The organism is Allopontixanthobacter sediminis (assembly GCF_009828115.1).
GTDB lineage: Bacteria > Pseudomonadota > Alphaproteobacteria > Sphingomonadales > Sphingomonadaceae > Allopontixanthobacter > Allopontixanthobacter sediminis.
The window spans coordinates 227,567-281,313 of sequence record NZ_WTYL01000002.1 but is presented as its reverse complement, the minus strand read 5'-3'; the positions used below and the strand labels follow the sequence as shown (position 1 = coordinate 281,313).

61 protein-coding genes, 1 tRNA gene and 1 pseudogene (2 of these 63 running past the window's edge) are annotated in these 53,747 nt (G+C 63.6%); 31 read left to right on the top strand and 32 right to left on the bottom strand.

Annotated features, from left to right (window positions below):
- Positions 1-575: the 5' portion of a carbonic anhydrase gene (locus GRI65_RS07155; protein ID WP_232843991.1), read on the bottom strand. It extends 160 nt beyond the left edge of the window; 575 of the gene's 735 nt are visible here — the first part of the coding sequence; it begins with the start codon at positions 573-575; its stop codon lies beyond the left edge, outside the window.
- 263 nt (positions 576-838) lie between these two features.
- Between GRI65_RS07155 and GRI65_RS07150 the strand changes: the two genes are divergently transcribed.
- A complete protein-coding gene (locus tag GRI65_RS07150; protein WP_160755852.1) occupies positions 839-1,807 on the top strand; it encodes an NAD(P)H-dependent flavin oxidoreductase in 969 nt (322 codons plus the stop codon).
- A 37-nt stretch (positions 1,808-1,844) separates the two neighbouring features.
- Here the strand turns inward: GRI65_RS07150 and GRI65_RS07145 are convergent, their stop codons facing one another.
- The 6 genes from GRI65_RS07145 to GRI65_RS07120 form a co-directional block, all read right to left on the bottom strand.
- Positions 1,845-2,270 (bottom strand): hypothetical protein, encoded by a 426-nt coding sequence (locus tag GRI65_RS07145; protein ID WP_160755851.1) that lies wholly within the window; start codon positions 2,268-2,270, stop codon positions 1,845-1,847.
- Positions 2,267-2,710 (bottom strand): hypothetical protein, encoded by a 444-nt coding sequence (locus GRI65_RS07140; protein WP_160755850.1) that lies wholly within the window; start codon positions 2,708-2,710, stop codon positions 2,267-2,269. The genes GRI65_RS07145 and GRI65_RS07140 overlap by 4 nt, the downstream gene beginning before the upstream one ends.
- Before the next feature lie 91 nt (positions 2,711-2,801).
- Complete coding sequence (gene tldD, locus GRI65_RS07135) at positions 2,802-4,226, bottom strand: metalloprotease TldD (RefSeq protein ID WP_160755849.1); 1,425 nt, start codon at positions 4,224-4,226, stop codon at positions 2,802-2,804.
- A gap of 26 nt (positions 4,227-4,252) precedes the next feature.
- Positions 4,253-4,819, bottom strand: a complete 567-nt coding sequence (locus tag GRI65_RS15240; protein WP_160755848.1) for a DUF4402 domain-containing protein — start codon at positions 4,817-4,819, stop codon at positions 4,253-4,255.
- A gap of 126 nt (positions 4,820-4,945) precedes the next feature.
- The gene (locus GRI65_RS07125; RefSeq protein WP_160755847.1) at positions 4,946-5,497 is read right to left on the bottom strand and encodes a DUF4402 domain-containing protein; all 552 of its coding nucleotides are present in this window, start codon (positions 5,495-5,497) and stop codon (positions 4,946-4,948) included.
- A 116-nt stretch (positions 5,498-5,613) separates the two neighbouring features.
- Complete coding sequence (locus tag GRI65_RS07120; protein ID WP_160755846.1) at positions 5,614-5,874, bottom strand: zinc-finger domain-containing protein; 261 nt, start codon at positions 5,872-5,874, stop codon at positions 5,614-5,616.
- Between the two features lie 183 nt (positions 5,875-6,057).
- Between GRI65_RS07120 and GRI65_RS07115 the strand changes: the two genes are divergently transcribed.
- The 5 genes from GRI65_RS07115 (at position 6,058) to GRI65_RS07095 (ending at position 12,411) form a co-directional block, all read left to right on the top strand.
- On the top strand, positions 6,058-7,041 hold the full coding sequence (locus tag GRI65_RS07115; protein ID WP_408609034.1) for an ABC transporter ATP-binding protein: 984 nt from the start codon (positions 6,058-6,060) through the stop codon (positions 7,039-7,041).
- Positions 7,038-8,624 carry an L-aspartate oxidase gene (nadB, locus tag GRI65_RS07110; protein WP_160755845.1) on the top strand — a complete coding sequence of 529 codons (1,587 nt, stop codon included), beginning with the start codon at positions 7,038-7,040 and terminating at the stop codon, positions 8,622-8,624. The genes GRI65_RS07115 and nadB overlap by 4 nt, the downstream gene beginning before the upstream one ends.
- 21 nt (positions 8,625-8,645) lie before the next feature.
- A complete protein-coding gene (locus tag GRI65_RS07105) occupies positions 8,646-9,533 on the top strand; it encodes an alpha/beta fold hydrolase (RefSeq protein WP_160755844.1) in 888 nt (295 codons plus the stop codon).
- A gap of 515 nt (positions 9,534-10,048) precedes the next feature.
- Complete coding sequence (locus GRI65_RS07100; protein ID WP_160755843.1) at positions 10,049-12,112, top strand: ribonucleoside-diphosphate reductase subunit alpha; 2,064 nt, start codon at positions 10,049-10,051, stop codon at positions 12,110-12,112.
- Positions 12,112-12,411, top strand: a complete 300-nt coding sequence (locus GRI65_RS07095) for a hypothetical protein (protein WP_202391268.1) — start codon at positions 12,112-12,114, stop codon at positions 12,409-12,411. The genes GRI65_RS07100 and GRI65_RS07095 overlap by 1 nt, the downstream gene beginning before the upstream one ends.
- Before the next feature lie 90 nt (positions 12,412-12,501).
- Here the strand turns inward: GRI65_RS07095 and GRI65_RS07090 are convergent, their stop codons facing one another.
- Both GRI65_RS07090 and GRI65_RS07085 read right to left on the bottom strand, forming a co-directional pair.
- Positions 12,502-12,741 (bottom strand): DUF2171 domain-containing protein, encoded by a 240-nt coding sequence (locus tag GRI65_RS07090; protein ID WP_160755842.1) that lies wholly within the window; start codon positions 12,739-12,741, stop codon positions 12,502-12,504.
- Between the two features lie 115 nt (positions 12,742-12,856).
- Positions 12,857-13,072 carry a hypothetical protein gene (locus GRI65_RS07085; protein WP_160755841.1) on the bottom strand — a complete coding sequence of 72 codons (216 nt, stop codon included), beginning with the start codon at positions 13,070-13,072 and terminating at the stop codon, positions 12,857-12,859.
- A 220-nt stretch (positions 13,073-13,292) separates the two neighbouring features.
- On the opposite strand from GRI65_RS07085, the gene GRI65_RS07080 reads away from it, so the two are divergent.
- Complete coding sequence (locus GRI65_RS07080) at positions 13,293-14,363, top strand: ribonucleotide-diphosphate reductase subunit beta (protein WP_160755840.1); 1,071 nt, start codon at positions 13,293-13,295, stop codon at positions 14,361-14,363.
- A 99-nt stretch (positions 14,364-14,462) separates the two neighbouring features.
- On the opposite strand, the gene GRI65_RS07075 is transcribed toward GRI65_RS07080, so the two are convergent.
- Positions 14,463-14,858: a hypothetical protein gene (locus GRI65_RS07075; protein WP_160755839.1), complete on the bottom strand. Its 396-nt coding sequence runs from the start codon at positions 14,856-14,858 to the stop codon at positions 14,463-14,465.
- Between the two features lie 130 nt (positions 14,859-14,988).
- Between GRI65_RS07075 and GRI65_RS07070 the strand changes: the two genes are divergently transcribed.
- Complete coding sequence (locus GRI65_RS07070; RefSeq protein WP_160755838.1) at positions 14,989-15,234, top strand: YdcH family protein; 246 nt, start codon at positions 14,989-14,991, stop codon at positions 15,232-15,234.
- Positions 15,235-15,266: 32 nt separating this feature from the next.
- Positions 15,267-15,557 carry a DUF1294 domain-containing protein gene (locus GRI65_RS07065; RefSeq protein ID WP_160755837.1) on the top strand — a complete coding sequence of 97 codons (291 nt, stop codon included), beginning with the start codon at positions 15,267-15,269 and terminating at the stop codon, positions 15,555-15,557.
- A gap of 22 nt (positions 15,558-15,579) precedes the next feature.
- On the opposite strand, the gene GRI65_RS07060 is transcribed toward GRI65_RS07065, so the two are convergent.
- A complete protein-coding gene (locus tag GRI65_RS07060) occupies positions 15,580-16,083 on the bottom strand; it encodes a thermonuclease family protein (protein WP_160755836.1) in 504 nt (167 codons plus the stop codon).
- A gap of 112 nt (positions 16,084-16,195) precedes the next feature.
- Between GRI65_RS07060 and argB the strand changes: the two genes are divergently transcribed.
- The 6 genes from argB (at position 16,196) to GRI65_RS07030 (ending at position 20,251) form a co-directional block, all read left to right on the top strand.
- A complete protein-coding gene (argB, locus tag GRI65_RS07055) occupies positions 16,196-17,119 on the top strand; it encodes an acetylglutamate kinase (protein ID WP_232843990.1) in 924 nt (307 codons plus the stop codon).
- A gap of 3 nt (positions 17,120-17,122) precedes the next feature.
- Complete coding sequence (locus GRI65_RS07050; protein WP_160755835.1) at positions 17,123-17,665, top strand: hypothetical protein; 543 nt, start codon at positions 17,123-17,125, stop codon at positions 17,663-17,665.
- A 96-nt stretch (positions 17,666-17,761) separates the two neighbouring features.
- Positions 17,762-18,049, top strand: a complete 288-nt coding sequence (locus tag GRI65_RS07045; protein ID WP_408609032.1) for a YggT family protein — start codon at positions 17,762-17,764, stop codon at positions 18,047-18,049.
- A complete protein-coding gene (gene folD, locus GRI65_RS07040; protein WP_160756519.1) occupies positions 18,049-18,948 on the top strand; it encodes a bifunctional methylenetetrahydrofolate dehydrogenase/methenyltetrahydrofolate cyclohydrolase FolD in 900 nt (299 codons plus the stop codon). The genes GRI65_RS07045 and folD overlap by 1 nt, the downstream gene beginning before the upstream one ends.
- Complete coding sequence (locus tag GRI65_RS07035; protein ID WP_160755834.1) at positions 18,945-19,631, top strand: hypothetical protein; 687 nt, start codon at positions 18,945-18,947, stop codon at positions 19,629-19,631. The genes folD and GRI65_RS07035 overlap by 4 nt, the downstream gene beginning before the upstream one ends.
- Positions 19,628-20,251, top strand: a complete 624-nt coding sequence (locus tag GRI65_RS07030) for a MarC family protein (protein ID WP_160755833.1) — start codon at positions 19,628-19,630, stop codon at positions 20,249-20,251. Before GRI65_RS07035 ends, GRI65_RS07030 begins: the two co-directional genes overlap by 4 nt.
- Positions 20,252-20,262: 11 nt before the next feature.
- Here the strand turns inward: GRI65_RS07030 and GRI65_RS07025 are convergent, their stop codons facing one another.
- Together GRI65_RS07025 and GRI65_RS07020 are read right to left on the bottom strand one after the other, a co-directional pair.
- Positions 20,263-20,874, bottom strand: a complete 612-nt coding sequence (locus GRI65_RS07025) for an LON peptidase substrate-binding domain-containing protein (RefSeq protein ID WP_160755832.1) — start codon at positions 20,872-20,874, stop codon at positions 20,263-20,265.
- Positions 20,875-20,878: 4 nt separating this feature from the next.
- Positions 20,879-21,787 carry a tetratricopeptide repeat protein gene (locus tag GRI65_RS07020; RefSeq protein ID WP_232844062.1) on the bottom strand — a complete coding sequence of 303 codons (909 nt, stop codon included), beginning with the start codon at positions 21,785-21,787 and terminating at the stop codon, positions 20,879-20,881.
- A gap of 258 nt (positions 21,788-22,045) precedes the next feature.
- Here GRI65_RS07020 and GRI65_RS07015 point away from each other — a divergent pair.
- Positions 22,046-22,120 (top strand) — tRNA-Gly (locus GRI65_RS07015).
- Between the two features lie 168 nt (positions 22,121-22,288).
- Complete coding sequence (locus tag GRI65_RS07010; RefSeq protein ID WP_160755830.1) at positions 22,289-24,478, top strand: TonB-dependent receptor; 2,190 nt, start codon at positions 22,289-22,291, stop codon at positions 24,476-24,478.
- 22 nt (positions 24,479-24,500) lie between these two features.
- On the opposite strand, the gene GRI65_RS07005 is transcribed toward GRI65_RS07010, so the two are convergent.
- From GRI65_RS07005 to putA, 4 genes are all read right to left on the bottom strand, one after another.
- The gene (locus GRI65_RS07005) at positions 24,501-25,682 is read right to left on the bottom strand and encodes a saccharopine dehydrogenase family protein (protein WP_160755829.1); all 1,182 of its coding nucleotides are present in this window, start codon (positions 25,680-25,682) and stop codon (positions 24,501-24,503) included.
- 110 nt (positions 25,683-25,792) lie between these two features.
- A complete protein-coding gene (dcd, locus tag GRI65_RS07000; RefSeq protein ID WP_160755828.1) occupies positions 25,793-26,347 on the bottom strand; it encodes a dCTP deaminase in 555 nt (184 codons plus the stop codon).
- A 91-nt stretch (positions 26,348-26,438) separates the two neighbouring features.
- Positions 26,439-26,969: a hypothetical protein gene (locus GRI65_RS06995; RefSeq protein ID WP_160755827.1), complete on the bottom strand. Its 531-nt coding sequence runs from the start codon at positions 26,967-26,969 to the stop codon at positions 26,439-26,441.
- Positions 26,970-27,023: 54 nt separating this feature from the next.
- Positions 27,024-30,170, bottom strand: coding sequence for a bifunctional proline dehydrogenase/L-glutamate gamma-semialdehyde dehydrogenase PutA (gene putA / locus GRI65_RS06990; protein ID WP_160755826.1), 3,147 nt, complete (start codon positions 30,168-30,170; stop codon positions 27,024-27,026).
- Between the two features lie 174 nt (positions 30,171-30,344).
- Between putA and GRI65_RS06985 the strand changes: the two genes are divergently transcribed.
- Complete coding sequence (locus tag GRI65_RS06985; RefSeq protein WP_160755825.1) at positions 30,345-30,797, top strand: MaoC family dehydratase; 453 nt, start codon at positions 30,345-30,347, stop codon at positions 30,795-30,797.
- On the opposite strand, the gene GRI65_RS06980 is transcribed toward GRI65_RS06985, so the two are convergent.
- The 4 genes from GRI65_RS06980 to GRI65_RS06965 are packed head-to-tail and all read right to left on the bottom strand — an operon-like array spanning position 30,787 to position 35,124.
- The gene (locus GRI65_RS06980; RefSeq protein WP_160755824.1) at positions 30,787-32,226 is read right to left on the bottom strand and encodes an efflux transporter outer membrane subunit; all 1,440 of its coding nucleotides are present in this window, start codon (positions 32,224-32,226) and stop codon (positions 30,787-30,789) included. The genes GRI65_RS06985 and GRI65_RS06980 overlap by 11 nt on opposite strands.
- A complete protein-coding gene (locus GRI65_RS06975) occupies positions 32,226-33,230 on the bottom strand; it encodes an efflux RND transporter periplasmic adaptor subunit (RefSeq protein WP_160755823.1) in 1,005 nt (334 codons plus the stop codon). Before GRI65_RS06975 ends, GRI65_RS06980 begins: the two co-directional genes overlap by 1 nt.
- Before the next feature lie 8 nt (positions 33,231-33,238).
- Complete coding sequence (locus GRI65_RS06970; protein ID WP_160755822.1) at positions 33,239-33,979, bottom strand: ABC transporter ATP-binding protein; 741 nt, start codon at positions 33,977-33,979, stop codon at positions 33,239-33,241.
- Between the two features lie 8 nt (positions 33,980-33,987).
- Positions 33,988-35,124, bottom strand: a complete 1,137-nt coding sequence (locus tag GRI65_RS06965) for an ABC transporter permease (protein WP_160755821.1) — start codon at positions 35,122-35,124, stop codon at positions 33,988-33,990.
- Positions 35,125-35,292: 168 nt separating this feature from the next.
- On the opposite strand from GRI65_RS06965, the gene GRI65_RS06960 reads away from it, so the two are divergent.
- The 3 genes from GRI65_RS06960 to GRI65_RS06950 all read left to right on the top strand — a co-directional run bounded on the left by GRI65_RS06960 (position 35,293) and on the right by GRI65_RS06950 (position 38,591).
- Complete coding sequence (locus tag GRI65_RS06960) at positions 35,293-35,898, top strand: TetR/AcrR family transcriptional regulator C-terminal domain-containing protein (protein ID WP_160755820.1); 606 nt, start codon at positions 35,293-35,295, stop codon at positions 35,896-35,898.
- Between the two features lie 103 nt (positions 35,899-36,001).
- Positions 36,002-37,948, top strand: coding sequence for an ATP-dependent zinc metalloprotease FtsH (gene ftsH / locus GRI65_RS06955; protein ID WP_160755819.1), 1,947 nt, complete (start codon positions 36,002-36,004; stop codon positions 37,946-37,948).
- 238 nt (positions 37,949-38,186) lie between these two features.
- The gene (locus tag GRI65_RS06950) at positions 38,187-38,591 is read left to right on the top strand and encodes a hypothetical protein (RefSeq protein WP_160755818.1); all 405 of its coding nucleotides are present in this window, start codon (positions 38,187-38,189) and stop codon (positions 38,589-38,591) included.
- A gap of 102 nt (positions 38,592-38,693) precedes the next feature.
- Here GRI65_RS06950 and GRI65_RS06945 read toward each other — a convergent pair whose 3' ends face one another.
- The 3 genes from GRI65_RS06945 to rpoZ all read right to left on the bottom strand — a co-directional run bounded on the left by GRI65_RS06945 (position 38,694) and on the right by rpoZ (position 40,441).
- Positions 38,694-38,978 (bottom strand): hypothetical protein, encoded by a 285-nt coding sequence (locus GRI65_RS06945; RefSeq protein WP_160755817.1) that lies wholly within the window; start codon positions 38,976-38,978, stop codon positions 38,694-38,696.
- A 184-nt stretch (positions 38,979-39,162) separates the two neighbouring features.
- Positions 39,163-39,915, bottom strand: coding sequence for a ParA family protein (locus tag GRI65_RS06940; RefSeq protein WP_160755816.1), 753 nt, complete (start codon positions 39,913-39,915; stop codon positions 39,163-39,165).
- Between the two features lie 181 nt (positions 39,916-40,096).
- Entirely contained in the window at positions 40,097-40,441 is a 345-nt protein-coding gene (rpoZ, locus tag GRI65_RS06935; protein ID WP_160755815.1) for a DNA-directed RNA polymerase subunit omega, read from the bottom strand.
- Between the two features lie 78 nt (positions 40,442-40,519).
- On the opposite strand from rpoZ, the gene GRI65_RS06930 reads away from it, so the two are divergent.
- Together GRI65_RS06930 and GRI65_RS06925 are read left to right on the top strand one after the other, a co-directional pair.
- Positions 40,520-41,728 (top strand): phospholipase D-like domain-containing protein, encoded by a 1,209-nt coding sequence (locus GRI65_RS06930; protein WP_332872614.1) that lies wholly within the window; start codon positions 40,520-40,522, stop codon positions 41,726-41,728.
- Between the two features lie 92 nt (positions 41,729-41,820).
- Positions 41,821-42,315 (top strand): hypothetical protein, encoded by a 495-nt coding sequence (locus GRI65_RS06925; protein WP_160755814.1) that lies wholly within the window; start codon positions 41,821-41,823, stop codon positions 42,313-42,315.
- A gap of 6 nt (positions 42,316-42,321) precedes the next feature.
- Here GRI65_RS06925 and GRI65_RS06920 read toward each other — a convergent pair whose 3' ends face one another.
- The gene (locus tag GRI65_RS06920) at positions 42,322-43,827 is read right to left on the bottom strand and encodes a replicative DNA helicase (protein ID WP_160755813.1); all 1,506 of its coding nucleotides are present in this window, start codon (positions 43,825-43,827) and stop codon (positions 42,322-42,324) included.
- Between the two features lie 126 nt (positions 43,828-43,953).
- On the opposite strand from GRI65_RS06920, the gene GRI65_RS06915 reads away from it, so the two are divergent.
- Genes GRI65_RS06915 through GRI65_RS06905 form a run of 3 tightly spaced genes read left to right on the top strand, consistent with a single transcriptional unit; the run spans position 43,954 to position 45,599 of the window.
- A complete protein-coding gene (locus GRI65_RS06915) occupies positions 43,954-44,436 on the top strand; it encodes a UPF0262 family protein (protein WP_160755812.1) in 483 nt (160 codons plus the stop codon).
- A gap of 8 nt (positions 44,437-44,444) precedes the next feature.
- Positions 44,445-45,146 (top strand): glycoside hydrolase family 25 protein, encoded by a 702-nt coding sequence (locus GRI65_RS06910; RefSeq protein WP_160755811.1) that lies wholly within the window; start codon positions 44,445-44,447, stop codon positions 45,144-45,146.
- Positions 45,147-45,173: 27 nt separating this feature from the next.
- Positions 45,174-45,599 (top strand): cytidine deaminase, encoded by a 426-nt coding sequence (locus GRI65_RS06905; RefSeq protein ID WP_160755810.1) that lies wholly within the window; start codon positions 45,174-45,176, stop codon positions 45,597-45,599.
- A 58-nt stretch (positions 45,600-45,657) separates the two neighbouring features.
- Here the strand turns inward: GRI65_RS06905 and GRI65_RS15380 are convergent, their stop codons facing one another.
- The 4 genes from GRI65_RS15380 to GRI65_RS06890 all read right to left on the bottom strand — a co-directional run bounded on the left by GRI65_RS15380 (position 45,658) and on the right by GRI65_RS06890 (position 48,333).
- Positions 45,658-45,792 (bottom strand): hypothetical protein, encoded by a 135-nt coding sequence (locus GRI65_RS15380; protein WP_269816299.1) that lies wholly within the window; start codon positions 45,790-45,792, stop codon positions 45,658-45,660.
- A gap of 312 nt (positions 45,793-46,104) precedes the next feature.
- Positions 46,105-46,473: a response regulator gene (locus GRI65_RS06900; protein WP_160755809.1), complete on the bottom strand. Its 369-nt coding sequence runs from the start codon at positions 46,471-46,473 to the stop codon at positions 46,105-46,107.
- Positions 46,474-46,588: 115 nt separating this feature from the next.
- Positions 46,589-47,722, bottom strand: a complete 1,134-nt coding sequence (locus GRI65_RS06895) for a M14 family metallopeptidase (RefSeq protein WP_160755808.1) — start codon at positions 47,720-47,722, stop codon at positions 46,589-46,591.
- On the bottom strand, positions 47,719-48,333 hold the full coding sequence (locus GRI65_RS06890; protein WP_160755807.1) for a DUF4136 domain-containing protein: 615 nt from the start codon (positions 48,331-48,333) through the stop codon (positions 47,719-47,721). The genes GRI65_RS06895 and GRI65_RS06890 overlap by 4 nt, the downstream gene beginning before the upstream one ends.
- 139 nt (positions 48,334-48,472) lie before the next feature.
- Between GRI65_RS06890 and galE the strand changes: the two genes are divergently transcribed.
- The 3 genes from galE to GRI65_RS06875 all read left to right on the top strand — a co-directional run bounded on the left by galE (position 48,473) and on the right by GRI65_RS06875 (position 50,492).
- Entirely contained in the window at positions 48,473-49,495 is a 1,023-nt protein-coding gene (gene galE / locus GRI65_RS06885; RefSeq protein ID WP_160755806.1) for a UDP-glucose 4-epimerase GalE, read from the top strand.
- 137 nt (positions 49,496-49,632) lie between these two features.
- Entirely contained in the window at positions 49,633-49,758 is a 126-nt protein-coding gene (gene ykgO / locus GRI65_RS06880) for a type B 50S ribosomal protein L36 (protein WP_007165381.1), read from the top strand.
- 128 nt (positions 49,759-49,886) lie between these two features.
- Complete coding sequence (locus GRI65_RS06875) at positions 49,887-50,492, top strand: HAD-IA family hydrolase (RefSeq protein ID WP_160755805.1); 606 nt, start codon at positions 49,887-49,889, stop codon at positions 50,490-50,492.
- Positions 50,493-50,589: 97 nt separating this feature from the next.
- On the opposite strand, the gene GRI65_RS06870 is transcribed toward GRI65_RS06875, so the two are convergent.
- The gene (locus tag GRI65_RS06870; RefSeq protein WP_160755804.1) at positions 50,590-50,934 is read right to left on the bottom strand and encodes a CC_3452 family protein; all 345 of its coding nucleotides are present in this window, start codon (positions 50,932-50,934) and stop codon (positions 50,590-50,592) included.
- A gap of 175 nt (positions 50,935-51,109) precedes the next feature.
- Here GRI65_RS06870 and GRI65_RS06865 point away from each other — a divergent pair, with 175 nt between their 5' ends.
- Complete coding sequence (locus tag GRI65_RS06865) at positions 51,110-51,679, top strand: winged helix-turn-helix transcriptional regulator (RefSeq protein WP_160755803.1); 570 nt, start codon at positions 51,110-51,112, stop codon at positions 51,677-51,679.
- 10 nt (positions 51,680-51,689) lie between these two features.
- On the opposite strand, the gene GRI65_RS06860 is transcribed toward GRI65_RS06865, so the two are convergent.
- Positions 51,690-52,520 (bottom strand): hypothetical protein, encoded by an 831-nt coding sequence (locus tag GRI65_RS06860; RefSeq protein ID WP_232843989.1) that lies wholly within the window; start codon positions 52,518-52,520, stop codon positions 51,690-51,692.
- Positions 52,521-52,693: 173 nt separating this feature from the next.
- Between GRI65_RS06860 and GRI65_RS06855 the strand changes: the two genes are divergently transcribed.
- Positions 52,694-53,668 (top strand): patatin-like phospholipase family protein, encoded by a 975-nt coding sequence (locus GRI65_RS06855; RefSeq protein ID WP_160755802.1) that lies wholly within the window; start codon positions 52,694-52,696, stop codon positions 53,666-53,668.
- A 7-nt stretch (positions 53,669-53,675) separates the two neighbouring features.
- On the opposite strand, the pseudogene GRI65_RS06850 reads toward GRI65_RS06855, so the two are convergent.
- Positions 53,676-53,747: pseudogene (locus tag GRI65_RS06850) on the bottom strand (magnesium chelatase subunit ChlI family protein); its annotated part runs 201 nt beyond the window's last position; the annotation flags it as partial.

Below are 53,747 nucleotides of genomic sequence, written 5' to 3'. Positions count from 1 at the left end.
AGCAGGTCACCTTCGTCATCGCGGACCTTCAGCACCGCGGGGATGATCGGTTCGATCATCCGGCCGATCTGCCCCGGGTACGTGGCGTTTTCGGTCACCACCTTGGTCGCCGCTTCCACCGCGCCGCAGCGTTCGTGACCCATCACCACCACCAGCGGCACTTTCAGCACCGCGACCGCGTATTCGATACTGCCCAGCGCCACCGTATCGACAGTGTTGCCGGCGTTGCGGATGATGAACAATTCGCCCAGCCCGCGGCCGAACAGCAATTCCGGCGGTACGCGGCTGTCCGAACAGGTGACGTAAGCGGCAAAGGGCGACTGCCCCTTGGCAAGTTCGAGCCGCCGCTGCGCATTCGACAGATCGGCGCGATTATCGCCGCGAAGGAAGGCAGCGTTGCCTTGTTCGAGCAAGGCGAGCGCCTGATCGGGTGTCATCCCGGGCGGGGCTGGCGGCACCATGCCCGTACCTGGCGGCACGTCCGGCGCAGCGGCCAGCGCCGCGCTCCCGGCACCGGCAATCGCAACGCCGCCAAAAGCAGCGGTCTTGAGGAAATCTCTTCGATGATTTTGCATATTCGCGTCTCCATGGATTTGCAGCCAGGGAAACGAAGAATTGGCGGCCCCGGATGCACTCGTGAAATGCAGTCCGACATCACGTGCGAAACACGTCAGAGGGGCCCGGCCTACGCATCGCCATTGTTAAGCACGACCGCCGCGCGGTGCAAGACCAAAAAATTCCGCAATGGGCTTGGCAAAATCATGGCAGACCTTCATGCAACCGCTTGATCGCTCGCAAGGGCTGACATCGAGCCGAGATACGAGGGAAACCCACCACCATGAAAACCGCCATCACCGAAATGTTCGGTATCCAGCATCCCATCATCCAGGGCGGGATGCATTATGTCGGGTTCGCGGAAATGGCGGCGGCGGTGTCCAACGCGGGCGGGCTCGGGATCATCACCGCGCTGACGCAGAAGACCCCCGGCGATCTCGCCAATGAAATTGCCCGGTGCAAGGACATGACCGACAAGCCGATCGGGGTGAATGTCACGTTCCTGCCGACGGTCAACACGCCCGATTACCCCGCGATCATCAAGGCGATTATCGACGGCGGGGTGACCGTGGTGGAAACCGCGGGCAACAACCCGGTGGCGGTGCTGCCCTACCTGAAGGATGCCGGGATCAAGGTGATCCACAAATGCACCGCCGTCCGCCACGCACTAAAGGCGCAGAGCATCGGCTGCGATGCGGTCTCGGTCGACGGGTTCGAATGCGGCGGCCACCCGGGCGAGGACGACGTGCCCAATTTCATCCTGCTGCCGCGGGCGGCGGACGAGCTGGAAATCCCCTTCGTATCATCCGGCGGGATGGCCGACGGACGGAGCCTCGTGGCCAGCCTTGCGATGGGCGCAGCGGGGATGAATATGGGCACGCGCTTTATCGCCACGAAAGAAGCGCCGGTGCATGACAACGTGAAGGCGGCCATCGTCGCGGCGAGTGAACTCGATACCCGGCTGGTGATGCGTCCGCTGCGCAACACCGAACGCGTGATGACCAATGCGGCGGTTGAAAGGCTGCTGGAGAAGGAAAAGGCGCTGGGCGATGACCTCAAGTTCGAGGACATCATCGAGGAAGTAGCCGGTGTCTATCCGAAGATCATGATGCACGGCGAGATGGACGCCGGTGCATGGAGCTGCGGGATGGTAGCCGGGCTGATCAACGACATTCCGACGTGTCAGGAACTGATCGACCGGATCATGGCCCAGGCCGAAGACATCATCGGCCGGATGAACGCAATGCGCTGAACGGGTGCGCTGATCCGGTCGGCGGCAAATCCGGCTCTCAGCCTTCGTCTGAACGCTTTTCCACTCTCGTGTAGGGCACGAAATCGTTGAGCATCACGTTGCCGCTGTAGAACCCGCCAAACCGGTCGCGGGTTTCGATCTGGTCGAGCCGGCACAGCTGGCTACCGCTGAAACGTCGCACCAGCAGGACATCATCGTCATCCAGCGAGGAGGGGTACTGGGGCACGTTGACATAGATTGTCTTGCCCCGGCCCACGACCAGCGCGGTGCCGTCGATCACGTTGATATTCTCGCTCGGCAGGCTGCGAACACAGCTTTGCGGTTCGCCCGCAACCCGGCCTTCGAGCAGTTTGGCGAGTTCGACTTCACCCTTGGTCAGGGTGCCTGCGTCTTCCTGCGCAGCGGCGGGAGCGGCCAGCATTGTCAGAGCCGCCAGGGCTGCGAATTGGTTGATCGGTTTCATTGGCTCGATTCCTTCTCTCGCGTGTAGGGGATGAAGTCCTGAAGGATCAGGACCGGCCCGCCGATACCGGATCCCCGGCTGCGCATTTCGACCTGGTCGAGGCGGCACAGCTCGGAACCGAATACCCGGAATACCGGCACATCGAACTCGTCGAGGAAACTCGCGTTGTCCGGCCGGTTCACATAGAGCGTGTCGCCGTCACGGAAGACAAATGCGGTGTCGTCGATAACCTGCATGTTGCGCCGTTCGCTATCCCCTAGACATTTTCGGGGCTCGCCCATTGTCCGGCCCTCGAGCAGCTTGGCAAGTTCGGCCTCACCCTCAGCGTTACGGGGCTGTTTGTCCTCCTGCGCCGCATGCACCGCGGCGGGCACTGCGAGAACGGACAACGCGGCAACGGCCGGCAGGGAAATTCTGGCGAATAGGGATCTGACTATCATGGCTTCACTCCAAGACCGGCAGCATAACCGATATCCCTGAACGCACGCTGACTTGAGCCATTCCGCGGTCGAACCGTTGTCAGCCAACCGGTCAGGCGGTGCCCCCCACGGTCAGTCCGTCAACCAGCAGGGTCGGCTGACCTACACCGCAAGGAACGCCTTGCCCGCCCTTGCCGCACACCCCGACGCCTTCGTCCAGTTCCAGATCGCTACCGATGCCGCGCACCTTGGTCAGCACGCTCGGGCCGTCGCCGATCAGCGTCGCGCCCTTGATCGGGGCGCCGATCCGGCCATTCTCGACCAGATACGCCTCGGTGCAGGAAAAGACGAACTTGCCCGACACGATATCGACCTGGCCGCCGCCGAAACTCTTGGCGAAGATACCCTTCTTTACGCGGGAAAGCAGCTCCGCCGGATCGTCCTCGCCGCTGCGCATGAAGGTGTTGGTCATCCGCGGCATCGGCGCGTGCTGGTAGCTTTCGCGGCGGCCGTTGCCGGTAGCTGCGACCCCCATCAGGCGCGCGTTGAGGCGATCCTGCATATAGCCCGCGAGGATGCCGTCCTCGATCAGCACCGTTTCCGATGTCGGGGTGCCTTCATCGTCGATCGACAGCGAACCGCGGCGATTTTCGAGGGTCCCGTCATCGACCACCGTCACCCCGGGCGCGGCGACGCGTTCACCGAGCCGTCCGGAAAACGCGCTGGTGCCCTTGCGGTTGAAATCGCCTTCCAGCCCGTGACCGATAGCCTCGTGCAGCAGCACGCCGGGCCAGCCGGGACCAAGCAGCACGGTCATTTCGCCGGCAGGGGCATCGACACTTTCGAGGTTGGTCATGGCCTGCGCCACGGCCTTGTCGAGCCCGCGGTTCCATTCCGCTGGATCGAACAGGCGGTCGTACAGATATCGCCCGCCAATGCCGAAGGAACCCGTCTCCCGCCGGCCATTCGCTTCGGCCACGACCGCGATGTTGAGCCGGACCAAGGGGCGGATATCGCGCGCAACGAAGCCATCAGCGCGGACGATCTCGACCACGTTCCAGCTGCCGAGGAGCGACACGGTTACCTGCGCCACGCGCGGATCGTGGGCACGGGCCGCGGCATTTATGGTTTCCAGCAATTCGACCTTGCGGGCGAAGGAGATGCCGTCGAGTGGGCTGGCGTCGGTGTAAAGGTGGCGGTTGTTGCGGCGCGGAGGCGGGGCGGGCTGGCCCTTCGCAGGATCGAGCAACTGGAGCGTTTCTCCGGCCCGGCGGATGGCAGCCGCGCTGATGTCGCTGGCGTGGGCGAATCCGGTCATCTCGCCCGAAATACCGCGCAGGCCGAACCCGGAATCGCGTGAATAATCCGCGGTCTTCAGCCGGCCATCGTCGAACGTAAACGCTTCGCTGGCGGTGTATTGCAGATACAGTTCGCCGTCATCGCACCGCGACAGGGTTTGTGCGGCCAGCGACTTCGCTTCGGACGGGGTCAGCTTGCCGTCGGCGTAAATCAGCGACGCGGGATCGAATGTGCTCATCCCGTCCATATAGGGCGGCAGGCCGCCTAAAGATAGGCGATCATCAGCGTGAAGGTGCCTTCGTAGACGCCCTCCGCCTGGTTGCCCGCCACCACCAGCGAGCCCCCGGTATGGATCTCCTGGGTCGGAGATGTCGCGAGCAGCCCGATCGGCAGGCCGAACAAGGTCAAGGTAATTAGGCCGCTGGTCGGCCGGTGGATAAGGGACGCGGTCATGGTTTCGGTTCCGCCCACCCGGGTCAGTTCCACCGATGGATCGCCGGACAGGATCATGACCACCCCGATCGGCGCATCGACCGTAAACCGGGCGCGGGTCTGGGTGCTGGCGATGGTCACAACCTCGCCAATGGTGGTTACGTTGCCGGTGTTCGCGTTGATCATCACCGCGCCGCCTGATCCGCTCGGGACGATCTGGCCGAACTGCAACGCCTCGACATTCAGCAGCCGCGTGCTGTCGATCACCCTGGCAGCGGCATCCGCGGTCGCTTCGTCAGCGGCGTATGCAGGGATCGCGGGGAGGAACAAGGCGCCGGCCAGCAGGGTGCGCAGCGCCATGCGCGTCCCGATGACCGAACCGGAATATCTGAAAAACACGATGAATGATGCCCCCGACTGGAGAACACCTATGGCGCATCAGAGCAGAATTTCTGGTGACCAAGAATGGTTAACACACGGGGTTAACACCGAATTACGGGCTATGCTGCGTTGATGCCCACTTCGTCAGAGGTAATCGATAGTTACCGTAACATTGCCGGTATAGACACCGACCCGCTGGTTGGCGCCGACCCGCAACCGTCCGCCGAGAGCGAAGCTGAAGAAGCCATCGAGAGCGCCGATGTAGAACAGCCGCGGGGTGGTGGTCAGCTGGGTTTGCGGATTGCTGCTGATCGTCATCGTGTCCAGCCGCATCGTCTCGGTGCCGTTCTGTCGGCGGAGCTGGTAGGAGTTGGCGGTGACCCGAAGCCGCAAATTTTGCCGGTAGGTGCCGTAACCATAGAAGGTCGCAGGCTGGTTATCCCCGGCCAGCGCGCGGACCCCGCCGGTCCTGGTCACGCCGCCTTCGGGCGCGAGGATGACGAATCCTTGCGTCGGGCCCGGCACAATCAATCCGAAATCGAGATCGTCGTCCTTGATCAGCGACAGCGGGCGAAGCACGAGAACCCGCGATTCCGCTTCTGCCGTATCGTCCGCCCATGCAGGCGTGCCCAGCCCGCAAGCGAGGGTGGGCAGCAACGCGCCGGCAGCGCATAATCTTGCAAGTTTGGATTTCACGATCGCCCACTTCCCCAGTTCAGGGAGTGGCCTAGCCGTCGCTGGTTAAATAGAGCTTAAGCATGGCCCTGATGGGGCGACTTGAGCATGGCCCTGATGGGGCGACTTGTTAGTTTTCAGCTGGCACCGGACGAAATATCACGAAGCGCTGCCTGGTCCTTACCATCCGCCGGTCCGCCCCGCAGGACAAATCGCCGGTCGCAATAACCGCAGTCGACATAGCCGTGCTCGTCGATCTCGAGATAAACCCGCGGATGCCCCAGCGCGGCGGGCAGATAGGCCGCGCCGCCGACCGCGGGGCCGCGAATGGCGCTGGCACCGTCGCAACTGACGCGGGCATGGTCGACGAAGATGGTTTCGGGCGGCGGAATGGTCATACCCGACGCCGATAAGCACATGGCCGCGGATTCGCAAGCGGTCCGCAGCGCCGCGCGGCAGCATGGAGGACTAATCGATCCGGCCCGCACGTCGCCATGCCAATCGAGATTGCCGGGATAGGAGGCCTGCATTCCCGCGAAAAGCGCTTTACGGCTTACATGCCTCCGCCCTAGGTGAGCGGAATGACCAGCCAAACTGCCCCTGCCGGCCCCGCCGCCATGACATACGCTCCGCCGGCGATCGCCATTCGCGACGTTGTTAAACGCTATGCCGGGGTGAAGGGAAGCGAGGGCAAGCTGGCGCTGGAAGGGGTCAGTTTCGATGTACCCGAAGGCGGAATTTTCGGCCTGCTGGGTCCCAATGGTGCGGGCAAATCGACCCTGATCAATATTCTTGCCGGACTGGTGACGAAGACCAGCGGCACGGCGGAAATCTGGGGTTTCGACATCGACACCCATACCCGCAACGCTAAGCGGTCAATCGGGATCGTGCCGCAGGAAATCGTCTTCGATCCGTTTTTCACACCCTATGAAGTGCTGGAAAACCAGGCGGGGTTCTATGGCGTGGCCAAATCCCTGCGCCGATCCGAGGCGCTGCTGAAAGCGGTCCACCTGGCGGACAAGCGTGATGCCTATGCCCGCACACTGTCGGGCGGGATGAAGCGCCGCCTGCTGATCGCCAAGGCGATGGTCCATTCGCCGCCGATCCTGATCCTCGACGAGCCGACCGCGGGCGTCGATGTCGAATTACGCAAATTGCTGTGGGAACTGGTGACTAGCCTCAACGATGACGGGGTGACCGTGGTGCTGACCACCCATTACCTCGAGGAAGCCGAGCAATTGTGCGACCGGATCGCGATCATCAACCACGGCGAGCTGATCGCCAACAAGCCGACCCGCGAAATGGTCGACATGGCGCGGGAAAAAATCGTCGCAGTGACCGTTGGTAGCGACCTGGCCGCCGCGCCGGAGCACGAAGCGTTCGTCAAGAGCGAACTGGCCGGCCCGCGCGGCGTGGAAGTGACGTATAACAAGGACAATCTGACCGCCGGACAAGTACTGGCAATCCTCCAGGCGCAGGGGCTGATCGTGGAAGACGTCACCACGCGGGAAGCGGACCTTGAGGATGTTTTCGTGACCCTGACCAGCGCGGCATCCCGCGGATGACTAGTCAGGTGCACGACGTCCTGATCATCGGTTCGGGCGCGGCCGGGCTGACCGCTGCACTGGCGCTCGCGCAGCACAAAAAGGTCCTCGTCCTCGCTAAGGGATCACTCGACGGGGGCAGTACCGCGTGGGCGCAGGGCGGCATCGCGGCGGTACTCGATGCGGGCGATACGTTCGAAAACCATATCCAGGATACGATGCGCGCAGGTGCAGGTCTCAACCGGCTGGAGACGGTCGAATACGTAATCGAACGCGCGCCGCATTCGATTGCCCGGCTGGCCGAACTCGGCGTCCCCTTCAACGCAGAAGGGGCCGACCTGCACCTGACCCGCGAAGGCGGCCATTCGCACCGCCGGATCGTGCATGTTAACGATGCGACCGGCTGGGCGGTGCAGGAAGCCTTGCTGAAGGCGGCGGGCGCCAACCCCAACATCACCATGTTGCCGGGGCGCAGCTGCGTCGACCTGATCACCGGCAGGCACGAGAAGCGCTATTCCGGCTCCGGCCGGGTGTGGGGCGCCTACGCGCTGGACGACGCGACCGGCAAGGTGGAGGCGCATACCGCCCACGCCACGATCATGGCGGCGGGCGGCGCAGGCCGGGTGTACCAGTTCTCGACCGCGCCCCGGGGCGCAACCGGCGACGGGATCGCGATGGCGTGGCGTGCGGGCGCGCGGGTTTCCAACATGGAAATGATGCAGTTCCACCCGACTTGCCTGTACAATCTCGAGGTCAAGAATTTCCTCATCACCGAGGCCGTCCGGGGCGAGGGCGGCCATCTGCTCCACCCTGAAACCGGCCACCGTTTCATGGCGGATTACGACCCCGAACGCATGGAACTGGCCCCGCGCGATGTGGTTGCCCGCGCGATCGACGACCAGATCAAGCGTTACGGCCTCGATTGCGTCCATCTCGATATCAGCCACCTCGACCCGGAATTCGTGAAGGGCCATTTCCCGACCATCCATGACAAGCTGCTCGGGCTCGGCATCGACATGACCAAGGGGCCGATCCCGGTCGTGCCCGCGCAGCATTACACCTGCGGTGGCATCCTGATCGACCTTGCGGGGCGGACCGACCTGCCCGGACTTTACGCGGCGGGCGAATGCACCGAGAGCGGCCTCCATGGCGCGAACCGGCTGGCGTCCAACAGCCTGCTTGAATGTTTCGTGTTCGGCGAAGCGGCGGCGGCCGATATCCTGGCGAGGTGGGACGAATTTGCCGCGCCGCCGCCGATCAACCCGTGGGACGAAAGCCGTGTCACCGATTCCGACGAAGAAGTGATCATCAAGCAGAACTGGACCGAGATCCGCCGCTTCATGTGGAACTACGTCGGCATCGTGCGCACCACCAAACGCCTCGAACGCGCGCAGCACCGCATCCGGCTGCTGAACGAGGAAGTCGCCGATTATTACGGCCATTTCCGGGTCACGACCGACCTGATCGAATTACGGAACCTGCTGCAAAGCGCCGAACTGATCGTGCGGTCCGCGCTGGCCCGCCACGAAAGCCGCGGACTGCATTATACGCTCGATTATCCGGAAACGGACGAAATCGCGCGCGACACGGTACTGGTGCCGTGAACAGGACAGGAAAGTAGATTTATGCCCCGGATCACCGCGAACGGAATCCCCCTCGAATACGAATCCTATGGTGCGGAGAGCGATCCCGCGATGCTGTTGGTGATGGGGCTGGGCGCACAATTGACGCTGTGGCCGATGGAGCTGGTCGAGGCGCTGGTGGCGCGCGGGTTCCGGGTCATCCGCTACGACAACCGCGATATCGGCCTGAGCCATAAGTTCGAGGACGCAGGCAAGGTCTCGATCCCCTGGACCATGATCAAGGCGAAGGTCGGGCTGAAGCCGCGCGTGCCGTATACGCTGTCGGACATGGCGGCGGACGGGGTCGGACTGCTTGACGCGCTGGGAATCGACCGCGCGCATATCGTCGGCGCTTCGATGGGCGGGATGATTGCGCAACTGATCGCGGCGGAGCATCCCGGCCGCGTGCTCAGCCTGACCTCGATCATGTCCACTACCGGCCATTCCAGCGTGCCCGCGGCGGAAAAGGAAGCGATGGCGGCCCTGACCACCCGCCCGGCCAACACCGAGATGGAGACGATCCGCGCCCACGGCGTGCGCGTCGCCCGCGCGATCGGAAGCCCGGCCTATCCGGCGGACGAAGCGGTGCTGCATCAGAAGATCGAAAACAATTTCAAACGCAGTTTCTATCCCGCCGGGATGGCCCGCCAGATGGCCGCGATCATCGCCGACGGGGATCGCCGCAGCCGGCTAGCGAAGATCAATGCGCCGACCCTCGTGGTCCACGGCGAGGCCGATCCGCTGGTCAAGGTGGAAGGCGCACACGATACCGCCGCGCATATTTCCGGCGCGAAGCTCAAACTGTTTCCCGGCATGGGGCACGATTTGCCGGTGGAACTGGTCGGGCCGATGGCCGATGCAATTGCGGAGCACGCTGCCAGCGCGGTTTGATTGCACGGATTTGGGCCCATTCCGGCGGGCATTTCGTGAATGAAAATTGCGCGGCTCGATTCGATTGATTCAAACCCCGAAAGCCATCTTATCCGGCGAAATATTTTTTCGCAGATTCATTTTTGGACTTGCGCACTTCGCGAGCCAAGGTTTCTCCACGCGTCGCGGCGTATTGGCCGCGCAACACACCCGCTCCGGGGACCGCCCGGGCACGGTTAATTCCAATTTACCCTCTTGCGTGATTGCCCCCGCTGATTCACTATCTAGTGGTTAGTTACCGGGGGGCACCTACTAGACCTTGTTACTCCATCGGCTTGCCTGGCAAGGGCGGCGAGGGCCGATTCGGGAAAGTTTCAAGGGTGTTTTGCGGCAACTGTGGGTATTTGGGGGGATAAGTTTTTCCCCGCTGGCCTACGAAAATTGCTAGGTGGGGGCATACTCCGCCGAATCGAACGGAAGTAGAACATTGGCTTGATCGCAGGCGGTGTTCCCACCACATTGAGGACGGGGCGGAAATGGATTTCAAAAGCGGGGACGATGCAGCCATGGGGCTCGATCTGGATAGTAACGACACAATCGACGACACCCCGACCCGGTCGGCAGACAGCCCGGCCAAAAGCAAAGAGAAGCACGTTGTGACAATGGAAACCGCCGATATGGGCAGCGACGAGCTGGTAGCCGAGAAGGCCGCTGAAGCGATGACTGGCGCGCTGGCAGCTGCGGTGAATTCCGCCGGTGCCGCAGCGGACAAGGCCGACACCAAGAAGGTGCGCGACCGGCGCTTCGACGTGGTGACCGACAACAGCCGTGACGCCTTGCTGACCGATTTCGGCAAGAACACCCTGATCGACCGCTACCTGCTGCCGGGCGAGAATTTCCAGGACCTGTTCGCCCGCGTGGCCGATGCCTATGCGGATGACCAGGACCATGCGCAGCGCCTGTACGACTACATCTCGAAGCTGTGGTTCATGCCCGCGACGCCGGTGCTGTCCAACGGCGGCACCAGCCGCGGCCTGCCGATTTCCTGCTATCTAAATTCGGTGTCCGACAGCCTCGAAGGCATCGTCAACACCTGGAACGAAAATGTCTGGCTCGCGTCCAAGGGCGGCGGCATCGGCACCTATTGGGGCAATGTCCGCGGGATTGGCGAACCGGTCGGCCTGAACGGCAAGACCAGCGGCATCATCCCCTTCGTGCGGGTGATGGACAGCCTGACCCTCGCGATTTCGCAGGGTTCGCTCCGGCGCGGCAGTGCCGCGTGCTATCTCGACGTGTCCCATCCGGAAATCGAGGAATTCCTCGAAATCCGCAAGGCCTCGGGCGATTTCAACCGCAAGGCGCTGAACCTGCACCACGGCGTGCTGCTGACCGACAAGTTCATGGAAGCGGTCCGCGCGGGCGAGAAGTTCGACCTGCTTTCGCCCAAGACCGGCGAAGTTCGCGGCACGGTGGATGCACGTTCGCTGTTCCAGAAGCTGGTCGAAACCCGGCTGGCAACGGGCGAGCCCTACATCGTATTCTCCGACACGGTGAACCGGATGATGCCCAAGCATCACCGCGACCTCGGGCTGAAGGTTTCGACCTCCAACCTGTGCAGCGAAATCACCCTGCCGACCGGGATCGACCATCTTGGTAACGATCGCACCGCCGTGTGCTGCTTGTCCTCGCTCAACCTTGAAAAGTGGGACGAATGGAACGGCGACAAGGTCTTCATCGAAGACGTGATGCGCATGCTCGACAACGTGCTGCAGGATTATATCGACCGCGCACCCGAAGAAATGGCGCGGGCGAAATATTCCGCCATGCGCGAACGTTCGGTCGGCCTCGGCGTGATGGGTTTCCACTCGTTCCTTCAGATGAAAAACCTGCCCCTCGAAGGCAGCATGGCCAAGGTCTGGAACCTCAAGATGTTCAAGCACATCAGCGGCAAGGCGGAAGAAGCCTCCATGCTGCTGGCGCATGAACGCGGCCCGTGCCCCGACGCGGAAGACATGGGCGCGATGGAACGCTTCAGCTGCAAGATGGCAATCGCTCCGACTGCGTCGATCAGCATCATCTGCGGCGGCACCAGCGCTTGTATCGAACCGATCCCGGCCAACATCTACACCCACAAGACGCTGTCCGGCAGCTTCGTGGTCAAGAACCCGTATTTGCAGAAACTGCTTGGCGAAAAGAGCAAGGATTCGACCAACGTCTGGAACACCATCCTGGAGAAGGGCGGCAGCGTCCAGCACCTCGATTTCCTGTCGGCCGAAGAAAAGGCGATCTACAAGACCAGCTTCGAGATCGACCAGCGCTACCTGCTCGAATACGCCGCCGACCGCGCGCCGTTCATCGACCAGGCGCAGAGCCTGAACCTGTTCATTCCGGCCGATGTCGACAAATGGGATCTGGCAATGCTGCATTTCCAGGCGTGGGAAAAAGGCATCAAGTCGCTCTATTACCTGCGCTCGAAATCGATCCAGCGCGCCGGTTTCGCGGGCGGCGTGGAAGCGGACAACACTTCCGAACTCGCCAAGATCGAACTGATGTCCGGCGCCGAGCAAACGGATTACGAAGAATGCCTGAGCTGCCAGTAATGCTGGCAAACCCGAAAGTCCGGATGGGTGCTGCGATGGCGGCGCTCATCCTGCTTTCGGCCTGCGCGACGCAGGTTCCTTCCGCGGTCGAGCAATCGGGTACCGCGCCGGGGTTCCTGCTCGGGCTGTGGCACGGGTTCATTTTCCCGTTCGCGTGGATCGCATCGCTGTTCGTGCCCGATATCGCGGTCTACGCGGTGCCCAATCGCGGCGGCTGGTACGATTTCGGGTTCTTCCTCGGGATTACCGTGCTCGGCGGCGGATCGTGGTTTTCCTCCAGGAAGCGGGCGCGCACCTGACGCGCACAGCAGAACCCCCGCCCTCACCGAAGTGAGGCCGGGGGCTTTTTGCTACCGACCTCGCGGTGCGGTAGAAATCGTTTTATCGGGTCAGGCCATGGTGGCCTTGTTGCCGAGGCCGACGGGAATGCGCGCAGTCTGCTTCAGGTAGATCCGGTTGTCGTCGATCTTTCCGACGTCTTCCAGACTGAGCTTGTGGTGCGTGTCATCGGCGCTGTCCGACTTGGTCAGCTTGATCATGTCGCCATCGACTTCATCGACGGTTCCGACATGGTCGCCCTTGTAATTGGCGACTTCCATGTGTTCCTTGATGCGGATCTTCTCGAACATGTTTTGTCCTTTCTTTTCATTTGCTTTCACCTAACCAACGGCTAGCGAGCCCTGTTCGTTCCTCGGTCCGCCGCATGTCAGCCACGGCTGGTGAGGCGAAGGCCGAATTGCCCGATTACTGGTCCTGTTCGGTGCGGCCCTGTTCGTCGCGCGAATTGCCATAACCGGTTTGCGTCCCATCCCTGGGTGCCTTGTCTTTTTCATCCGGACCCTTGTCCGCCGGCGGGCGGCGGGTTTCGCCTTCGCGGGGGCCGGTGCGCGGGGGCTCGCCGGGCGCGGTGTTGGGGTTCAGGGTCACGTCGCGGGAATCGTCGGGTTCGTATTTGCCCATGGCGGCAGTCCTTTCGGTTGGGGCAGCCGCGCCGGGGAAGTGAGCGCGCGCTGCCGTTACCCCCGATCTACGCCGGAGCCGGTTCGCCGGTTCCGCGACCGCTTTTCGAACACGCAGAAATAAACCCCTTTATCCACGCCGAATCGGGAAGGTTTGCCTTCGCTTTCTGCCGGCGATTCTGTATGGTTGTCCGACGCGCAAATTCCGATGGAGACACTATATGTCGTTGACCGAGTCCCGTAAGACCTACAAGCCCTTCGAATATCCGTGGGCTTACGACTTCTGGAAACGGCAGCAGCAAATCCACTGGATGCCCGAAGAAGTGCCTTTGGGCGAAGATTGCCGCGACTGGGCGCAGAACCTCAGCGATCACGAGCGCAATCTGCTCACCCAGATCTTCCGCTTCTTCACCCAGGCGGACATCGAGGTGCAGGATTGCTACCACGAAAAATACGCGCGCGTGTTCAAACCGACCGAGATCAAGATGATGCTGGCGGCGTTTTCCAACATGGAAACAGTCCACATCGCGGCCTATTCGCACCTGCTCGACACCATCGGGATGCCGGAAAGCGAATACGGCATGTTCCTCGAATACGAGGAGATGAAGAACAAGCACGATTACCTGCAGGAATTCGGCGTCGAAAATGACGAGGATATTGCCCGCACGCTGGCAATGTTCGGCGGGTTCACCGAAGGGCTGCAGCTGTTCGCCAGCTTCGCGATGCTGATGAATTTCCCGCGCTTCAACAAGATGAAGGGCATGGGGCAGATCGTCAGCTGGTCCGTGCGCGACGAATCGCTGCATTGCGAAGGCATCACCCGCCTGTTCCACGCCTTCACTCAGGAACGCGACTGCTTGACGAAAGCGGTCAAGGAAGACATCCTCGACGCCTGCCAGAAAACCGTCCGGCTGGAAGACGCCTTTATCGACCTCGCGTTCGAGGACGGCCCCGTCCCCGGCATGACGCCGAAGGAAATCAAGCACTACATCCGCTACATCGCCGACTGGCGCCTCAGCCAGCTGGGCCTGCCGGCGATCTACATGGTCGAAGACCACCCGCTGCCGTGGCTCGCCCCGCTGCTGAACGGAGTGGAGCACGCCAACTTCTTCGAAACCCGCGCCACCGAATATTCGAAGGGCGCCACAAGGGGCAACTGGCAGGACGTATGGTCCAGCTTCGACAAACGCCAGTCCGCCAAGAAAGGCGACGAAGCCAACGACGCCGCCATGGACGACGGGCCGGGGCTGTTCGGCGATGATGCTGGTGCCGGGAGTGTGGCGGCGGAGTAGGTTATTGCTCGAGCGCGAAACTGTATTGATACGGCAGTCACATGGACGGTGACGGCATCGCCTGCGAATAGATCTCCTGCATTGCCGGCCCGCCGCCGCTCAGCCAGTCCGCCGCACCCATAGCGGCATCGCTCCAAACCCGATCTGACCTGCCAGACCGTAAAGCCCGGGCACGGAAAACAGGCTGGCAAACCATTCCGCAATTCCGGTGCCGGACAGCGCGCGGGACAGAATTGCCTCGGCCAGCATCAACAGGGCGAAGGCGGTCCCGCCCATCAGCGCAGCGTCTCCGCGGCTCGTAATATCGAACCGGCGGGTCAGCCAGCGCGCGGCGACATAGCTGGCGGTCAGCATCACCGGCAATTCGGCCAGCACTGCGGCGACCTCCCCTACCATCGGCGCCAGCCACATGACGCGCAATGTGCCCAGCGCGAAGCCGAGCATGAAGATCAGCGCGAAATAGCTGGCGGCGGCTCTGATCGGGCTGGTCCTCATCAGCGCACCCTATCACTCGCGCCGCGGCCCGCCAAAATCCGCGCCCGCTCCGGCGCACAAATTGATTTGGCGCAATGCTGCGGGCGGCGGGCGTGGTAGGGTGGGGGACGAGCATGAAAGGCTTTTCCCGATGTCCAACACCCCGCACGATCTCCACGCCGAGTTTCCCGATTGCACCGCGGCGCTGCACCGGCTCAAGCTGGAGGACACCCATTTCCGCAAGCTGGCGGACGAATATCACGAGGTGAACGATGAAATTCACCGCAGCGACGCGGAGATCACCCCGGTGTCGGACGAACATGCCGAGGAACTGAAGAAACGCCGCCTTGCGCTGCTGGATGAAATCTCCGGAATGGTCACCGCCGCGCCGGCATAATTTCTCAACCATTTCAGTGGTAGAGCGGCCGCATGGACCTGCTGAACCCTGAATATGTTACCTATTGGCTGATCGCGGTGAACTTCGCCACGTTCGCGGCCTTCGGGATCGACAAGGCAAAGGCGGAACGCGGCGCACGGCGGATTTCCGAAGCGTCGCTGCTGCAATGGGCGATAATGGGCGGTACACCCGGAGCCTATGCGGCGCGGCACCTGTTCCGGCACAAGACCCGCAAGCAGCCCTTCTCCGGCAATTTGCAAATGATCGCGGTATTCCAGGTGGCTGTGGCTGGCCTGCTGATATTCTTAGCAGTGGCGCGCTAGCGCCAGGCCCGAAACCGCAGACCTAAACCGCGCACCAGTCGCGGCGGCGGCCGGTCCAGGGTTCGGCGAGGCCTTCCGCAACCAGCACCGCGCCGATCGAGGCTCCGCCGCGGGTGACGATCCTTAGCTGGCGGCCGTAGCGGTCGGTATCGCGGCCCTGTTGTTCCAGCGCGAAGGGCCCGGCGTTCAGCAATTGCGTCAGGCGCAGGGTCGCACGCGCGCCCAGCCGTGCCTCGTCCGCGCAGCCGGGCCGCGATGTCTCGGGGGTGTTGATGTCGGCGATCCGGATCTTCGCGCCCGCATGCCAGAAGGTGTCGCCATCGACCACGCAGTGAATCCGCCGCGCCGCGCCGCATGGGGCGAAGGACATGGGCAGGGCGGGCGCGGTGATGGCGGCACCCTGTGCAGCGGCCTGCCCTGCTTCGCCCGCCGCAGGGTGGGGCCGGCGAGCAGGGGCAGGAACGCTGCGACGAAGAGGGTACGGATCATGCGCGCCAGCCTGCGCCCCGGCCCCGCCTCCGCCCATTCCGGTTCCCAACCTCTGGTGGTGGTACCTACCCGGCAAAATGCGGCAACCGGCTTTCCTATGCCGCGCCAAGCCGCTAAGCGCGCCGGGTGAAGGCTTGAGGATTTTGCGCATGACGGACGGGGCGGACGGGGCTGAAATTATGGCGGATGACAGGACCATCCTGGCCAAGGCGGAAACGCTGATCGAGGCGCTGCCCTATTTCCAGCGCTACAAGGGCCGCACCTTCGTGGTCAAATACGGCGGCCACGCGATGGGCGATCCCAAGGCCGCGCGCGAATTTGCCGAGGACGTGGTGCTGCTGAAGGCGGTCGGGATCAACCCGGTAGTCGTCCACGGCGGCGGGCCGCAGATCGGCGCAATGCTCAAACGGCTGGGGGTCGAAAGCAGCTTCGTTGACGGGCTGCGGGTGACCGACAAGGCCACCGCCGACATCGCCGAAATGGTCCTGTCGGGCGCGATCAACAAGGAACTGGTTGGCTGGATCGCGGCGGCGGGCGGCAAGGCGATCGGGATATCGGGCAAGGACGGCGGGCTGGTCACCGCCACCAAGGTGGAGCGCACCACCAAGGACCCGGACAGCAACATCGAACGGGTAGTGGACCTGGGATTCGTCGGCGAGCCATCGGAAGTGGACACGACCATCCTCGACACCGTCAGCGCGGCGGGGATGATCCCGGTGGTCGCCCCGATCGGAGCGGGCGCGGACGGGCATACCTACAACATCAACGCCGACACCATGGCCGGCGCGATCGCCGCGGCACTGGGCGCGGCGCGGCTGTTCCTGCTGACCGACGTGAAGGGCGTGCTGGACAAATCGGGCGCCCTGCTGACCGATCTCGACCCGGCGGCGATCAAGCAGCTGCGCGATGACGGCACGATCAGCGGCGGGATGATCCCGAAACTGGAAACCTGCATTCACGCCGTAGAAAGCGGCTGCGATGCAGCGGTGGTGCTGGACGGACGGGTACCCCATGCCATGCTGCTGGAATTCTTCACCAGCCGCGGGGCCGGCACCCTCATCAGAAAGGCCTAAAACATGAACCCCTCGGCGCTCCTCCGGTTGACGATCCCGCCCGCGATGTTCCTGGTGCTGGCCGGATGCGGCAGTGCGGGCGATACTGCCCCGGCGGCGCAAACGGACGAGGCCGAGGTGGTCGCGATGACCAATTACGAACCGGCGCTTGTGGAACTGCCCGAAGCGTTCTCGAGCCGGGATTGCACCGAAGTCGCGGGGGCCTACGCGGCGGCGCTGGGCGAAAAGAAATTCTCCGCCGCGGCGCAGGCCTGGGCCGAACCGATCGGCACGGACAAGCTGGCGCTCGGTTACGAAGGTTACGGGACGCCGGACCTCCAGATCGGGCAGGCTCGCGAAGAAGGCGCGGCAGGGTCGCTGTTCTGCGAAGTTACCGTGACCCTGCGCGACGGGGACAATCCGCAAACCCCGCTGAAACAGGGGACGCTCACCTTCCGCCGCGTCAACGATGTGCCCGGCGCGACACCGGAGCAGCTGCGCTGGCGGATCACGAACAGCACTATCTACGAGGGGTTGACCGGCCCGGCGAAAACTCCGACCCCGTGATGCGTATTATGCGGTTGATACAGTCCGCCATCCTCCTGTATCAGCGCCCGAACAACTGCCGCGTAACTGCGAACCCTTAGCCGGAAGGACCTATCCTTGTTCCTGATAATCGACATCCTCTCCATGCTGGTCAACGTGCTCGTCATGCTGATCATCGTGCAGTTCATCATCGGGCTGCTGTTCGCTTTCAACGTGATCAACCCGAGCAACGAATTCCTCCGGCAGATCTACAATTCGATCAATTCGCTGCTCGAACCGGTGCTGAACCCGATCCGGCGCATCCTGCCCGCGACCGGCGCGATCGACTTTTCCCCGCTGGTGCTGATCATCGGCCTGCAGATCATCATGCGGATCCTGCTCGAAGTCGCGTACACGACAGTATGATGGCCGCCGCCGAAATCATCGACGGCAAGGCCGCCGCGCTCAGACTGCGCGAGAAGGTCGGCGCATTGGCTGCGGACTTCGCGGAGAAGGCCGGGCGCAAGGCGGGCCTCGCGGTGGTGCTGGTGGGCAATGATCCGGCCAGCCAGGTCTATGTCGGGTCCAAGGGCAAGGCGACGCTGGCGGCGAACATGAATAGTTTCGAACACCGGCTGCCGGACGATGTCGGGGGCGAGGAACTGTTGGCGCTGGTCGAACGGCTCAACGCGGACCCGGCGGTGGACGGTATCCTGGTGCAACTGCCGCTGCCTGCGCATCTCGACGAGCAGGCGGTTATCTCCGCCATTTCGCCGGACAAGGACGTCGACGGGTTCCATGTCATCAGCGCGGGCCGGCTCGCGGTGGGGCAGGCGGGTTTCGTGCCGTGCACCCCGCTGGGCTGCATGATGCTGATGACGGACCGGTTGGGCGATCTGTCAGGGCTGGAAGCGGTGGTGATCGGCCGGTCCAACATCGTCGGCAAACCGATGGCGCAATTGCTCCTCGCCGCGAACGCTACCGTCACCATCGCGCACAGCCGGACGAAAAACCTGCCCGAAGTGGTCCGCCGCGCCGATATCGTGGTAGCCGCGGTTGGCCGGGCGGAAATGATCGGACGCGACTGGATCAAGCCGGGCGCGACGGTGATCGACGTCGGGATCAACCGCCTTCCGCCCGCCGAAGGTTCCGACAAGGGACGGCTGGTGGGCGATGTCGCCTTCGACGAGGTGAGCGAAATTGCCGGAGCTATTACCCCCGTGCCGGGCGGGGTCGGCCCGATGACGATCGCCGTCCTGCTGCGCAACACTCTGGTCGCGGCGCACCGCAATGCCGGGATCGACCTGGCGGAGGGCGCGCTATGAAATTTCGTGCAGCCCTGGGCCTGTCGCTGGCAGCATCCCTCGCGCTGGTGTCCTGTGCCGGTTCAGGCGGTCCCCGCAGGACGCTGGACCCGGTCGCCAATCCGAGCGAAGTGATCGCGACGGAACTAGCCTTCGCCCGCGCCGCGCGGGAGGACGGCCAATGGACCGCGTTCCGGAAATTCGCCGCCAATGACGCCCAGATTTTCGGGCGCTCCGGCGCGTTCGAAGCCGCGCCGTGGCTCGGCAAACAGCAGGACCCGGCGCAATCCGTCAGTTGGCAGCCGCTCGCGGTCTGGTCCAGTTGCGATGGGACACTGGCCGTGACCCAGTTCGCCTTCACCGATCCGAATGACGGTACCTCCGGTCTCGGCCATACCGTGTGGCAGCGGCAGCGCGGCGGTGAATACCGCTGGGTGTTCGATTTCGGCTGGCCGACCGGAGACGCAGCCAGCCAGCCCGAGATGATTTCCGCCAAGGTTGCCGAATGCGGCGGCGAAGGCACCGTTCCTGCTGGCGCCGCTGACCTGCGCCGCTCTGCCGATGGCACGCTCGGCTGGACCTACGCGTTCGCCGCCGATGGTACCCGCAACTTCACCGTGTGGACGGCCGCGCCCGGCGGCACCATGGAGCGGGTCATCGACATTTCGATTCCGCCGGCACCAGCCGCGATCGAGCGGCCATGATCGAGCTGTTCCTGTCCGCCTTCATTACGCTGTTCGTGGTGATCGATCCGCCCGGCTGCGCGCCGATCTATGCCGGGCTGACCCGCGATGCGACCCCGGCGCAGCAACGGTTCATGGCGATCAAGGCGTGTCTGATTGCGGGCGCTATCCTGCTCGGCTTTGCTTTGTTCGGCGAGAAACTGCTGTCGGCGCTGCACATCGAACTCAGCGCGTTCCGGATCGCGGGCGGCATCATGCTGTTCATGATCGCGATCGACATGGTGTTCGAAAAGCGCACCCAGCGGCGCGAGGAACGGGCAGAAAAAATCATGGGCACTCCCGAAGTCGAGGACGTGTCGGTGTTCCCGATGGCGATGCCGATGCTGGCGGGGCCGGGCGCGATCGCCTCGGTCATGCTGCTGGTGGGCGGCTCTTCCGGCATCGAAAGCACCTTGGTGATCCTGGGCGCGCTCGCATCGGTCCTGCTGCTAACGATGTTTGCGCTGATGGCCGCAAGCCCGCTGATGCGCCTGTTCGGTGCCTCGGTGGAAGCGGTCATCACCCGCCTGCTGGGCGTGCTGCTGGCGGCGCTGGCGGCGCAATATGTGATCGACGGACTGCGGGAAAGCTTCGGCGTCTAAACCGGCCCCAGCTACTGCAGGGTCACCCGGTCATCGTCGCCGTCGCGGCGGCCGAAGAACTGCATCAGCTGGACCAGCAATTCGCACCGGGTGGAAATGTCGTCCGCCTCCAGCAATGCCTGTTTCGCGGCCGGATCGAACGGGGCGATCTGGGACACGCCGTTGATCAGCGACATGTCGTCCAACCGCGCAACCGAATCCCAGTCGACGCTGTAACCCTGCGCATCGGCAAAGCGCCGCGCCTCGCGTTCGAATCCGGCGCGTTCGACACTGCTCAACGCCTCGTTCTCGTCATCCTCCAGCAGTTCCGCTTCGACTTGCCGGAACGGGGTGGTGACATCGAGCTCGCGGATCACGCGGAACCGCTGCTCGCCTTCCAGCACCAGGTTGAACCGGCCATCGTCAAGCGCCTCGAACTCCCCGATCCGTCCCACGCAGCCGACCGAAAACAGCGGCGCGCCTTCCGACGGACGTTGCGGCTGGATCATCGCGATCCGCCGGTCCCGCGCAAGGGCATCGCTGGCGAGCGCGCGGTACCGCGGTTCGAACAGATGCAGCGGCAATTGCAGTCCGGGCAGCAGGATGGTGCCGGTAAGGGGGAAGATCGACAGGCGTTTTGCCATTCGCTTACCCGAACAATATCTTGGACAGGCGGCGGCGGGTGGCCACTACCCACGGATCTTCCAGACCCACGGCCTCGAATATCTGGAGCAGCTTTGCTTTCGCCGCGCCCTCGTTCCATTCGCGGTCCGCCTCGATCATCGCCAGCAGCGTATCGGCGGCTTCGTCGCGCGACTTCGCGGCATAGGCGGCTTCGGCGAAGGCAAACTGCGCGTCCATGTCGGCCGGACGTTCGGCGGCGGCTGCGCGCAGGGCCTGCAATTCGCCTTCGTCGACCGTCGTCCCGGCCAGTTCGAGCGCGGAGGCTGCAGCCTGGATCAGCGGATCGTCCTTCAGCGCCGGGTCGAGCCCGTCTAACACGCCTTGTGCTTCCTGCGTTTCGCCCAGCGCCACCAGCGCCCGGATCAGTCCGGCATGACCGGCGGCGTTGTCCGGGGCCATTTCGGTGATCTGGCCGAATACCCCGGCGGCCCGCTCCGCGTCGCCTTCGGCGAGCACCTGCTCGGCCATGGTGATGAACTGGGTCACGTCCTGCTGCTGCTTCTCGCCCGGCGCGCCGGCTTCGACGGGGAGTTTTTCGAGCAATTGGTCGAGCACCTGCTTCAGCTGCGTCTCGGTCCGCGCTGCGGTCAGGTCGGCGACGGGCTGGCCCTGGAACATCGCGTAGACGGTGGGAATGGATTTAACCTGGAACTGGGAGGCAATGAACTGGTCCTCGTCCACGTTCACCTTGGCCAGAATCACGCCCTTATCCGCGTATTCCGCCGTGACCTTTTCGAGGATGGGGGTGAGCGCCTTGCACGGCCCGCACCATTCGGCCCAGAAATCGAGCACTACCAGCTTGGTCATCGACGGTTCGACGATATCCCGCTTGAAACGTTCGATGGCTTTTTGCTCGTCGATATTGAGACCCATGCTGGCCAAGATGCACTCCTGTTTGTCTGGCGTAACGGTACCGCGCTTGCGGCGGCATTCGCGTAAGGCCCCAATGTGGGCCTTTCGCAGCATATGTGAAGGGCAAAACGCCGGAGATGTTCGGGACGTTCGGCGCGCACTCGCCGGGCGTGCGATTTTCCCCTTGCTAGGGTGGAAGACCGCTGCTAGTTGCCCGCTTCCCCACCGGACCTGCGGTCTGGTGAACCCCTTTTGGGGACCCCAAGGGAACAACAGTGAGCGGGCGTAGCTCAGGGGTAGAGCACAACCTTGCCAAGGTTGGGGTCGGGCGTTCGAATCGCCTCGCCCGCTCCAGTTTTCTCCCGTAGCATCGATGATTGCGGCCCCCTGGGTCCGCCCGAAATGCCTGATCGGCGTCGTATCGGGCGCGAATTCGTGGTCTTCATCGTTCCGCCTGATCGGTTCGTCGCAATCCCTGGATTCGATGTTGCATTGCAAACTTCGCCCGCTATCAGGCGTGATATGTTGTATCATACTTTAAGCCGCCTTGCCGGCCCTTCGACCTCCATCCTCGCCATTGCAGCGATAGCCCTGCCTTCCGCAGCCCTTGCGCAAAATACTCGCGAGCGCACGCCTGCCGCCTCGCAGGCCAACGATTCGCAAGACGATTTCCACACAACCGGTGACCGCTCCGACCCCACCATCGTGGTCAGCGCAGTTGGCGTGACCCAGCTCGACGTGCTGGCGGGAACATCGGTCATGCAGGGCGTGGAGCTCCAGCGCAGCCTTGACGGACAGCTTGGCGAAACGCTTGCGAAGCTTCCGGGTGTGAGCGCGACCAGCTTCTCCCCCGGTGCGTCGCGCCCGGTATTGCGCGGCTTTTCGGGTGAACGCGTCAAGGTCCTGGTCGACGGGATCGGCGCGATCGACGTGTCCAACACCTCCGCCGATCACGCGGTCTCGATCGATCCGCTGACCGCGGAACGCATCGAAGTCCTGCGCGGGCCGGCAGTGATGCTTTACGGCAGCCAGGCGATCGGCGGCGCGGTCAACGTGATCGACAAGCGCATCCCCTTGCGGCGTCTCGACGAACCTTTCCATCTCGACGCCCGCCTTGGTGCCAACACCGCCGCCAACATGGCGGAAGGCGGTCTGTCGCTGGATGTTCCCGCGGGCGAATACTTCGTGTTCCACGTCGACGGGTCGTACCGCCGCACCGAGGACCTCGAAATTCCCGGCTTCGTCGCCTCCGACAGCCTGCGGGCCGAACTGCTCGCGGAAGCCGATGCCGATCAGGCGGACGAGCCGGAAGAAGCCGCCGAATTGCAGGAAGCCGCCAACCTTCGCGGCGTGCTGCCGAACAGCGCGACCGAAACATACAGCGCGAATGCCGGATTCGCGTTCTTCGCGGGCGAGAGCAATCTCGGTGCCGCAATCGGACTGTACGATACGACTTACGGCGTCCCCACGCGCCCCGGGACGGGCCACGCCCACGGGGAAGAAGGCGGAGAGGAAGACGGCGGCGAAGAGGAAGAAGGCGCGGAAATCGTTACCATCGGTCTGCGCCAATACCGCGCGGACATGCGCGGCGAACTGGCGCTGGGCGGCGGGATCTTCTCCCAGCTCCGCACCCGGTTCGGCTATAGCGATTACACCCATACCGAATTCGAAGGCGAGGAAGTGGGCACCACCTTCGACGTCCAGGGTTTCGAGGCACGGGCCGAACTGGTCCAGAACCAGCGCGGCACCTGGAACGGTGTTGTCGGTACGCAATATTACTTCCGCGACTTTTCTGCCGAAGGCGCGGAAGCCTACATCCCGCCCAACCTGACTTCGCAGATTGCCGCATTCGCCCTCCAGGAAGTTGCCATCGGTCCGGTCCAGCTGGAATTCGCCGGCCGCTACGAAGGGACCGAAGTGGAATCGCAGCAGCTCGGCTTCATCCGCGATTTCGACAGCTGGTCGGGAGCTGTCAGCCTTGCACACGAGACGGCCGGCGGGTTCCGCTTCGGCGTCACCGGATCGCGGGTCGAACGTGCGCCGAGCGCGGAGGAACTGCTGTCCAACGGGCCGCACATCGCGACGCAGGCGTTCGAGATCGGCGATCTCGATCTCGACGTCGAAAGCGCGTTCGGGGTAGAGGCTTTCATGCGCGGCCGGATCGGGCTCGCGAGTGTCAACGTCGCGGTCTACAAGAACTGGTTCAGCAACTACATCTACCTCGAGGAAACCGGGCTGGAGGAAGACGATTTGCCGGTGTTCCAGTACCTGCAGGACGACGCCGAATATTTCGGGGTCGAAGGCGAGATTTCGCTGCCCCTGATCGACAGCGGCCCGTTTTCGCTACTGGCGGATTTGCGCGGCGATTATGTGCGCGCGAAGCTGGATGACGGCAGCGCGCTGCCGCGTATCCCCCCGCTCAGTCTGCTTGGCGCGCTGGAAGCAAAGACGGAACGGTTCGATGTCCGGGCCGAGGTCCAGTGGTCGGACAGCCAGACCCGGCTGGCCGCGTTCGAAACGCCCACCGACAGCTTTACCTTCGTCAACGCCTCGGTCGCCTGGAAGCCGATCCGCGGGGACGATAATCTGACCCTGATGCTGCAGGCGGACAATATCTTCGACGTCGAAGGTCGGCGCCACGCCAGCTTCACCAAGGACTTCGTCCCCTTGGCCGGGCGCAATTTCCGGATCAGCGCGAAAGCGAGCTTCTAAGGCACGCTTTCGCGCCGCGGAGTCAGTTTTCGGCGGCGAAGCTGATTTCCGCGTGCTCTTCCAGCCGCTTTACCAGGGCTTCGCCCAGGAACGCGCCCGGTGTGCCGATGCCGCCAGGTGCCTCGCAATCGGTGAGCGCAATCGCCGTCTCCGCGATCATCCGGCTGGTTGACCCGTATCCCGGGTCATACCGGCCCTTGACGCCGTAGTTGATCTTCTCGCCGTCCGCCGTTTCGCCCAGGAACAGGACATCGTAAAAGCCGTTCTCGCGCTCCTCCTTGGTGGGGCCCTCGCCGGGCTTGGGGGCCTTGGAACCGAACGGGTTCTTGAGCATGTCGGCAATGGCCTTGGCTGCCTTCTCGCCCATTTCGCCCGCGCTGGTGAGCATCATTTCGTCATATTTGAAATCTTCGCCATAGGGGTGGCCGAGCAGGAAATTGGTCCGGTGGACGTTCTTGGTGTTGATTGTCGCCATGATGAACGGCGCGGCCCATTTGCCCAGTTCCTGATCGTATTCGGGGATCATGCCCGATGGCTGCTTTGGGCCGGTGAAGCCCGGCGTCAGGCCGAAGGAGCTTTGCAGCACCGAGATCAGCCGCGGGTTCCTCGCCACTGCCTTCATCGTTTCCTTCATGCTGGCTACGGTGCCGCCGGACGGTCCGCCCTGCATCGCGCGGACGCGGCCCTTGACCCGTGTCGCTGGCTTTCCGAAGCGCTTCATCGCCTCCTTCTGGAGCATGAAGACACCGAGATCGAAGGGCACCGAATCGAAGCCGGAGGAGAAGCAGATGCGTGCGCCGCTTTTTTCCGCTCCGGTGCCGTACTTCTCGATCATTTCGTACATCCACGTCGGTTCGCCCGACAAGTCGCAGTAATCGGTACCGGTCTCGACACATGCGGCGACCAGCGGTTCGCCGTAAAGGGTGTAGGGGCCGACCGTGGTCAGGACCACCCGGGTCTGTTCGCACATCGCGCTCAGGCTGGCCGGATCGTCCGCATCGGCAACAACCAGGGGCGTATCCGCTGGTGCGCCGATCAGGCCGCGCACTTCCTCCAGCTTGGTCAGGCTACGTCCGGCCATTGCCCATTTCGGGCGGTCTTCCCGGCCCGCATAGTGCTGGTCCAGGTACTCCGCGACCAGCCGGCCGGTGTATCCGGTGGCTCCGTAGACGATGATATCGAAATTGCGGTCGGCTTTGCTCATGGCTCAGGTCTCTCCAATTCCGGATCAGGAATGCGCGCGGAAGTCGCCCGAGTCAAAGACGTAGGGTCATGGCCGATTTGCGGGGACGATGGAGTGCCTGCAGTGCGGGCCTAAAGCTTCGGAAGCGTCACGCCGCGTTGGCCCATGTATTTGCCGGCGCGGTCGGCATAGGTCACTTCGGGGCGCTCGTTGCCCTGCAGGAACAGGAACTGGCAGACGCCTTCGTTAGCGTAGATTTTCGCGGGCAGCGGGGTGGTGTTGGAAAATTCCAGCGTCACATGGCCTTCCCAGCCCGGCTCCAGCGGGGTGACGTTCACGATGATCCCGCAGCGCGCATAGGTCGATTTGCCGAGGCAGATGACCAGCACGTCTTCCGGTACGCGGAAATATTCCACCGTCCGCGCGAGCGCGAAACTGTTGGGCGGAATGATGCAGACATCGGTCTCGCGGTCGACGAAACTGTTCGGATCGAACTGCTTGGGATCGACGATGCTGCTGTTAACATTGGTGAAGATCTTGAATTCGGGCGCCACCCGGGCGTCATAGCCGTAGGAGCTGAGGCCGTAGGAAATGCAGCCGTCACGCCGCTGCGCTTCCACGAACGGTTCGATCATGCCCTTTTCCGTGGCCTGCGTCCGAATCCATTTGTCGCTGAGAATCGCCATGTCCGGAGTGATTGACCAAGCCTGCACGGGGGGCAAGTGCAGGTCCTGTGTTTTCCCCGCAACTGACGCCGCCTGTCAGCCAATCGGGCCGTCAGCCGATCGGCTTCGCGCCCAACTGCGGATTGAGGCCGGTAATATGGTTGAGCCACTTCTTCGGCTTGCGCAGCATGTTCTGCGGATAGTCCACTTTCAGCCCGACAATCTGCGCCATCCGGCCGACGAAATGGATGCAGTTGCGGCTGTCGAGCGAGTAATACTTACCCGGTGCATCCCGCCACGCCTTCATTTCCGCAACGACCTGGTTGTACTGCGCATCGGTCAGCTTGACCGAAAAATGGCGGTTGGTGCTGGTGATGTATTTCGGCGGTTCGATGGAAATGTCGTGTTCCACCGGCCCGGACAGGATGCGGGTGGAAACCGATTTCGCGGTGAAACCGTAATTCTCGTTCACCGCTTGCCCGGTACTGTCCAGCGTGCCCTGCAGCACCACGAAGGTGTGCGGATACCGGCCCAGCAGCACCGAACCGTTGAAGCTGTGAAAGCTCATCGTCACGGCGGCGGCGGCGGGCAGGGACCAGCCGAGCGAAGCCAATGACAGCAGCAGGGTGAGGAATCGGATCATTCGGCCTTGTTTAACAAGCGTTAGCGGTCAGGTGAACCGGTAATCCGGCAAATCTCATCCAGCCAGCAGACTTGCGTTTCCGCCTGCCGCAGTCGTGTCGATGCAGACAACCCGTTCGGTAGCGAACCGGGCCACGTAATGCGGTCCGCCCGCCTTGGGCCCGGTGCCGGATAATCCCTCCCCGCCGAACGGCTGGCTCTCCACCACCGCCCCGATCTGGTTCCGGTTGACGTAGAAATTACCGACTTTCGCACGGGATTCGACGAACCGGCGGACGGCATCGATGCGGCTGTGCAGCCCCAACGTCAGGCCGTATCCGGTGGCGTTAATATCGTCGATCACCTGGCCGAGCTGGTCCGCGCGGTACCGCACGACATGCAGCACCGGGCCGAAGTTCTCACGCTTCAAATCGAGGATCGAACCGAGCTCGATGATCGTCGGCGCGACGAAACAGCCGCGCCCGGTCAGTGTGCCGGGCCCGGCTGGCAGGTCGCGCTGCCACACCGGGTGCCCCGCCTTGCGCCGCCGGGCGACGTGCCGGTCCAGCGCGGCCTTCGCGTCGGGATCGATCACCGGGCCGACATCGGTGGCAAGGGCGGCGGGGTCGCCGATCTCCAGCGCTTCGAACGCGCCGATGATCATCGCCAGCATATGGTCGGCAACATCGTCCTGCAGATACAGCATGCGCAGCGCGGAACAGCGCTGGCCCGCGCTCTGGAACGCACTGCCCACCACGTCGCGGGCGACCTGTTCGGGCAACGCGGAGCTGTCGACGATCATCGCGTTCTGCCCGCCGGTTTCCGCGATGAAGGTCGCAATCGGCCCGTCACGCGCCGCCAGGCTGCGGTTGATCGCGCGCGCCGTGTCGGTCGATCCGGTGAAGGCGACGCCCGCGAGGCGCGGGTCGGAAGTGATCATCGCGCCGACATCGCCTGCGCCGGGGACGAGCTGGAATACTTCGTCCGGGATGCCTGCCTCGTGACACAATCTGACCGCCAGCGCGGCGATCAGCGGGGTCTGTTCCGCCGGCTTGGCGATCACCGTGTTACCCGCTGCCAGCGCTGCCGCCGCCGGTCCGATGAAGATGGCTAGCGGAAAATTCCAGGGACTGATGGTCGCGAACACGCCGCGTCCGGCCAAGGACAAGCGGTTTTCCTCGCCCGTGGGTCCGGGCAGGATGGTCGGTGCGCCGAACAACCGGCGCGCTTCGACCGCGTAATAGCGCAGGAAATCGACCGCCTCGCGCAGTTCCAGTACCCCGTCCGGCAGGGTCTTGCCCGCCTCGCGCTGGCACAGGGAAAGGAATTCGTCGGTGTGTTCCTCGAACAGGTCGGCGGCCGCTTCAAGCAGCAGCGCGCGTTTCTCGCCGCCCAGTGCGTTCCAGCCGGGCTGGATCGCCGCAGCGCGACTGATCGCGTCAGTTACTTCGTCCGCCAGAGCATCGCGGCGGGTGCCGATTTCCACGGACAGGTCGTGCGGCATGGTGATCGGTGCAACTTCGCCGGCTGCGTCCGATACGAAGGTCGGTTCCGCATGCCACTGGCGCGATTCCAGTGCTGCCACGCGCTCCATCAGCGGTCCGCGGACCAACGGATCGCTGAGATCGATGCCCGCGCTGTTGGCGCGCCGCGGGAACAGTTCGCCCGGCAGGGGAATCGCCGGGTTGCGCTTGGGTTCGATGGCGGCAAGGTCCGCCACCGGATCGGTGGTGAGATCGGTCACCGGCACATCGGCGTCCGCCATTCGGTTCACGAAGGACGAATTGGCCCCGTTTTCAAGCAGCCGCCGGACCAAATAGGCCAGCAGTTCCTTGTGCCCGCCGACCGGGGCGTAAATGCGCACCGGGGTGCGGGTGTTGCCTTCAAGCTTGGCGAGTTCCTCGTAGACATCCTCGCCCATTCCGTGGAGCCGCTGGAATTCGAACTGGTTGCTGCCACCTGTTTCCTGCGCGAGCGCCTTGATGGCCCCGACGGTATAAGCGTTGTGAGTGGCGAAGGCCGAATAGACAGCGTCGCCCGCCGCCAGCAATTTGGCGGCGCAAGCGAGATAGGACACATCGGTCGACAGCTTGCGGGTGAAGACCGGGAAATCGGTGTAGCCGCCAACATGGGTGACCTTGATTTCAGTGTCCCAATAGGCGCCTTTGACCAGCCGGACCATAAGCCTCCGGCCATGATGCCGTGCCAGCCGGATCGCCCAGTCGCACAGCGGCAGCGAGCGCTTCTGATACGCCTGGACCGCCATGCCGAAGCCTTCCCAGCCGGTAGCGAACAGGTCCTCGTCACCGACCAGCGCTTCGATGATGTCCATCGACAGTTCGAGCCGCTCCGCTTCTTCGGCGTCGATGGTGAAATGGATATCCGCGTCGCGCGCCTGCATCGCCAGGCCCTTGAGGATCGGCACCAGCGCCGCCGCGGCCTGCTCCGCATGGAGGAAGTCGTACTTCGGATAGAGCGCCGACAGCTTGACCGAAATGCCCGGCGAATGGACCATGCCGCGTTCCGCTTCGCGGGCAAGCCGCGTGATCGCACCGGCATAGGCCAGCCGGTAGCGCTCGGCATCGTCGAACGTCATCGCCGCTTCGCCGAGCATGTCGAAACTGTGGGTCAGCCCGCGCGCCCGTTCCGGCTTGGCCCGCTTGAGCGCTTCCTCGATGGTGCGGCCGAACACGAATTGGCCGCCGAGAATGCGCATCGCCTGCAGGGTCGCCGCGCGGATCACGGGCTCGCCCAGCCGTCCGACAGCACGCTTTAGGGTCGCGCCCATCCCGCGTTGCTGCAGTTCGGGCCGCTCGAGAACTTCACCCGTCAGCATCAGCGAGAATGTGGCGGCGTTGACGAAGGTGGAGGGGCTGTCGCCCATGTGGTCGGACCATTCGACGCCGCCCAGCTTGTCGCGGATCAGCGCGTCCGCGGTGGCGCTGTCGGGTACGCGCAGCAACGCTTCGGCAAGGCACATCAGCGCCACGCCCTCTTCGGTCGCGAGGCCGTAGGTCTGGAGGAACGCGTCGAGTCCGCTGGCCTTGCGCGCCCGGGCGCCCTGGATCAGTTGTCCGGCCAGTTTTGCCGCCTCGCCATGCACGGCGGACGCGGGTGCGGCCTCGCGCAGGCGCTGCTGGACGCAGGCCTGTTCGTCCTGGCGGTAGGCGCTGCGCAGCGCGTCCCGGCTGATCGCGTTGCGGGTCGGCGAGTGATAGTTCATCGAGGGCCTGGCTTTACAGTTCGGGGTGGATTCGGGGGGTATTTCGCCCTCTGGACCCCGATGGAGAGCAGATCAAGCGTAGTGTAACGGGCGGCGATAAGCTGAAGAACCGCCTCGACATTTTGCCTCCGCCGCGCAACAGCAGCCGCGCACGAAATCATCGGGACAGGATCAATGGCAGGGCGTTTCTTCGATCAATGGCAAGTCGGCGACCGGATCGAACACGAGATCCGCCGTACGGTGACGGAGACGGACAATCTGATGTTCTCGGTCATGACGCACAATCCGCAGCCGCTGCACCTTGATGCGGAAGCCGCCAAAGCCTCGGAATTCGGCCAGATCCTGGTCAACGGGACCTTCACCTTTTCGCTGATGGTCGGCCTGTCCGTCGGCGACACCACGCTGGGGACGCTGGTCGCCAATCTCGGCTACGACAAGTTGGTCATGCCGCATCCCGTGTTCATCGGCGATACGATGCGTGCCAGCAGCGAAGTCACCGAGCTGCGCCAGTCGAAATCGCGTCCCAACGCCGGAATCGTCACCTTCAGCCACCAGCTGACCAACCAGCGGGACGAAATTGTCTGCCAGTGCCTGCGTTCGGCGTTGCTGAAGAAATCTACGGCGTAGCGGCTGCCGCACTCGCCTGATCGCCCCCCAGCGCTTGCCACAGGATGACCCGCGCGCGGCGGGCCTGGCCGCGGGCGGTGGCCGCGCGCTCCCCCGAGGTATCCGCATTCCGGCGCGCATCGAGCACAGTGAGGAAATCGGACAATCCGGCGCGGTAACGAACTTCGGCTAGCCGGGCGGAACGCTCGTTGCTGGCCCGTTCGCGTTCTGCGATGGCGAGGGCGCGGTCAGCGGCATCGACCAGCCCATACCCGGCCTCCGCATCCCCCAGCGCAGTGAATACCGCCCCCCGGTAGGCCTGGAACGCGATCCGCTTGTCCGCTTCCGCACCGTCAATCTCCGCTTCGATCCGGCCAAAATCGAGCAGCGGGGCAAGCAGCGATCCGCCGACTGAACCGGTGATAGCGTCGGAAGCGAACAGTCCGCCGATATCGAACGCGAGGAGGCCCAGCGCCGCGGACAAGTCGAGGCGGGGGAACCGCTGCGCCGCAACCGCATAAAGGTCGGCATCGCTCGCAGCCAGCCGCGCGGCGGCGGCGAGCACATCGGGGCGGCCGGTGAGGAGGTCCGACGGCACGGCGGCCGGGGGTGCGGGTGCAGCGACGTCCGGCGCGGGCTGGTCCAGCGCGCTGCGAACGATTGCGGCGGGCTGCGCGGTCAGGGTTACCAACTGCCCGAGCAGGCGCGCCCGTTCGGCGGGGAGGGCGGCGATCCGGCTGCGACTGGCTTCGGCAGCGGCCTCCGCCCGGACCCGGTCGAAACCGGGCGCGATACCCGATCGCTCGCGAATATCGGCGAGAGTCACCAGCGTTTCCGCCGCAACCAGGTCCTGCTCCAACGCCGCCTCACGCGCCGCCAGCGTGCGCCAGTCGACCACCGCGCCAGCTACCTCGGCCAGCAACGCGAGCCGTACCCCGGCAGCGTCGGCACCGGCGGCGTCAATCCGGGCGATGGCGGCGCGTTCCTGCGCGCGCAAACGGCCAAACAGGTCCGGGTCCCAGGACGCGGTCAGCGACGCGCCGTAGCTGACGCGCTCGGTATCGATCGAGACGGTGGAGGGGAAGTTCGTCCCGAATTGCGCCGGGTTGGTGCGGGTTGCCTCTACCGAGGCGGACCCGCCGACCAGCGGCAGCCGGTTCGCGCCGGCCCGGTCGGATGCGGCGCGGGCCCGTTCGATCCGGGCAATCGCTTCGGCCAGCGTTGGCGAATTGTCGAGCATCACCGCCGCAAGGCTGGCAAATGCCGGATCGTCCTGCGGCAGCAACGCGGCGACATTCGCTGAAACGTCTGCCGAGGGAGCGTTGTAGAAGCTGCCGGGCAGCGCGGGCGGCGGAGTGTCGATGTTCGCCGGTGGCCCCGCGACGCAGCCGCCGAGCAGCAGGACCGCGGTCACCCCGGCGCTGGCACTTGCAAAGCGAAGGCCGCGCATCACTTCGCGGCCTTTGCACGCGCCGGCATGAACGCGTCGACCTGCTGGCCTACCCGGAACCGGCCATCGGCGGGCGGCAATTCATAAATCACCTGCAGCACCCGGACATCGACCCGTTCGCTCGCGCTGTTGGTCAGCGAGCGTTTGGGCACCACCAGTGGCTCCGCGCGGACGAAGCTGGCGGTCACTTTCTGGTCGGCGGCACCGCGCGGGCTGACAATCGCCGGCTTGCCGAGGTCCAGCCGGACGGCTTCGTTCTCGTCGATATCCACGCGGACATGGAGCGGCCGGGTCTGCCCCATTTCGATGTAGGGCGCGGAGTTTCCGCCTTGCTGCGCGCCTGCCTGGACGAATTCCCCCGGGCGCACGTGCACCGCCAGGATTTCACCCGCGATCGGCGCGCGGACGGTCAGCCGTTCAAGATCGGTGCGCGCCGACCCTGCCGCCGCCTGCGCTGCCTGCAATTGGGCGCGGGCGGAGTTCAGCCGGCTGCGGGCGGCCTGCGCTTCGCCCTCCGCCCGGATGACTTCCGCGCGCGACACGGCTGCCGCGTCTTCGACCTGGCGGTAAAGTTCCAGTTGGCGGCCTGCGGTCTCGGCGGCGCTGGCGGCCTCGGCAATTGCAGCCCGGGCCTGCGCGATAGCCGCGCCGGTTTCCTCCAGCCGCGCGCGCAACGCCCGGTCGTCGACGGTGAACAGCGGCTGGCCCTTGGTGACATAATCTCCCGGTCTCACCCGGACGTCGGCCACCAGCCCGCCCAGCGACGTGCCGATACTGACCAGTTCGCTCGAAGGTTCGACCACGCCGGCACCGGCCACGCGCGGCCCATCGGCCAGCGCGCCGTCCGCATGGGCGGGCATTTCCGCAGGGTCGCTGATCGTCCGGTCAGGCTGGTTGGTGAGGATCAGATAGGCCGCGACCAGCACACCGATCGCGGCCACCACCGGCAGCACCTGCCGTGATACGCTGAGGCTCCGGAACCCGCCTTCTGGCAATAGCGCCATGGTCAATCCTATCCTTCTTGCGGCATTTCGGTGCCGTCATGGGTTATCCGTCCGTCCTCGAGTACGAGGATCCGGTCGGCCAGGTCGAAAATACGGTTGTCGTGGGTGACGATGATGCACGCGCGGTCGGGCGCCACCGCGACTTCGCGCAGCAGGTCCATCACCCGCCGCCCCGAACGCGCATCGAGTGCGGCGGTCGGTTCGTCGCACACCACCAGGCGCGGTTCGTGCACCAGCGCGCGGGCAATTGCGACGCGTTGCTGCTGCCCGCCGGACAGCTGCTTGGGCAGCTTGTCGGCCTGATCGCCGATATTGAGCTTGTCGAGCAGGACCTTGGCTTTCTCGCGCGCTGCGCCCACCGCCATGCCCTGTGCGATCAGCGGCACCGCGGCGTTGGCGGCGGCGTCGATCGAGGGGATGAGATTGTACTGCTGGAAGATAAACCCGATGTTGTTGAGCCGGAAATTGACGAGTTCGGTGTCCGACAGGCGGTAGATGTCGGTCCCGAACACCTCCACCTCCCCGTCCGTCGGCCACAGGATGCCGCACATGATCGAGATCAGCGTCGTCTTGCCCGATCCGCTCTCGCCCACGACATAAGTCATCTCGCCCGAACGGATGTCCGTATCGATGCCGTGGAGGACGCGGATTGTCGATTGCCCGGCGGGAAAATCGCGGGTCACGCCGCGCGCGCGGATCGCGGCTGCGGGATTGCCGCTGCGGGCCGGTTGTTCAGGCTGCTCCGTCACCACCCCGCTCACCGGAACACCGCCGCCGGCTCGGTCTTGAGCACACTGCGGATCGCGATCAGCCCGGTAATCGCCAGGATCACGATCACCGCCACCAGGCTGACGAGCGGGATTTGCCAGGGGATGTAGAACCCTTTGAAGAAGGGGTTGGCGCTGAACACCTGGATGAACACCACGGTCCCGATCACGCCGAGCGCATAGCCGATCAGTCCGACCAGCCCGGCCTGCGCGCCGACCATGCCCATGATCTTGCCGTTGGTGACGCCGATAGCCTTGAGCGCGCCGAATTGCTTGATGTTGTCACGAATGAACAGGCTGAAGGTCAATCCGACGATCGCCACCCCGACCACGAATCCGAGCACGACGGTGATCCCGAAATTGGTCGGGATGCCGGTGTTTTCGATGATGAAATCGATCCCGCTGCGGGCGAAATTCTCGCGGATTTGCGCCTTTAGGCCGGTCTCCCGCTCGATCCGTGCTGCGACTTCCGCGGGGCTGACGCCGTCCTGCACTCCGGCCAGCACGAAGGTCAGCCGGTTGCGGGTGCCGGGTACGAAATTGAGCGCGTTGGAATAACGCGTGTACAGCACAACCGTGCTGGTAAAACTAGGGATCGCATCGGCCACGCCCATGATCACGGCGCGCTGGTCGTTGAGTTCGAGCCGCTCGCCGATCGGGCTGACCCCGGCCGGGAAGAACCGGGTGGTCCCGGTATCGTCGATCACGACCGAGTCCGGAGCGAACAGCACGGACTTCTCGCCTTCCTTCATCCGCGCGGGCATTCCGATCAGCGTCGCATCGTCGACCCCGATCACCGCCACACCCTCAAGATCGCCGTCCTTGGTCCTGACCGAGGCCTGCGCGCGCAAATGCGGCACCGCCCATTCGACGCCCGGCACCGAACGCACCTTGTCGAGCGCCGTCGCGGGCATTGCGTAATTGACTTCGGTAGTGCGGCTGACCGGGTCCATCACCCAGATTTCCGCCTCGGGCGCGTTGTAGACACCGCTGGCGCCGCGTTCGACCAGGTTGACGAAGATCGTCAATTGTTGGGTGATTAGCAGGGTGGAAAAACCGATCCCGAACAGCAGCCCATAGAATTTCTGGGCGTCCCCGGTGAGCATCCTGATGGCGATCCAAAGCACGTGGGCTAAACCTTTGCACGGGAGAGGGCTTGCGAAAGGAACTGATCGGGTTGATATTGAACGGTCACGTTTAATTGAACGGAGCCGTTCACTTTGTCAAGTCCATCTTCCTCCGGTCCTGCGCCCGCGGCCAAGAAGAGAAAACGCGCGTCGCAACCGGCGAAGGCGATGGGCCGTCCGGTCGACGCCGGGAAGCATGATGCGATCATCGAAGCCGCCACGCGGGCGTTCTTCAAACACGGGTATTCGCAGGCGTCGATCGAAGGAATCGCGGCCGACGCAGGGGTGTCGAAGGTGACGGTCTACAACCACTTCGGCGGAAAATCGGAACTGTTCCAGCGAGCCGTCGAGAAGCGTTGCGACACCATTCGCCAACGCCTGATCGTCGACGAATGGGACGGCCCGATCGGCGAGCGGCTGCGCGAATTCGGTCACGCGATGACGGAATTCCTGATGAAGCCCGAGATGATCCAGTTCGAGATCGGGCTGGCCGCCGAAGTCGAACGGGAGCCTGAACTCGGCGCGAATTTTTTCGCGGCGGGCCCCAAGCGCCTGCATTCGGCGCTTGCCGGGCTGCTCGAACGGGCGCGCGACCGGGGCGAATTGCAGTTCGAGGATGCCGAGATGTGCGCCGAGCACCTTGGCGCGATGTTCAAGGGGCTGACTGATCTCGAACAGCGGATGGGCATCCCGATCGACCCCGACCGCACCGCTCGCCGGATCAGCTCCGCCGTGGACCTGTTCCTGCGCGCGAACGGCACCGGAAAAGGCTGAGCAACAGGCGCCCCATCCCTTTGGCCTCGCATTAGCTTGCCATTCACACTGGCAGCCCCATATTATGGGCAAGAATGCGGGGCAGGAAAGGACGACCAGTTCGATGAATGATGAAAAGGAACCGCAGGGCCCCAACCCCTGGGTGAAAAGCATGCTGGTCTGGGGCGGGATTTTTCTCGCCCTGTTGATGGTCGTGACCATGTTCAACAGCGGAGCGCAGCCTGCCGGTGCCGAGATCGGCTATTCCGATTTCCGCAACAAGGTCGCCGAAGGCACCGTCGATCAGGTGCAGATCGCGCCCGACGTGATCACCGGCCAGCTCAAGAACGGCCAGACCTTCACCACCACCCCCGTGGCCGGCGACACCCAGCTGACCGAATTGCTGGATGAAAAGGGCGTCGAATATGCCGGCGTCGCACCGGAACGCATGAACCTGTTCCTGGTCATCCTGATGCAGGCGCTGCCGTTCGTCCTGATCCTCGGCATTGCCTTCTTTGCCCTCCGCCAGGTCCAGAAGGGCGGCGGCGGCGGCGCGATGGGCTTCGGCAAATCGAAGGCCAAGATGCTGACCGAGAAGCAGGGCCGGGTGACGTTCGAGGATGTCGCCGGCATCGACGAAGCGCGCGAGGAGCTGGAGGAAATCGTCGAATTTCTCAAGGATCCGCAGCGTTTTTCCAAGCTTGGCGGGCAGATTCCCAAGGGCGCGCTGCTGGTCGGTTCGCCCGGTACCGGCAAGACCCTGCTGGCCCGCGCCATCGCGGGTGAGGCGGGCGTGCCGTTTTTCACCATCTCGGGTTCGGACTTCGTCGAAATGTTCGTCGGCGTCGGTGCAAGCCGCGTGCGCGACATGTTCGAACAGGCCAAGAAAAACGCGCCGTGCATCGTCTTCATCGACGAAATCGACGCCGTAGGCCGCCACCGCGGTTCCGGCCTCGGCAATTCGAACGACGAGCGCGAACAGACGCTGAACCAGCTGCTGGTCGAAATGGACGGCTTCGAAGCCAACGAAGGCATCATCATCATCGCGGCGACCAACCGTCCCGACGTGCTCGACCCCGCGCTGCTGCGTCCGGGCCGCTTCGACCGCCAGGTCGTGGTGCCGATCCCGGACATCGAAGGCCGCGAGAAAATTCTTGCCGTGCACATGAAGAAAGTGCCGCTGGCTCCGGACGTCAACCCGCGCACGATCGCGCGCGGCACGCCCGGTTTCTCCGGCGCGGACCTTGCCAACCTCGTCAACGAAGCTGCCTTGCTGGCCGCGCGCCGTAACAAGCGGCTGGTGGCGATGCAGGAATTCGAGGACGCCAAGGACAAGGTCATGATGGGCACCGAACGGCGTTCCATGGTGATGACCGACGACGAGAAGAAGATGACCGCCTATCACGAGGCTGGCCACGCGCTGGTGTCGGTGAACGAGGAAGCATCCGACCCGATCCACAAGGCCACGATTATCCCTCGCGGCCGCGCGCTGGGCATGGTAATGCGCCTGCCGGAACGGGACAATTACTCGTACCACCGCGACAAGATGCACGCCAACCTGGCGGTTTCGATGGGCGGCCGAGTGGCGGAAGAACTGATCTTCGGCCATAACAAGGTGTCTTCCGGCGCGTCGTCCGACATCCAGTACGCCACCGATCTCGCCCGCAACATGGTCACCAAATGGGGCATGTCGGACAAGCTCGGACCGCTGATGTACGAACAGCAGCAGGAAGGCTATCTCGGCATGGGCCAATCCCAGCGAACCATGGGTTCGGCGGAAACCAACAAGCTGATCGACGCCGAAATCCGCCAGCTGGTGGAAGACGCCCACAAGCGCGCGACCGACATCCTGAAAGACCAGGAAGACAAGTTGCACCTGATTGCGCTGGCAATGCTGGAATATGAAACGCTGACCGGCGAGGAAATCGACCAGCTGATGGCCAACGGCAAGATCGACCGTCCGGACGAGCCCAAGGGCAAGCCGAACTTCAAGCCAATACGCGGTTCGTTGATCCCCAAGTCGGGCAAGAAGTTCGGCGGATCAGGCGATACGGCCCCTCAGGGCGCGTAACTGCCAAAGCAAAAGCAAGGAGGGGCGGACCGGGAGGTTCGCCCCTTTTTTGTTCCGAGCACGGCGGCACTGCCTCAACACCGGAGTTTGGGGCGCCAGCTTTCAGTCGCTACGCAACGGACCGCGAATGTCCGATTAGTCGTGGAAAGCAGTCACTCGGCATCTTACACCGGCGTTTTCGTTGAAGGAGTGCAAACGGATGGTGGGGTCGCGAGCGTAACAGGGTGTCTGTAATGATTTGTTGGAGACCTTCGTCAGCCGCAACAATCGCATAGATGGGTATTGGGCTCTCGGATCTTTTCAAGCCGTTCTGATCCGAAGTTCCGTGGAGGCGATTCAGTTCGATCTGGTCGAACCTCAAGATGCGGCAAGCGAACTTCGTTTCCGGCAGACATTATCCTTTTATCGTAGTCTGCTGATTAGAATTGCCACTTCAAAGCGCGTCCCGATTGAGCGGATTACACACGGCTATATCGAAGTCCGCTCACTATCGCCCACACTGATTGAGTGCATTGTCAGATTGACGTTAGATCAGGAAGCGGTGCTTGCTTCGAGCAAGAACGTCTTCGTTCGAGTTCATGATGCTTCAACAGAGCATCAGTCCGGCACAACAAGACCCACGACGAACTCCTTCGGCGCATAAGTTGGTGTTCGAGCGCCGCTGAATGGCAGTCTTGGGGGGCGGTAGGAGCTGGTCCGTTTCTGGGCTGCGGCTCTCTCGCTGGCGAAGGCGCAACCGGGTTGGTTAGCTGCCATCCGGCTTTTTGCGTTTAACGAAACCACTGATCACTCTGGCTAGGCCGAAACCTACAAGCGCTCCTAGGGTCGGCCACAGAGGGTTGAAGATATAGTACAGTGCATCAAGTGCGTCCGGTCTTCGGCTAGGGTCGTTTAGCTCGATCACCGTGTAAATCAGCATCACAATAGGGATTACAAAAAGCGTAGCACAGCCTGCTTTGGCGCGAGGTATCAGGCCAGCCAGAAAGCCTAAAATGCCTCCAATCACCAGTGCTGCTTCTATTGTCGTCATGCCGGTCCAATAGCACAGTCGGTAATGTCGGGTACGTCGTCGTGTCCGGACAGCCCACTTTTTCCGTAGGAGTGAGGATAGCAGACATTCGCCCGTGATGTCCGACACTGGCAACCCACTGATTTTAGCGGCCCGCAACGGTAAGGTTTTGGGAGCGAGTCCCGCTCTGCCGGTGCGAGAAGGGTCAGCCCGGCTTGGCCGCCAGCTTGCGTTCGATGGCGGTCCATAATTGCTGCAGGCTGCGGGCGGCCGGGCTGCGCGGGGCGAAGGCTCCGACCGGCTGCTGGCGCACGGCGCATTGTTCGACCGCGCTGGCGAGGGGGATGGCCGGCCAGCCGGGGTTGGCTTCACGCGCTTCGCGGTGCAGCGTCCGGCGCAGGTCGAGCATCGAGAGGACCGGCAGGATCGGCGGATGCGGCTTGCTGCTGGCGGCAACTTCTTCCGCGACCAGTTCGAACGCGCGGGCGGACAGCGGCGAAGGGGGCAGGGGCACGATCACCAGGTCGGCGGCGCGCATCACCTGCGCGCTGACCTCGTTGAGCACCGGGGGACAGTCGAAGATGATCCGCTCGTAATCCTTCGACAGGTTCCCGGCGAGCTTGGCCAGCCGCTTGTTCTTGCCGATGGAAGCGAACTGGCTGTCCAGCGCGCGGATGCTTTCGTCCGCAGGCAGCAGGTCGAGATTGGCGTAGGCGGTCCGGCGGATCAGTTTCGCCGGGTCCTGTTCGCGGGAGAAGATTGTATCCGCCCGCTTGCCGGAGGATTTCCTGCCCGGCTTCGCATCGACCCCCAGCAGGTATCCTGCACCGCCCGAAGCGTCGAGGTCCCACAGCAATGTGCGCCGGCACGAAACACTCGCCGAGTAATAGGCCAGGTTGGCGGCCAGGGTGGTTTTGCCGACCCCGCCCTTGATGCTGTAAACCGCGACGACTGCCATCTGACTTCGTATCCCCGAAACTGGTGCCGTATCCAAACCCTCCGGACGGGAAAACTATCGCGCGACTGCGTGCTGTAAAGAACCAAATTGGCGCTGTGTCAAAATGCGAACCGGCCCCGAAACGCAAAAGGCCGCCCCCGAAGGAGCGGCCTTTTTGTTTGGCGCTGGAAGCGCAGCAGCGTTAACCGTCGTAATCGGAACCGATCGAGGTCGAACGGGTGGGGGCCGATGCGGTGATCCGCAGGGCTTCCGCCGACTGGCTGAGCGAGCCGACTTCATCCGCTTCGTCTTCGTCATCGGGCAGGATTTTCTGCAGGCCGGTGACGACGCTTTCCATCAGATGCTTTGGCTTGACCGTCTGTTCGGCGATCTCGCGCAGGGCGACGACCGGGTTCTTGTCCCGGTCCCGGTCGATGGTCAGTTCCGCGCCGCCGGAAATCTCGCGGGCACGCTGGGCAGCGAGCAACACGAGGTCGAAACGGTTGGGGATCTTGTCGACACAATCTTCGACGGTAACGCGCGCCATCGGGCACTCCAATTTCTGGGATTATCAGGAAAGGTAGGCAATTAGTCGGGGAGGCGCCGAGAGTCAAGGATTTGCGCAGTGGGCCGCAGGGCGGTAGAGCGCGTGGTCATGGGCGAAGAACGATCATCCGGCGTGGGGGGCGCCCCTGCCGAACTGCCGCCGTTTTCCATCTCAGCGCAAGGCCAGGACTTGACCTTCTACCCCGCGGGCAAGGACCGGCTCGACCGGTTGCTCGAAATGATCGGCGGGGCCCGCGAATCGGTCCGGATGTGTTTCTACATTTTCGCAATCGACGATACCGGACGCCAGGTCCGCGATGCGCTGGTCGCGGCGGCGGAGCGCGGGGTGGCGGTCACGCTGATCATCGACGGATTCGGTGCCGATGCGGACGCCGAGTTTCTCCAGCCGCTGAGCGATGCGGGCGGCAACTGGCACGTGTTCAGCTCCGGCTGGTCGCAGCGCTATCTGATCCGCAACCACCAGAAAATGGTCATCGCGGACGGGACCGCAATGCTCGGCGGGTTCAATATCGCCGACGATTACTTTGCCCCACCAAAGGTCAACGGCTGGAACGACCTGGCGGTGACACTGGAAGGCTCGGCGGTTAGCCAACTCTCGCGCTGGTTCGACGAACTGGAGCGGTGGAGCGCCAACCCCCGGTCCAACTGGCTCGCGGTCAGCCGGATGATTCGCGAATGGAGCCCGGGCAGCGGTCCGGTCCGGCTGCTGATCGGCGGCCCCACGCGGACGCCGTCGAGCTGGGCGCAGGCGATCCGGGCAGACCTGGTTCGCGGGCGGCGGCTGGACATGGTGATGGCCTATTTCTCCCCCGCCAGCCGCATGGCGCGGAGGATCGGAAACCTGGCCCGGCGCGGGACCGCGCGGCTGGTGATGGCCGGCAAATCGGACAACAACGCCACCATCGGCGCGGCGCGTTCGATGTACGCCTATCTGCTTGGTTGCAGCGCGCGGGTATGGGAATTCACCGCCTGCAAGCTGCATACGAAGCTGATCGTGATCGACGATGCGGTGTATTTCGGCAGCGCCAATTTCGACATGCGCAGCCTGTATGTGAACCTTGAACTGATGCTGCGGATCGAGGATGCGGCGCTGGCGGACCGGATGCGTAAATTCATCGGCTGGCATATCGCCGCAAGCGAGGAAATCACTCCGCAGGTGAACCGCCGCCGGGCGACCCTGTTCAACCGGATCCGCTGGAACCTCGCGTGGTTCATCGTGGCGGTCGTCGATTACAACGTCAGCCGGCAGCTGAACCTGGGGCTGTAGGTCACCGGCTTATTCGCGGAACCGGTTGCCGGACAGCGCATTGTTAGGGCGAACAGGCCGCTTTCGCTGCCGCTGCACAAGGGTTCCCCACCATGAACAGAATTTACGCGCCGCTGGGCGTGCTCGCGCTTGCGCTGGCCGCCTGCGCGCCGGATCCGTCACCTGAACCGACCGATCCGGCGACCTCCGCCGCCGGTCCGGAAATCCCCGAGGGCACTTTCCTGCTTTCCCCGCTGAGCGCGGCAGAGATCGAAGCCGCCAACCTGCCGCAGGAACTGGGTTGCGCGTTCGAGACGGGCGATGACATCCTGCTCGCCGCCAAGGCCTATGTGGGCGAAAACCAGCGCGGCCTCGGCGTCATGAAGATCAACGGTTTCACCGAAGCGGTGCAGACCCCGCACACCGGCGGTTTCGGCACGATGTCGGATCGGGGCGAATTCGAAGGCCGCGGGCTGACCGTCGATGTCGAACCTTCCGGCGACAATCTCGCGGAGATGGAAGGGTCGCGCTACGATGCGCAGATGACCGTCACCCGCGTCGGCGCAGACGATCAGGTGATCGACGGAATTTGGAGCTGCGGCCCCTAGGTTCCGTCAGTCGTATTCGCCGCGCAAATCGTCGTCGGCGAGGTCGGAGAATTTGGTGATTCGCGGTTCGAACCGCATCCGCACCTTGCCGGTCGCGCCGTGGCGCTGTTTTGCAACGATCAGTTCGGCGAGGCCGTAGACGCGCTCCATGTCGGCCATCCACGCGGCGTGTGCTTCGTGCGTCTTGGTGTCGTCGTTTTCGACCGGACGCTTGGGTTCGCGGCTGGCGACGTAGTAATCCTCGCGGAACACGAACCACACCATGTCGGCGTCCTGCTCGATGGAGCCGGATTCGCGCAGGTCCGACAGCATCGGGCGTTTGTCGTCGCGCTGTTCGACCGCACGGCTGAGCTGCGACAGCGCGATCACCGGCACCTCGATTTCCTTGGCGAGAGTTTTCAGGCCCCGGCTGATCTCGGAAATCTCGTTCACGCGGTTGTCGTTCGCGCGGCCCGATCCCTGCAGCAGCTGGAGGTAGTCGACCACGATCAACCCGATATCGTGCTTGCGCTTCAGCCGCCGAGCGCGGGTGCGCAGGGCGGCGATGGTCAGCGCGGGCGTGTCGTCGATATACAGCGGCAATTCCGCGAGACGCTGGCTGGCGAAGGACAATTGCTGGAAATCGTCACGGCTGATCTTGCCCATCCGCAGCAGTTCGGAAGAAATTCCCGCCTGTTCGGACAGGATACGCGTGGCCAGCTGGTCGGCGCTCATTTCGAGGCTGAAGAAGGCCACCGGCGCACCGACCGTATCCTCGATTCCGTCCGCCTTGTCGCGCAGGTACCGGTCCGCGCAATTGAACGCGATGTTGGTGACCAGCGAGGTCTTGCCCATACCCGGACGGCCCGCCAAGATGATCAGGTCGGAATCGTGCAGCCCGCCGATCTTCTGGTTGATGCTGGTGAGACCGGTGGTCTTGCCCGAGATGTTGCCGCCCGAATTGATCGCCAGTTCGATCATCCCCAGCGCCTTGTGCGTCGCCATCCCGAAGCTTTCCGCTTCGTTCTGGCCGCCGGCGCCCTCCGCCACCTTGAACAGCGCGGCTTCGGCTTCCTCGATCTGCTTCATCGGCGCGACCGAATCGGACGTGTCGAGGGCGCCTTCCACCAGATTGCGCCCGACGCTGACCAGTTCGCGCAGCAGGGCGAGGTCGTAGATCTGTTCCGCCAACTCGCGCGGGGCCAGCAGGCCTTGGCCGTCCGCGGTCAGCCGGGCAAGATAGGTGATCCCGCCCAGTTCCTTGAGCGCTTCGTCCGCCTCGAAATAGGGCTTCAGCGTGACCGGCGTCACCACCGCGCTGCGGTCCAGCAAGGTCAGGATCCGTTCGAACACCCGCTGGTGGACCGGTTCGAAGAAATGTTCCGGCCGAATCGGTGACGGCAGTTCTTCCAGCACCCGGTTGTCGATCAGCACCGCGCCCAGGAACGCCGCTTCCGCCTCGATATTCGCGGGCAGGCTGCGCATCGCGGGGGTCAGGGCGTCGGGGCGTGAGAGGGTATCTTGATCAGGCATCCGGCTGCTTTGGGCGCGAAGCCATCCCAAACGCAAGTGCCGGATTGTCGCACTGGCTTGTGGATAGTGGGGATGATTTCGGAAACCCTTGCACCGCCCCCCGTGCATCTGCGAAAGCGGCGCACCATGCCCGATTACACGATTTCCCACATTGCGCTCGACGAGGACACGATCCTGTGGCGCAGCGCCGATGTCGAGCAGGAACGGCGCGTGGCGATCTTCGACCTGATCGAGGAAAATACCTTCAAGCCGGTCCGCGCGGCGGAGGCGGGTCACGGCGGTCCCTACCGCCTGACGCTGGCTGTGCGTGACGGGCGGCTGCAACTGACCATTCGCGACAAGGACGACGCCGAACTGGAAACGCTGATCCTCGGCCTCGCGCGGTTTCGCCGACCAATCCGCGATTATTTCGCCATCTGCGACAGCTATTACCAGGCGATCCGCAAATCGACCGCCGCAGAAATCGAGACGATCGACATGGCCCGGCGCGGCGTCCACAACAACGCGGCGGAATTGTTGCTCGAACGGCTGGAAGGCAAGGTCGAAACCGATTTCGCCACCGCCCGCCGGCTGTTCACGCTCATTTGCGTCCTCCACATCAAGGGCTGACAGGACGCATGGCCAGGAAACGCAAGGCATCGCCGTGGAAGCTGCGCACCGCCGCGGCGCTGGTGCTGGTGGCCGCCGCTACCGGGGGGTACCTGTGGTGGCAGGTCAATCACTGGTCTCCGCCGGAGGAACGCTACCCAGATCAAGGCGTGGTCGCCGGGGCGCGAGATGGAGTGATCAATTTCCGCACCGTTCGCGCCTTGGGCGGCAGTTTCGCCTATCTTGACGCGAGCGACGGGGAAAGCGGGCAGGATGCGCGCTTCAGCCGCAATTTCGCCGCCGCGCGCGAAGCGAACTTGCAGGTCGGCGCGGTCCACGCCTTCGACCCCTGCACCATGGCGGACGGGCAATCGGCCAATTTCGTTACCATGGTTCCGCGCGACAGCAGCCTGCTGCCCCCGGCGATCGAGCTTCGCAAGACCGCGGACGGGTGCGAACAGCGGGTCAGCGATGCGGCGGTAGAAAGCGAGTTGATGACGCTGATCAACCAGATCGAAAACCATTCGGGCAAGGCCGTTATCCTCAAGATCGATCCGAACTTCGAAGCGCGTTACGGCCTCGCCAGCCAGTTCGAACGCAATCTGTGGCTCACCTCTACCTGGATGGAGCCGGATTATGCCGGGCGGCCATGGCTGTTATGGACCGCGAACGAGGCGCTACGGAGCGAAGCAAGCGACGATCCGGTCCGCTGGGTGGTGGTGCAATCATGACGGGCTTTCCGTTTGGCGGAGTTTTGTATGGATAATTCTGATGACCAGGACCTGATAGCCGCCGCCCGGGACGCAGCGGAGCATTCCTATTCGCCCTATTCCGGCTTCGCGGTCGGGGCCGCGCTGCGGTTTGCGGATGGCAGCGTGGTGACCGGCACCAATATCGAAAACGCCAGCTACGGCATGGCGCTGTGCGCGGAAACCGTGGCGGTGGCGAAGGCGATGGCGGACGGTGTGCGTGGCGGGCTGGTGTCGGTGGCGGTTACCGGCCCCGGCAACAAAGGGGGCGGTGATCCGATCACCCCGTGCGGGCGGTGCCGCCAGGTGCTGCACGAACTCGCCGCACTGGGACGTACAGACCCTGATGTCCTGTGCGTCGGCCCGGAGGAGGTGCGGCGGGTAAAACTATCGGCCTTGCTGCCAGCGGCGTTCGGCCCTTCCAGTCTGCTCTAGCCAACGCGGATGCAAGCCTTGACATTTTTAACCAAACAGGTTACAAGCCGCGCACCTTCTAACCGAGGTATGTATCGGGGGTGGGCTGCATCGGTTTGCCACGCCCCTTGTTCTTCCAGGCGTCCACCCGGGCGATAAGGGGAACAGCGCGGTCGGTGCGGGTGCGCGGCAGGGTGGTTACGTAACACTCCATAGCCGACTTTCCCTCACCGGGAATCCGAAGACTGGATGTTGCAGGCGGGTTATCTCTCCTGCCAGCGGCGCCGCGCAATCAGCGGCGCGGAACCTGCCTGTTATGCGAGTCCTCGCGCAGGTTTCGGCCAGTCGGACACAGGGCCGAACCCTGGCGCTGCGGATGGCGCCCGGGTCGTTCGCAGATGGAACTCCGCCCGCCTTTCGCGCACATCGTTCGATGCTGCGCCGACCGCGCGACTATTTTTTAACGCTGGCGTGATGTCCGGGTTCGCCGCCGGATATGGCCCCGTGCGGGCGGGGAAACGGATTCCTAGGCGGCGATCAAACCGCCGACGGCTTCCAGGAAAGGCTTCATCGACACCGGCTTGGCAAGGTAACCGCTGGCCCCGGCGGAGCGGACCTTCAGCTCCTCACCCTTGCCGACATAGCCGGTCACCGCCAGCACCGGGATGTCCCGGAGCAATTCGTTCGATTTCAACAGCTTGATGATGTCGATGCCGGACACATGCGGCAGATGGATATCCAGCACGATCAGGTCGGGGCCGAATTCCTCGACCTCCTTAAGCGTCAGGCGCTCGTCGACAACTTCCTCGACCTGATAGCCGCCCTCGCGCAGGACAGCGCAGAACATCATCCGGTTGAGGAAATCGTCTTCTACGACGAGGACACGCTTGGCCATAATTTTTCCGATCGGGGGGACCTTGAGCTTGCACAAGCGCATCGCGATTCGCGAGTCAATCGCCCGAGCGACAGAGCGTTACCGATTTAAGACCAAGGCCCCCGTCAGGGTATTATCAGTTGATTTCAAGCCATTCCGCTAGCGAAGCCAGACATTCGCGAGCGAGCAGCTTGCATCGTTCCGGACTCCAGCCCTGTTCCGGATCGGGCAGGTCGCGGTTGTCCTTGAACGGCATCTCCAGCGTCATCGAACAGCAGCCGAAGCGGTGGGCAAGCTGCGTGGTCGACATGGTCAGCTTCGCCTTGCCCGGCGGAGTTATCCCGTAACCGAGCGCGGTCTGGAAATCCGGCGTGCGCCGCTCCAGGATGGAACGGTAGCGCAAATAATCGGCCTGCTGCTCGTCCTTAAGACCGGCAATGCCCTCGAACCCGGCCAGAAACACCGCGGGAATCGCCTCGTCACCGTGGACATCCATCGCGAAATCGACCCCGGTCTCGTCCATCGCATCGCGGATGCACAGGACCTCGGGAGACTTTTCCGCGCTGGGGCTTTCCCATTCCCGGTTGAGGTTGGTGCCCACCGCGTTGGTCCGCAGGTGACCGCGGCGCGATCCGTCGGGATTGCAATTGGGCACGATATGCAGGCTGCACTTCTGGCGCAACGAACGGCCAACCGGATCGGCGGGATCGGTCAGGCATTCCAGCGCCCCTTCCATCCACCATTCCGCCTGCGTTTCGCCGGGATGCTGGCGCGCATACAGCCAGACCTGCTTGTCGCCCTCACCCATTTCAAGGCAATCGACCGGTTGCCCGTCGAGCGTGGTGCCGAGGCGGCGATAGGACACCCCCTCGCACAGCGCCGATTCGGCCACGAGGTCGTGGTGCCGTTCCATAGAATACGGCGCAAAATAGGCGAAATAGGCGATATCGCTGTCGGAAGCGTAGCTGATCGTCAGCGTGCCGCCGTCCTCGTCCTTGTCGAACGTGCTGCTGGCACGGCCCCAATAGGCGCGGTCTTCCGACACGCAGGCATCGTAATCGGTCCAGCCGCCCGGATAGGCCGAGGCGTTCAGATCGGCGATCTTCAGTTCGAGTTCGCGGCCCGCCGCACCGCTGACCCGGAAATGGAACCATTGCCTGAATTCCGACATGTGGTCCTTGCGCAGCGCCAGCCGCGCGCTCGCACCATCGGTGGACAGGACTTCGATATTCCCGCTGTCGAAAGCGCAGTCGATCTGGATATCGCTCACTTGCCGTTCACTTTCACAGCTACCGTTTCTCCGTTGTTGCCGGGGAATTCGCGGAACATGGCATCGGCCACTGCGGCGGCGTTGGCTTCCGCGGCCGCAAGCGGCGATTCGGTGCCGACCGAGAAATTCGCACGGCCTTCCCACAGCGCGTTACCGCTGGCCGCTTCACGAATGCTTACCGCCATCTGGGTGCCGACCATCTGGTCCGGCTTGTTGCCGCCGAGATTGATCCCGATCCCGAGACCGAGGCCCGAACCGTAGCTGCCGGTGCTCCCGCCGACTCCGACCGAAACCGGACCGTCCTTCGGCTGCGGTTCCGACACGAAGCGTTCAAGGCTGACCTGCGCGATTTGTGCCGCCTGCTCGCGCGATGTTTCGCGGTAACCAAGCTCTGCCAGTTCGCGCGCCACGGCTTCCTTGTAGGGAGCAACTTCCAGCGCACCGAGATCCATATCCGGGGCGGTCTCGATGAACACAGTCGTCTGGCCCAGCTGCGCGGTGGTGGCTGGCTGGTGGAACCGGGTAACCTCGACCGGGCCTACCGGGGTTGTCGAACAGGCCGACAAAGCGGCAGCGGTAACCGCCACCAGCGCAATTCGGGAAATTCGCATATATCGTTCCAATCGTTATGGGCGTCCGGGGGCGCCACCAATGCTGTTCAACCTAGCCAACCGGAGCGTGAAGCGCCAGAGAGCTGAGAGGTGACGATTCGCCTCCCGGAATGTCAGTCAGGACAATAAGTTGGTAGATATGAACACAGGATCAAGTGGCGACCACAAGGCAGCGGTGCTGGTTACGGGCGGGGCCGGCTATATCGGCAGCCACGCCGTGCTGGCACTGCGCGACGGCGGTTGGCCGGTCGCGGTGATTGACAATCTCACCACCGGTTTCCGCTTCGCCGTACCCGAAGGCGTCGTATTTTACGAAGGCGACATTGAGGATGGCGCGCTGCTGGCACGCATCTTCGAAGAGCGCGGGATCGGGGCGATCATGCATTTCGCCGGTTCGGTAGTGGTGCCGGAATCGGTCGAGAACCCGCTAAAATATTATCACAACAACACCGTCAAAAGCCGCGCCCTGATCGATGCCGCGGTGAAGGCGGGCGTACCGCATTTCATCTTCAGCTCGACCGCCGCGACCTACGGCGTGCCGGAAACCTCTCCGGTTCAGGAAGATTCGCCCCAGGTGCCGATCAACCCCTACGGCTGGTCGAAACTGATGACCGAACAGATGCTCACCGATGTCGCGGCGGCGCACCCGATGAACTTCTGCGCCCTGCGTTATTTCAACGTGGCCGGCGCCGATCCGGAGGGCCGCAGCGGGCAATCCACCACCGGGGCGACCCATTTGATCAAGGTCGCGGTGGAAGCGGCGCTGGGCAAGCGGGACAAGGTGGCGGTGTTCGGGACCGATTACGACACGCCCGACGGTACGGGGGTGCGCGACTATATTCACGTCACCGATCTGGCGGCGGCGCATGTCCTGGCGCTGGAGGCGCTGATCGAACAGCCCGATCGCTCGATGAAAATGAACTGCGGATATGGCCGCGGCTTTTCCGTGCTCGAAGTGCTCGACGCGGTCGACCGGGTCACCAACCGCACGATCGAGCGCGATATGCAGCCGCGCCGCGCGGGTGATCCGGCATCGCTGATCTCCGACCCGTCGCGCATCGAGGCAACCCTGCCATGGCAGCCGCGCCATGCTGCGCTGGACGAGATCATCGCCCATGCCCTTCAGTGGGAACGCAAGCTGGACGACATCAGGCGCGACTGAACTGCCGTAAATTTTCGGATTGCGCCGCGTAGGGGCGGCGAATCTGTTGACTTCGCCGCGCCGCGCCCTTATCTGCGCGGCTTGAATTTCCGGCATCGGGGTCGAACTCCGGTGCTTATTTTTTTGGAACCCGACCCATGAAGATCCGCAACAGCCTCAAGTCGCTGAAGAACCGTCACCGCGATTGCCGCGTAATCCGCCGCCGCGGACGGACTTATGTCATCAACAAGACCAACCGCCGCTTCAAGGCCCGTCAGGGCTAAGTTGCTGGTGGTGCCGGTCCTTCGATAGGACCGGTCGTCTCGAATCGGCCCGCCTCCGGACAGGAGTGCGGGCCGTTCGCGTATCTGCGGCCCCGGTTCCGGGCGCCGGTTGACCAAGGAAGAAGTGCATGGCCGAAGCCGTAGTGTTCGATGTCGGGCGGGTGATCATCCAGTGGGACCTGCGCTGCCTGTTCGCCAAATTGATCGACGATCCCGCGCAGCTCGACTGGTTCCTCGCCAACGTGGTGACGGAGGAATGGCATTTCCAGCATGATGCCGGGCGTCCGCTGTCGGATATGGTGCCCGAACGAAAGGAGCAGTTCCCCGAATATGCGGACCTGATCGACGCCTATGCGGCGCGTTTCCTCGAAACGATTCCCGGACCGGTGCCCGGCACCGCGGCGCTGATCCGGGCGCTGCACGATGGCGGCATTCCGCTCTACGGGATTACCAATTTCGGGGCGGAATTCTGGGACATGTTCCGGCCAACCTGCGCGGAACTTTCCTACATGCGGGACATCGTGGTATCGGGCCGTGAATGCCTGGCGAAGCCCGACCCGGCGATATTCCGGCTGGCCGCAGAACGTTTCGGCCGCAGTCCGGGCGACATGCTGTTCATCGATGACAACGCCGCCAACATTTCGTCCGCCGCTGCCGAGGGCTGGCAGGTCCATCACTTCCGCGATGCACCCGCGCTGGCAGACGATCTGCGCAGCCGCGGCCTGATCGCATAACCGGAACGGAAAAAGGGCCCCCGGCAGGAATACCAGGGGCCCCAGAAAATCCCGTCCCCAGGATGGGTGGAGGGTCGGGACGGGATGTCGGCGGAAATTACTTGCCGTTGCAGGCAGCCAGTTCGTCCGCTTCGAGCGCCTTGTTACCGGCGGTGAAGCTGGTGATCTCGCCCAACTCGCGGGCTACACGCTTGCACAGTGTTACCGGGCGGGACGATGCCTTGGCAGCCAGGCAGGTGGTGCCTGCGCATTGCCAGACCACGCCGCCGATAATGGCTCTTTCTTCCGCGGCAGGCGCGGCAAATTCGGCGGTGTAATACGGGGTCGCGGCGCGGGCCTGCGTTTCGACCGGGGTGAGGGCGGCACCGAACGTCAGGCTGGTCCATACCAGCGCGAGGGTAACGGCACTGAACGAGCGGAATTTGGGGAGGGAGAAGGTCATGGCACGGTTCCTTGGATCGAATGGCGATTATGCGCTGGCAGTTCTTTTCGGCTCCGAATTGACAACCAGTTGCGAATCACTACCTACTTAATTAGATTGCAAGTTGCAACTAAAAACTTAGTTTGGGTTTTGTGACTTCAAAAAAACACGCTAACGCTACGGCGAGAGGGATTTTATGGGTGACCTGCGCGAGCCACTAAAGGAACTGACGGTCTGCGGACTGCCCGAGGCGCTGGAGACGATGGGCGAACGATGGTCGTTCATGATCCTGCGCGCGTCGTTCAACGGGCTCCACCATTTCGAGGAATTCCTCGGTGAACTCGGTATCGCCCGCAACATCCTGTCGAATCGTCTCGCGAAACTGGTCGATCACGGCATCCTCGACCGCGAACCGTGCCCCGACGACCGCCGCCGGATTGAATACCGGTTGACGGAAAAGGGCCTCGACCTGCTGCCCGCGATGCTGGCGCTGCGTCAATGGGGCCAGAAATACGGTTCCGAAATGGAGGAAAATCCGGTGCTTGTGGATGCGCGGGACCGCCTGCCGATCGGGCCGGTCTCGATCCTGGCGCATGACGGCCGGATCCTGGAATACATGGACCTGCACCTGCAGGCGCGTGACAAGGTCGGTGTTCGGCAAGACGGCACTCGCGCGGAAGAAGCCCGCGATGCCTGCGCCCCCGGTTGCTTCGCCAAGGTGGACAGCGCTTCCGGCAAACCGCGCAAGATCGCCGCCAACGGCTGAGGCTTCCTTATTACTGCCGCGTCATGTTGTAATCGATCCGGATTCGGACCCATTCGCCGACCTTCGACCTGCCGCCCACTCGCGGCGGGCGCACGCGGAACTGCCATGCCGCTGCCAGCACTGCGCGCCCGATTTGCGATCCGCGCGGAGACTCCGCTTCCAGCACACAGTCCTCGACCCGGTAATCCGGCACCGTCCGGCAATTGATCAGCCCCCATCCCGGACCGCTGGCAGTGGACAGGTAGCCGCGCAATTCATCCGGATAGGGTTCGCGGTACCACGCGGCGGCGTATAGCGGTTCGCCGTTCGGCCCGCTGCCGCTCACCCGCTCGCTATCGCCCGGAAAGCCGCGGTCGGGCGGGCCCATCGGACCCTTGCTAGCGGGGGCGGGCGGTCCGGGCTTCCTGCCGCTGATATCCGCCCGGACCATCTGGTCGCGGGTCATCGGGATGAAGGCAGGCGGTTTGAGCGCCGGACTGATTTCGGCGGGAGGAGGTTCGACAGGCGGGACCGGCAGTTCCACCGGTGCCGGCTGCGGCAAGGCCGAGGGCCGGGTTTCCGCGAATTCCGGTTGCTCGGTTTCGGCGGGGCTGGGGTCTTCTTCCGCATCGGGCCGCGCATCGAAACTGACCATTGCCACCGGGACCGGATCTTCCTGCAACACGCCGCTACCCAGCGTCAGCAGCGCCAGGATCAGCAGCACTTCCAGCGCGATGGCAGCGATCAGGCCGACCGCCTTGCGCCGCCGTTCGGGATCCTGGCCCAGCCGCAGCCGAGACCATGACCCCAGCCGCGCCCATTGACGGAACCGGGCGGCAGGCGCGCTTCGGGAATGGACCATGCAACCTCGACTTCAATCGGCGGGGGGCCGCCGCGGTGCCACATAGACGTGATCGCCGGGCAATTCCATGGCCGGATGGAGCGCCGCTATCGAAGGCCAATCGCGGGACCGTGGATTTCATGCTATCAAGTCTCGGTCTAGATGGTTTCCACAAGCGCACAAAGGAACCGGCCATGCCCGATGAACTTGCAGTTGTGCTGTCCGGCGGCGGTGCCAAGGGCGCGTTCCAGGTTGGCGTGCTGGACGAATTGATCACGGTCCGAAACGTGAAGATCGACATCTTCTCCGGCGTTTCCACCGGGGCGATCCAAGCGCTCGGCGGGGCGATGAATGATATGCCCGGACTGCTCGAACAATGGCTGTCGATCAAGGGCAACGGCGATGTCTTCAAGAAACGTCCGCTGGGCGCCGCAAGCGCGTTACTCGGCGCCGATTCGATCTACGATGCCGGGCCGATCAAGCGGAAGATCAAGGCCTATGCCGATCCAGCAAGGCTACGTCATGCTCGGCGCAAGCTGCGAGTCGGCGTCGTCAGCCTGGGCACGGGGCAATATGTCGAAGTGGACGAGAAGAACCCCGACATCGGCGATTGGGTCTATGCGTCCAGCGCGCAGCCGCCGTTCTTCCAGCCGCTGGAAACGCGGGACGCCAACGGCGTGACCGAACAATGGGTCGATGGCGGTGTGCGCAATGTGACCCCGCTCAATTCCGCGATGCGGCTGCGTCCGCGCGCGCTGCTGGTGATACTGGCGGCACCGCCCGCCCCGGTTCCCGAACCGGGCAGGACCTATGGCGACCTGGTCTCGATCGGTCTCCGCGCGGTGGGCATCCAGAGTAACGAAGTGGCGACCAACGATGTCGGCAACGCCATGTTGATCAACGATCTGATCGCCGCGCGGGAGGCCCAGGTGCACCAACTGATGAATATCGGCCTCAATCCGGTGCAGATCAGCCAGGCGCTGGCGCCTCTCGATATCCAATTGGCCCGGTACAGCTTTGCCCCGATCCGGATAATCGCCCCCGATGCCGGGTTCGACGCCGCCGATACGCTCGAATTCAAGCCGACGAAAATCCGTGCCGCGATCGCCGCAGGCCGGCAGGCCGTTACCGACCAATGGCCGGCCCTCCGTCTGTTCCTTAGGGTTTAGGCCGGGTTCATGCCCGCGGTGCCTGCCGCCGGTAGCTGAGCGCTTCGGCAATGTGAATCCGGCCAACCTGCTCCGTGCC

Bases quoted from the DNA above. Each gene is read 5' to 3' on its own strand.
- GRI65_RS07150 (WP_160755852.1), top strand. From the start codon at position 839: ATGAAAACCGCCATCACCGAAATGTTCGGTATCCAGCATCCCATCATC.
- GRI65_RS07145 (WP_160755851.1), bottom strand. From the start codon at position 2,270: ATGAAACCGATCAACCAATTCGCAGCCCTGGCGGCTCTGACAATGCTG.
- GRI65_RS07140 (WP_160755850.1), bottom strand. From the start codon at position 2,710: ATGATAGTCAGATCCCTATTCGCCAGAATTTCCCTGCCGGCCGTTGCC.
- tldD (WP_160755849.1), bottom strand. From the start codon at position 4,226: ATGAGCACATTCGATCCCGCGTCGCTGATTTACGCCGACGGCAAGCTG.
- GRI65_RS07120 (WP_160755846.1), bottom strand. From the start codon at position 5,874: ATGACCATTCCGCCGCCCGAAACCATCTTCGTCGACCATGCCCGCGTC.
- GRI65_RS07115 (WP_408609034.1), top strand. From the start codon at position 6,058: ATGACCAGCCAAACTGCCCCTGCCGGCCCCGCCGCCATGACATACGCT.
- nadB (WP_160755845.1), top strand. From the start codon at position 7,038: ATGACTAGTCAGGTGCACGACGTCCTGATCATCGGTTCGGGCGCGGCC.
- GRI65_RS07105 (WP_160755844.1), top strand. From the start codon at position 8,646: ATGCCCCGGATCACCGCGAACGGAATCCCCCTCGAATACGAATCCTAT.
- GRI65_RS07100 (WP_160755843.1), top strand. From the start codon at position 10,049: ATGGATTTCAAAAGCGGGGACGATGCAGCCATGGGGCTCGATCTGGAT.
- GRI65_RS07095 (WP_202391268.1), top strand. From the start codon at position 12,112: ATGCTGGCAAACCCGAAAGTCCGGATGGGTGCTGCGATGGCGGCGCTC.
- GRI65_RS07090 (WP_160755842.1), bottom strand. From the start codon at position 12,741: ATGTTCGAGAAGATCCGCATCAAGGAACACATGGAAGTCGCCAATTAC.
- GRI65_RS07085 (WP_160755841.1), bottom strand. From the start codon at position 13,072: ATGGGCAAATACGAACCCGACGATTCCCGCGACGTGACCCTGAACCCC.
- GRI65_RS07080 (WP_160755840.1), top strand. From the start codon at position 13,293: ATGTCGTTGACCGAGTCCCGTAAGACCTACAAGCCCTTCGAATATCCG.
- GRI65_RS07075 (WP_160755839.1), bottom strand. From the start codon at position 14,858: ATGAGGACCAGCCCGATCAGAGCCGCCGCCAGCTATTTCGCGCTGATC.
- GRI65_RS07070 (WP_160755838.1), top strand. From the start codon at position 14,989: ATGTCCAACACCCCGCACGATCTCCACGCCGAGTTTCCCGATTGCACC.
- GRI65_RS07065 (WP_160755837.1), top strand. From the start codon at position 15,267: ATGGACCTGCTGAACCCTGAATATGTTACCTATTGGCTGATCGCGGTG.
- GRI65_RS07060 (WP_160755836.1), bottom strand. From the start codon at position 16,083: ATGGGCGGAGGCGGGGCCGGGGCGCAGGCTGGCGCGCATGATCCGTAC.
- argB (WP_232843990.1), top strand. From the start codon at position 16,196: ATGACGGACGGGGCGGACGGGGCTGAAATTATGGCGGATGACAGGACC.
- GRI65_RS07050 (WP_160755835.1), top strand. From the start codon at position 17,123: ATGAACCCCTCGGCGCTCCTCCGGTTGACGATCCCGCCCGCGATGTTC.
- folD (WP_160756519.1), top strand. From the start codon at position 18,049: ATGGCCGCCGCCGAAATCATCGACGGCAAGGCCGCCGCGCTCAGACTG.
- GRI65_RS07035 (WP_160755834.1), top strand. From the start codon at position 18,945: ATGAAATTTCGTGCAGCCCTGGGCCTGTCGCTGGCAGCATCCCTCGCG.
- GRI65_RS07030 (WP_160755833.1), top strand. From the start codon at position 19,628: ATGATCGAGCTGTTCCTGTCCGCCTTCATTACGCTGTTCGTGGTGATC.
- GRI65_RS07025 (WP_160755832.1), bottom strand. From the start codon at position 20,874: ATGGCAAAACGCCTGTCGATCTTCCCCCTTACCGGCACCATCCTGCTG.
- GRI65_RS07020 (WP_232844062.1), bottom strand. From the start codon at position 21,787: ATGGGTCTCAATATCGACGAGCAAAAAGCCATCGAACGTTTCAAGCGG.
- GRI65_RS07010 (WP_160755830.1), top strand. From the start codon at position 22,289: ATGTTGTATCATACTTTAAGCCGCCTTGCCGGCCCTTCGACCTCCATC.
- GRI65_RS07005 (WP_160755829.1), bottom strand. From the start codon at position 25,682: ATGAGCAAAGCCGACCGCAATTTCGATATCATCGTCTACGGAGCCACC.
- dcd (WP_160755828.1), bottom strand. From the start codon at position 26,347: ATGGCGATTCTCAGCGACAAATGGATTCGGACGCAGGCCACGGAAAAG.
- GRI65_RS06995 (WP_160755827.1), bottom strand. From the start codon at position 26,969: ATGATCCGATTCCTCACCCTGCTGCTGTCATTGGCTTCGCTCGGCTGG.
- putA (WP_160755826.1), bottom strand. From the start codon at position 30,170: ATGAACTATCACTCGCCGACCCGCAACGCGATCAGCCGGGACGCGCTG.
- GRI65_RS06985 (WP_160755825.1), top strand. From the start codon at position 30,345: ATGGCAGGGCGTTTCTTCGATCAATGGCAAGTCGGCGACCGGATCGAA.
- GRI65_RS06980 (WP_160755824.1), bottom strand. From the start codon at position 32,226: ATGCGCGGCCTTCGCTTTGCAAGTGCCAGCGCCGGGGTGACCGCGGTC.
- GRI65_RS06975 (WP_160755823.1), bottom strand. From the start codon at position 33,230: ATGGCGCTATTGCCAGAAGGCGGGTTCCGGAGCCTCAGCGTATCACGG.
- GRI65_RS06960 (WP_160755820.1), top strand. From the start codon at position 35,293: ATGGGCCGTCCGGTCGACGCCGGGAAGCATGATGCGATCATCGAAGCC.
- ftsH (WP_160755819.1), top strand. From the start codon at position 36,002: ATGAATGATGAAAAGGAACCGCAGGGCCCCAACCCCTGGGTGAAAAGC.
- GRI65_RS06945 (WP_160755817.1), bottom strand. From the start codon at position 38,978: ATGACGACAATAGAAGCAGCACTGGTGATTGGAGGCATTTTAGGCTTT.
- GRI65_RS06940 (WP_160755816.1), bottom strand. From the start codon at position 39,915: ATGGCAGTCGTCGCGGTTTACAGCATCAAGGGCGGGGTCGGCAAAACC.
- rpoZ (WP_160755815.1), bottom strand. From the start codon at position 40,441: ATGGCGCGCGTTACCGTCGAAGATTGTGTCGACAAGATCCCCAACCGT.
- GRI65_RS06925 (WP_160755814.1), top strand. From the start codon at position 41,821: ATGAACAGAATTTACGCGCCGCTGGGCGTGCTCGCGCTTGCGCTGGCC.
- GRI65_RS06920 (WP_160755813.1), bottom strand. From the start codon at position 43,827: ATGCCTGATCAAGATACCCTCTCACGCCCCGACGCCCTGACCCCCGCG.
- GRI65_RS06915 (WP_160755812.1), top strand. From the start codon at position 43,954: ATGCCCGATTACACGATTTCCCACATTGCGCTCGACGAGGACACGATC.
- GRI65_RS06910 (WP_160755811.1), top strand. From the start codon at position 44,445: ATGGCCAGGAAACGCAAGGCATCGCCGTGGAAGCTGCGCACCGCCGCG.
- GRI65_RS06905 (WP_160755810.1), top strand. From the start codon at position 45,174: ATGGATAATTCTGATGACCAGGACCTGATAGCCGCCGCCCGGGACGCA.
- GRI65_RS15380 (WP_269816299.1), bottom strand. From the start codon at position 45,792: ATGGAGTGTTACGTAACCACCCTGCCGCGCACCCGCACCGACCGCGCT.
- GRI65_RS06900 (WP_160755809.1), bottom strand. From the start codon at position 46,473: ATGGCCAAGCGTGTCCTCGTCGTAGAAGACGATTTCCTCAACCGGATG.
- GRI65_RS06890 (WP_160755807.1), bottom strand. From the start codon at position 48,333: ATGCGAATTTCCCGAATTGCGCTGGTGGCGGTTACCGCTGCCGCTTTG.
- galE (WP_160755806.1), top strand. From the start codon at position 48,473: ATGAACACAGGATCAAGTGGCGACCACAAGGCAGCGGTGCTGGTTACG.
- ykgO (WP_007165381.1), top strand. From the start codon at position 49,633: ATGAAGATCCGCAACAGCCTCAAGTCGCTGAAGAACCGTCACCGCGAT.
- GRI65_RS06875 (WP_160755805.1), top strand. From the start codon at position 49,887: ATGGCCGAAGCCGTAGTGTTCGATGTCGGGCGGGTGATCATCCAGTGG.
- GRI65_RS06870 (WP_160755804.1), bottom strand. From the start codon at position 50,934: ATGACCTTCTCCCTCCCCAAATTCCGCTCGTTCAGTGCCGTTACCCTC.
- GRI65_RS06865 (WP_160755803.1), top strand. From the start codon at position 51,110: ATGGGTGACCTGCGCGAGCCACTAAAGGAACTGACGGTCTGCGGACTG.
- GRI65_RS06860 (WP_232843989.1), bottom strand. From the start codon at position 52,520: ATGGTCCATTCCCGAAGCGCGCCTGCCGCCCGGTTCCGTCAATGGGCG.
- GRI65_RS06855 (WP_160755802.1), top strand. From the start codon at position 52,694: ATGCCCGATGAACTTGCAGTTGTGCTGTCCGGCGGCGGTGCCAAGGGC.